Raw genomic sequence first — 55,965 nt, 5'->3', positions numbered from 1 at the left:
GACAATCCCGCGGACCCGTGTTTCGCGTCCGGTGCGTAGCGCGCGATCATCGACCCCAGCGGCCTGCCGCCGAAGTCGTAGGAGCGCACCGGCTTACCGATCATCGGATGGTTGTCCCAGTCCGGACCGACCCGCACGATGCTCACATCGAGGCTGGTGCCACCGAGGTCGTAGATCAAGACGAAGCCGGTTTCCAGCGGGCCGTACTCGTGCTCCAGCCATTCCGCGGCCGCGACGGGTTCGGGTACCAGGAGCACGTCGCCCGCCCCGGATAGGTCCAGCGCTTGACGCAGCAAGGCGACCTGCTTGCCGGAGTACACGGCGGGATAGGTGGTCACGACGCCCGCCTCGGACGCGCCCGGCTCGGCGGCGCGGAGTTCGCCGACCACCGCGGCGACGAGGTTGGCGGGCGACCAGATGCGTCCGCCGACGATCACCGCCTCCGGATCACGGGCGAGATCGGCGAAATCCGTGACCGCCATGCTGAACTGCGCGATCCCGCCCAAGCGCAGTCCGCCCGCGCTGTCGAAGGTGACCGCGGTGCGCCGCGACCGCACCGCCGGACGTGGTCGGTCCGCGCTCACCGAAGCCGTCACGGAGTTCACTGAACCAATGCTGAAACCCAGACCTGTAGTCATTCGCTATCCCGTCAACGCACCGTGACCACGTCCATCACATGGCGTTCCCCTGTGGCCGCGGTCGTCTTCCAAACAGCCACCACAGGTTAGCTGTTTCGGGTTCATACGGATGCGCAATTGATACGGATCGTTCTACTTTCAGCAATAATCGTCCGAAATGCCAGGTAGGCAGGAGTCGGCTCGGGCGTTCAGTCCACTCAACACCGCGAATCATCCTGCGTTCTCGACGATTCCGCTACCACACAGCGATCACGAAATATCGAAGTCAACCAGACCGAGCGCCGGTTTACCGGGCGAAAGCACACCGGTGGACAGACACCAACCGGTCGGTAACCAGATACTTGCCACTACTGTGCATTTCAGCCGACCACCACTTCAGGAAGTCGAATGACACATCAACTAGATGTCCGATACTCGCCAGCGTCGTGGTTCGGGTCCGGCTTGACTCGATAGTGGTCCACCACGGAGGTGAGATCGCGAGAGTGGAGAGGGAATCGAACGATGGCAACACGGTTCGCGGAGCAGGTCGTACTGATCACCGGCGCGACCTCGGGTGTGGGCAAGGCGGTGGCGCTGCGGGTCGCGCGCGAAGGCGCCGCGGTCGTGCTCGGCGCACGGGGCAAGGACGCGGGTGACCAGGTGGCCGCCGACATCCGCGCGGCAGGTGGCCGCGCGCTGTTCGTGCCGACCGATGTCACGGTGGAACAGGACCTGGCCCGGCTGACCGACGCCGCGCTGTCCGAATTCGGCCGCCTGGACGCGGCATTCAACAACGCGGGCGCGGTGTGCGCCTTCGGTCCGGTCGCGGAGATCGACGAGGCGGGCTGGCGCGCCGATCTGGAGCTCAATCTCACCAGCGTGTTCTACGGCCTGCGGCATCAGGTTCCCGCGCTGGCGGCCTCCGGCGGCGGCGCGATCCTGAACAACGCCTCGAATCTCGGGGTGGTCGGCATGGGTTCGGTGGCGCCGTACGTGGCGGCCAAGCACGGGGTGGTCGGCTTGACCCGGGCCGTGGCGCTCGAGGCCGCCGAGCAGGGGGTACGGGTGAACGCACTGGTCTCGGGAGCTGTCGACACCCCGGCGTTCCGGAATTCCATGGGCGCGACGCCCGAAGGCGAGGCGGCCATCGCGGCGCTGCACCCGATGGGCCGCATCGCGACGCCGGAGGAGATCGCCTCGTTCTGCGCCTACTTGCTCAGTGGCGAAGCGAGTTTCGTCACCGGCGCGGCGCTGGCCATCGACGGCGGATTCACCGCACGCTGACCCGCCGAACCGGGGACCGCCTCGAGATACCGGCGCGGCCGGGGTATCTCGAGGCGGGGTCCGTCAGGCGCGAGCCAGCAAGCGGCGGACTCGTCCAGGGCGGGCTTCCACCGCTCCCGTGGCACGGACCTCCGGCTGCCGCAGCCGCACCATGCGATCGAATTCCGAGGCGGAACCGGCAGGTTCGGGCAGGCGCCCGGCGTTGAAGTCCGCGGCCAGCTGCCGCACCGTCTCCTGCGCGCAGGACTTATTGGTGCCGATGAAGCCGGTGGGCCCGCGCTTGATCCAGCCGGTCACGTAGGTGCCGGTGACGACGGCGCCGTCCGGGCGCTCCAGCACCCGGCCCTCCTGGTTCGGGATCACCGCGGCCTGCTCGTCGAACGGCAGGCCCGGCACCGCGACGCCCCGGTAGCCGACCGAGGTGAGCACCAGTCCCGCGTCGAGCCGATCGGTCTGCCCGGTCGGCACGGCGCGGACGCGGCCGTCCGGATCGGTGACGAGTTCGGTGCGGCCGATTTCGAGTCCGGTCACCCGATCGGTCCCGTGGATCTCGGTGGGCGCGGCCAGGTAGCGGAACACGATGCGCTTGCGCTCCCCCACCGGCCGGGTGCGCACGCTGTGCAGCAGCCGCAGCTTCTGTTCGACGTGGAAGGGCAGTTCCGCGCCGAGCTCGGGCAGCTCACCCTCGACCACGATGTCCACATCGCAGGCCAGCAGGCCGACGAATTCCGGCACGGTGAAGGCGGATTCGAGGGGGCCGCGCCGACCGAGCACGACCACTTCCTCGATCTTGCTCTCGCGCAACGCCCGCAACGCGTACGGCGCGATGTCGGTGCCCGCCAGCGTCGCGGGGTCACAGGTCAGCACGCGCGCGACGTCGAGCGCGACATTGCCGTTGCCGACGATCACGGCGCGCCGGGCGGACAAGTCGAAGGCTTGGTCGACGTGATCGGGATGGCCGTTGTACCAGGCGACGAAATCGGTGGCCGACACCGTGCCCGCCAGGCCCTCACCCGGAATGCCGAGCTTGCGATCCGACGACGCGCCGACCGCGTAGATCACGGCGTGAAAATGGTCGAGTAGCTCGGCGTGCGAAATGTGCGCGCCGACTTCGACATTCAGGTATGAACCGAAACCCGGCTGCGCGGAGATGACGTCGAACAGCTCGCCGACCTTGCGGGTCTTGTCGTGATCCGGCGCGACGCCGTGCCTGGCCAGGCCATAGGGCACCGGCAGCCGGTCCAGCACCGTGACCGACACGTCGGGCTGGGTCAGCAGTTCGTCGGCGGCGTACATCGCCGACGGCCCCGATCCCACGATCGCCACCCGCAGCGGGGTGCGCTCGGTGTGGATCCGCGCCGCGGGCACCGGGCGCGCCAGCAGCGGGCGCGGCCGGGCCTGCCGGTAGAAGTCGGCGTTGATCTCGATGAACGGCTTCTGCTCGGCGGTCAGCTTCTTCGCCGACACGATGGCGTCGACCGGGCACGCGGTGGCGCAGGCGCCGCAGTCCACACACGCCTTCGGGTCGACGTACAGCATCTCGGCCGTCCGGAAGTCCGGTTCGTCGGGCGTGGGATGGATGCAGTTGACCGGGCAGGCGTATACGCAGGACGCGTCGCTGCAGCAGGATTGGGTGACGACGTACGGCATGCCGGCTCAGGCGACCTTGCTCGCGCCGCGCAGCGGTTCCGACCGGTACCGCGTGCTGGGGCCGTCGATCCCGAGCGCCTTCCAGAACGCCTTGGCGACCGGGTTCATCAGCCCGATGTCCTTGGCCAGGGCGCGCACGTCGCAGAAGTAGTCGCTGAAGACCCGCTTGGCCTCCTTCGAACCGAAGAACAGCTCTTTGCGGACCTCGTCCGGGATGCCGAACTCGGTGAAGAACGACCGCGGCGGAGTGACGATCGCGCGGCCGAGAATCCACATGACCAGCGGCATGGCCAGCGAGAGGACGAACTTCTGCGCGGGCTTCGCCTCCGGCACGTGGTTCTTCAGGAACTCGTGCGCGAAGGAGATGTGCCGTGCCTCCTCCGCGACGTGAATCGCCATCACGCCGCGCATGATCGGGTGCACGTCTTCGCCCGAGCGCAAGATCTGCTTCTGGATGTGGTCGATCGGCTCCTCACCGGCCAGCACGGCCATGAAGAACAGGTTCGGGAACCAGGCCGCGACCGGCGCGCCCAGGTACTTGAACTTGCTGACCAGCGGGCCCATGCCGGGCACATCCAGACCGATGCGGTTGACCATCTCCTGGAACATCAGGGTGTGGTTGTGCTCCTCGATCATCTCGTGGGAGCAGTACCGGAACTCCGGCGAACCGTTCGGCAAGCCGAAGTTGTGGATGACCATGCCACTGATCAGGATCGACTCGAACTGCAGGCCGACCTTGGCGATATTCGCCTGCCGGTACTTGCCGACCGCGATCTTCTGTTCCGCGGACAACGCCTGGTACCAGGGGTGGCGGGCCACGGTATCGGCCGACTCGGGCAGAATCCAGCGCTCCTCACCGGCGTCGGCGGCGAAGTCGGGATTGTCCCAGTCGATGTCCTCGAAGGGGTCGAAGTGCTTGTTGACCGATCCCTCCGACAGCAGCAGCAGCTTCGCGGCGTACTCCTGCGCCTTCTCCAGATCGGGATCGACTGCGGGTGTCACGGCTGCAGACATCGTCGTCACTGCCCTCTCCTTGGGAACCATTTAACTGTATCCCATAGTTACACCAACGGAGAGTCACGTCAACCCAGCAATTGCTAGGGCCGTCCGGCGGCGCGCGCCCTCATCACGCGCACCGCCGGACGGCCCCTGTTCTTCCCGGACCTCGCCGGAGCCCTAACTCACCAGCACCCCGTCACCGGCCGCCAAGAGGGAGGTCCCGAAACCGAAGACCGCCGACATGCTCGTCACGACGACCACCCGGCCCAGCCGCCGACGGGTCCGCCGCGACAGCATCAGGGCCCGCGTAGCGGCACGACGACGGGTGCGGCGGCGCCGGACCCGGCGCTGTTCGGCCACCACCTCGGCCGCGACCGCGGTCCTGCGGCCGATGATCGCGGCGCCGTCGGCGGTGGTTCGCTCCGGGTCCGCGCCGGCGATCACCGGCCTGGCCAATTCCGCCGCGAGGACCTCGGCCACCTCCGCCGGGCGCGCCGCCCCGCCGACCACCAGGACTCGATCGACATCGGCCATGGTGACGTCCGCGACCCGCAAGCAGCGGTAGACCACTTCGAGGGACTCCCGGACGTGCCGGGCGCGCAGTTCTCCGGCGATCGTGTCGGCGACCGACTCGGAGACCGAGGAGAGCCCGGGTCCGGCGTGCTCGGCGATCAAGGCGCCGAACGCGCGTCCGCCGAATTCGGTCGAACGCAGCGGAACGCCAACGATCGGATTGCGCGGGCATCCCGCGCCCACCCGGACCAAGGTGACGTCGAGCCCGGCGCCGCCCAGGTCGTAGACCAGCGTGAGACCCGGCATCAGCGGACCGCGATCGGCTTCCAGCCAGGCCGCCGCCGCGACGGGTTCGGCGACCAGGGCGACCTGCGTGAGTTCGACGCCGTCGAGCGCCGCCCGCAACGCGTCCACCTGCTCGTCGGCGTAGCGGGCGGGATAGGCCACCGCGATACCGAGGCCGGTTCCGCATTCCGGATGGTCCCGCACCACCTCGTCGATCAGGCACTTGGCCACCGTGGCGACCAGGTCCGCCGGTGCGAGCGCGCGGTTGCCAACCCGCGCCCACGTGCTGGAACGCTGCGTGAGATCGGCGAATTCGGTGACCGCGCGCCCGTGCCGGGGAATCATGCCGACTCTGGCCACGCCGGTGCTGTCGAAGGTCAGCGTGGTCCGGCGCGTGATGGGCTGCGCCCGCTGCTTTTTGCGTCGCCCCGGCGGAGCCTTGGCCGAACCTTCCTCCGCGAGAACGGAAACCGTGTTCACCGTACCGATGCTCAACCCGAGACCAACCGCCATCGCAATCCACCCGATCGCCGTGCCGATTTGCTTCGAACGTCGTTTAGGCAACCACCCCGCGATCTTCGTGCCAAGTCCGGACAACCGATTGTCCGCAAGCCGCCTGTGCTCGACCGGGCCGTTTCCGCGCTCGCCGACGCGCTCACCTGGTCAACCAGCGCTACACATTCCGTCCAGTCGGATTTCCTTGCGACACGCGGGGATAGGTCGTGCCCGGCGGAAGTTTGCCGGTTTCCGGGTCCCGCCCCGGACCTTCCCCGGCAACACCTCTCCACATGGGGAGACTCCCCTTGACGAGCCCACACAGCTCGGTGCGGGCGGTTAGCCGATGAAGTGGGCACCGCTCCGCCGCCAGCCGTGGGCGCCACCATCGCGGGCTGCGCCCGACACACGGATCACCTCGCGACGACCGCATCGGGCCGCCCTCGACACGGGCGGGCCACCGTGCCGCAGCCCGAGCGAAGAGCGCCGTCAGCACAATGTCAGCGAGCGCAGCAACTTCTCAGCGCAGCGACCGAAAACCTCAGTGGGTGGGAAGTTCCGGAATCCGAGTGGCACGAACGTAAACCGTCTCGCCGTCCGAGAGCCGCAGCGCTTCGGCGTCGCCGCGGGTGACCTGAGCCGAGAACAGGTCGCCGGTCGCGGCATTGCGCAGCTCCACGCGTACTTCGAACCCGAGATGGACCACACGCTCGACCGTCGCCCTGGTGACACCCGCCGAGTCCGCGGTGCCCTCGTGCTCGGCGAGCGCCATGCTGGGGTCACGGCCGACGCGAATGTCGTGTGGCCGCACCAGATGTCCGTTGAGCCGGGCCACCGCGCCGAGGAACGACATGACGAACTCGTTGGCGGGCCGGTCGTACACGTCCTCCGGAGTGCCGATCTGCTCGATGCGGCCCTTGTTCATCACCGCGATCCGGTCGGCGACGTCGAGCGCCTCCTCCTGGTCGTGGGTGACCAGCACGGTGGTCACATGGACCTCCTCGTGCAACCGGCGCAGCCAGGTCCGCAGGTCGGCACGGACTTTGGCGTCCAGCGCGCCGAACGGTTCGTCCAGCAGCAGCACCTGCGGATCGACGGCGAGCGCGCGGGCCAGCGCCATGCGCTGCCGCTGACCGCCCGACAGCTGGGCCGGGTAGCGGTGCTGGAAGCCGTCCAGTCCCACGATGCCGAGCAATTCGTCGACCCGCTTGCTGATCTCGTGCTTCGGACGCTTGCGGATCTTCAGGCCGAACGCCACGTTGTCGCGCACGGTCATGTGCTTGAACGCCGCGTAGTGCTGGAAGACGAAACCGATGTCGCGCTTCTGCGGCGCCACCCGGGTGACGTCGCGTCCCGCGATGCTGACCACACCGGAGTCCAGCGATTCCAGTCCGGCGATCGAGCGCAGCAGCGTCGATTTGCCCGAGCCCGAAGGGCCGAGCAAGGCGGTGAGCTCGCCGGAGGGAATGTCGATGGTCACGTTGTCGAGGGCCGCGAACGTGCCGTAGTTCTTGTTCGCGTTGGTCACGGTGATCACTTGGTGCCCCGCTTACGTTCGAGGATGGTCATCAGCAGAAGGGTGACGAGGGCGATACCCATCAGCAAGGTCGCGGCGGAGTAGGCGCCGAAGGTGTTGTGGTCGTTGATGTACCGGCCGTGCACGAGCAGCGTCAGTGTCTGCGACTTGCCCGGCAGCGCGGAGGACACCATGATCACGGCGCCGAACTCACCGAGCGCGCGGGCCACGGTGAGCACCACGCCGTAGGTCAGGCCCCACCGGATCGCGGGAAGCGTGATCCGCCAGAACGTCTGCCACTTCGACGCGCCCAGGGTGGCCGCGGCCTGCTCCTGGTCGTCGCCGATCTCGTGCAGCACCGGCTCCACCTCGCGCACCACGAACGGCAGCGTGACGAAGATGGTGGCGATCACCATGCCCGGGAGGTTGAAGATGACCTTGAAGCCCAGCTCTTCCAGGCCGCCGAACCACCCGCCCGCGCCCCACAGCAGGATCAGCGAAACGCCGACCACCACGGGCGAGACCGCGAACGGAAGGTCCACGATGCCCTGGACCAGGTTGCGGCCCGGGAACTTTCCCCGGACCAGCGCGAGCGCCGTCACGATGCCGAAGATCACGTTCACCGGGACGGTGATCGCGACGATCAGGATGGACAGCTGGAACGCCGAGATCGCCGCGGGCGTGGTGATCGAGTCGGCGAACGCGCCGATCCCGCGCTCGAATGTGCGCCACAGGATGATGACCAGCGGCAGCACCAGCAGCACCAGCAGGTAGCCGAGCGCCACCGTCCGCAACGAGATGCGGGTCAACGGATGCAGATTCATCGGGCCGCCTGCTCCTTGCGCGCGCTGCGTTCGGCGAGCAGCCGTAGCACGAGCAGCGTCGCGAACGAGATGGCCAGCAGCGCGACCGACACGGCCGCCGCGTTCACCGGCCGGTCGATCTCGATCTGCTTCTGGATGTACTGGGAAGCCATCTCGGTCTTGCGCGGGATGGCGCCGCCGATCAGCACCACCGAGCCGTATTCACCGATCGCGCGGGCGAAGGCCAGGCCGCCACCGCTGATGATCGCGGGCGTCAGGGCGGGCAGCACGATACTGCGGAACGTGGTCCAGTTGTTCGCGCCCAGGGAGAGCGCGGCCTGCTCGACCTCGCGGTCGGCCTCGATCAGCACCGGCTGCACCGAACGCACCACGAACGGCAGCGTGACGAACGCCAGCGCGACCACCAGGCCCGGCTGGGTGGCGTTCAGGTGGATGTCGATCGGGCTCTGCGGACCGTACAGCGAGAGCAGCACGATGCTGGCGACGATCGTCGGTAGCGCGAACGGCAGGTCGATCAGCGCGTTGACGACGCTTTTGCCGGGGAACTCGTCACGGACCAGCACCCAGGCGATCAGCGTGCCCATCACCACATTGATCACCGCCACCACCACCGAGACCAGCACGGTGATGCGCAGCGAATCCAGCGCGGCAGGAGCGGTGACGGCGTCGTAGAAGCCGGACCACCCGTCCTCGAAGCTCGTCACGGTGAGCGCCGCCAGCGGCAGCAGCACGATGATGCTCAGCCACAGCACCGCGGTGGCGATGCCGAGCGGGCCCACCGAGCCGGTCACGCGCAGCCACGACCAGTTCCTGCCGGGGGCCGGGCGCGCGGGGTCGGAGACGCCGGGACCGGTCTGCGCGGTCCCGGCGTTACTGCTCTCTGTCACAGTCGTCCAGTATCCGGTGTAACGGGGGTCACCCGGTCACTTGGTCGCGTTGTCGTAGATCACGGCGACCGAGCCGGTGTTCGGAGTGAACAGCTCCTTGTCCACGGTCTTCCAGCCGCCGAGGTCGGCGATCGTCCACAGCTTCTGCGGGGTCGGGAAGTCCTTGGCGTGGTCGGCGGCGATCTTCGGGTCGACCGGACGGAAACCCGCGGCGGCCCAGGCCTGCTGGCCCTCGGGGGTGAACAGGAAGTCGCGGAAGGCGACGGCCTTCTGCTGGTTCTTGCTGTTCTTAAGCACCGCGACCGGGTTCTCGATCTTGAACGTGACCGGCGGGACGATGTGCTCGATCGGGTCGCCGTTGCGCTCGGCGAAGATCGCCTCGTTCTCGTAACTCAGCAGCACGTCACCGGTGCCCTGCAGGAAGGTCTCGGTCGCCTCGCGGCCGGACTTGGGCTGCACCTTCACGTGCTCCTTGGAGACCAGCTTGCTCAGGTAGTCCAGGCCCGCCTGCGGGTTCTTGCCGCCGTCACTCTTGGCCGCGTACGGCGCGAGCAGGTTCCACTTGGCCGAACCGGAGCTGAACGGGTTGGGGGTGACCACCTCGATGCCCGGCTTCAGCAGGTCGTCCCAGTCCTTGACGCCCTTCGGGTTGCCCTTGCGCACGACGATCGTGACCACCGAACCGAACGGGATGCCCTTGGTGGCGTCGGCGTTCCAGCTCGCGTCCACCAGGCCCGCGTCGACGAGACGGGTGACGTCCGGTTCGACCGAGAAGTTGACGACGTCGGCCTCGGCCCCGTCCTTCACCTTGCGGGACTGGTCGCCGGAGGCGCCGTAGGACTGCTGGATCTGGACGCCCTTGCCCTGCTCGGTCTTGTTGAACTCGGGGATCACCTTGTCGAAGCCCGGCTTCGGCACGGCGTAGGCATAGAGGTTCAGCGTGCCGCCGCTGCCGTCCGCGCGGTCTCCTCCGGTCGTGTCGCTGGCTCCGCCGCCGCACGCGGTTAGCGCGACCGCCGCGAGTGCGGCGAGGGCAACGGCGCTGTAGCGTCGACGCGGCGAAAGCCAAGATTTGCGAGCCATCGAAGTGGACCTTTCCTGCGGACCGCCAGTTGTCCGGTAATACATCGGTGGCGGCGACCATCTGTTTGATTCAGCAGACCTGCCGATCGGGTGATACGGCAGCGGCGCGACTAGCGGCCACAACGGGCCGATGGGGAGAAGGGCAGGCACATCTGCGCAAAGCGCGCCGGTCTACTGGGAAACGAGACGCGGACGTGCCCGGTTGCCGATCAGCGACAGTAGATGTCCGCGACCGCGAGATCACCGACAGCAATCAACGCCAATTCATGGCGGACCTGCGGCACGGCGCTCGAAGACACGGGCAGACTTTAGCAGAGCCGACGACGGAGTTCGAATCGAAGAGTCCCAGGAAGAGGGCGGTTTCATCCCATGACCAACCGTCCTCGATCGTGTACGCGCCCGGTTCCACGGCATCAGTACCCGCAGGTGGAGCGCCCTGCCGACCGCAGCGCGCTGGTTACCTCGGGGTCACTGGGCGGGTCGGACGTGGTGCTGCGCACACTGCCGGCATTGCGAGCCGACCTTCAGCGGGCGATCAACCAGGCGACGACGATGAGCACCAGCAGGGCGACGAGGGCGAGCTGAACCCGCGACCGAGGCATCAGCGTGCCCCGCTCTGCACCGGGGTGCGCTGCTCCGGCGCCTGCTCGGGTTCGAGCATCACCGGCGGGCCGGCCGGGGCGGGCCGCCTCGGCGAAGGGTGGGCGGCGTACCGCCGATCCAGGATGCGCAGGACGGCGCGCAGCACGCGATCGAGCCCGTAGGCGATGGCGAAGCTGATCGGGACCATGCCGACGAGGACCACGAGGAACTGCGGAATGAACGGCAGCCCCGCGACCCACAGTTCGAAGCCGTCCCACCAACCTGCGATGCGATGCACGGCTCCAGCCTAGTCGGTTCGCCTGCCTGCTCCACGAGTCCGTCGGCCACGGCGGCGCAGCCGGGAAACCGCGCGGTGGACGCCGGGCGCCCATCGGCCCGAAGATTGGGGTATGGCGTCCTCCGATGACCTCACCCTCAACGACTCCGACGGCTTGCCGACGAGCTTGGCCGAGCCGACGGGTGCGACCTACCCGCACCGTCACGGCGCCTACCCGCCGATCGACGACTACGCCTTCCTGTCCGACTGCGAGACCAGTTGCCTGGTCGCCAGCAACGGCGCGGTGGAATGGATGTGTGTGCCGCGGCCGGATTCGCCGAGCATCTTCGGGGCGATGCTGGACCGCAGCGCGGGCCACTTCCGGGTCGGCCCATACGGCGTCAACGTGCCCGCCGCGCGCCGCTACCTGCCCGGCGGGATGATCCTGGAGACCACCTGGCAGACCGGCACCGGCTGGCTGGTCGTGCGCGACGCGCTGGTGCTCGGGCGCTGGCACAACAACGATCAGCGCAGCAAGACCCATCGCCGCACCCCGATGGACTGGGATGCCGAGCATCAGCTGCTGCGCACGGTGAAGTGCGTGAACGGCACCGTGGAGCTCGAGGTGAGTTGCGAGCCCGCGTTCGACTACCACCGGGCCACCGCCCGCTGGGAGTACACCGGCAAGGTGTACGAGGAGGCGACCGCGGTGCGCAGCGACGATCCGAGCGCCGGGCCCACCCTGGTGCTCACCACCGATCTACGCCTCGGACTCGAGGGCAGGGAGGCGCGCGCCCGCACCAGGATGAAGGAGGGCGACGAGGTGTTCGTCGCGCTCACCTGGTCGGAACTGCCCGCGCCGCGCAGCTTCGAGGAGGCCGCCAACAAGATGTGGCAGACCACCGAGTGCTGGCGGCAGTGGATCACCCTCGGCAAGTTCCCCGATCACCCGTGGCGCAACTACCTGCAGCGCAGCGCGCTCACCCTCAAGGGCCTCACCTATGCCCCGACCGGCGCCCTGATGGCGGCACCGACCACATCTCTGCCGGAAACGCCTGGCGGAGAACGTAATTGGGACTACCGCTACACCTGGGTGCGGGATTCCAGTTTCGCGCTGTGGGGTCTGTACACCCTCGGTCTGGACCGGGAGGCCGACGACTTCTTCGCGTTCCTCAACGACGCGACCACGGGCGAGAACGGCGAGCCGGTCCCGCTGCAGGTGCTCTACGGCATCGGCGGCGAACGACAGCTCGACGAGATCATCCTCGATCACCTCGGCGGCTACGACCAGTCGCGGCCGGTGCGCATCGGCAACAACGCCTACCGGCAGGATCAGCACGACATCTGGGGCACCATGCTCGACGCGGTGTACCTGCACGTGAAGTCGCGCCAGCAGGTGCCGGAGACCTTGTGGCCGCTGCTGGTCCGCCAGGTGCACGCCGCCATCGAGCACTGGAAGGAGCCCGACCGGGGCATCTGGGAGGTGCGCGGCGAGCCGCAGCACTTCACCTCGTCCAAGGTGATGTGCTGGGTGGCGCTGGATCGCGGCGCGAAACTCGCCGAGTTGCACGGCCAGTACGAGCACGCCGAGGAGTGGTACGCGATCGCGGAGGAGATCAAGGCCGACGTCCTGGCCAACGGCGTCAACTCCGAAGGCGTGTTCACCCAGGTCTACGGCGGTGACACCCTGGACGCCTCGCTGCTGCTCGTGGTGCTCACCCGCTTCCTGCCGCCCGAGGACGACCGCGTGCGCGCCACCGTGCTGGCCATCGCCGACCGGCTCACCGAGAACGGCTTGGTGCTGCGGTACCGGACCGAGACCACCGACGACGGTTTGAGCGGCACCGAAGGAGCGTTCACCATCTGCTCCTTCTGGCTGGTCTCCGCGCTGGTGGAGATCGGGGAGAGCCAGCGGGCCCGGCACCTGTGCGAGCGACTGCTCGGCTTCGCCAGCCCGCTTCGGTTGTACGCCGAGGAGATCGATCCGCGCAGCGGCCGTCACCTCGGCAACTTCCCGCAAGCGTTCACCCACCTGGCGCTGATCAACGCCGTCACCCACGTGATCCGCGCCGAGGACTCCCGGCACGCGGGCCGCTTCCAGCCCGCGCACACACCTCAAGGGCATCCGGTCTGACATCGGAGGCCTCGATCCGACACCTCAGGGGCATCCAGTCTGACCCGGGACGGAGCGGTCTAGGTCTAGGCGGAGACGAGTCCGTCGGCCAGCACACCCAGGCCTCACCCGCTTTCGTCGGCACTCGACGCGCCCTTCCTTTTCCAGGCCACACGCCCCAACACCTCTGCTGGGCTCATTGCGTCTCCGTGGCGCGCCACAGCATGCGTAGCGGCGACACCGGAGAGATAGGCAAGATCGACGGAACCGATCCGGGACTCGGCGCGTCAAACCCTCTGAAAGATGACTCAGGAGGGATGACCCACAGTGTCCGGAAGCGCAAGGTGCCCGCCATGAACGCATAGTCGGCACAGCTGACGGTGACAGCCGTTGGCATGGAAGCGCACAGTGCGAAACGACGAGTCCACCGCTGACTCCGCCGTATGATTTCGGCTGCCTGACACCCGGAAACCGTTCGAAGTACCGAGTGTCGCAACCGGTTTAAAAGTTTGACCTTGAATGAGCCTCTTGTTAGCCTGTTACGCGATGTCACAAGCGCATCATTCTTGAAGGGGAGAATCTCGAATGCTGACGATGAAGAAGACTGCTGTCGCCGGACTTATCGCCATTGCCGGCCTCGGCCTCGGTATGGGTGTAGGTAACGCCGGCGTCAAGCATGTAGATGGCGGAACGTGGAAGTACGGGACTGACAACGGTCAGTACCCCACATACAACTTCTCGGAATATAGCCACGGCAGTCGAGTACACTCCTCGGCCGTACGCAATTGCAATGGAACGCAGCGGTCTGGCTGGTACGACGGCGGCACCCTCGCAGTGTCATATCAAAGTAGGTGCCTGACCGGCAATGAAGCATTCTATGATGTAAAGAACGGTGGTAGTGGGAGCATCTCCTCTGATAACGAGCGCTAGACACACAACGCACTGGTAGATTTGCATCAGCAGTCGATCAAAGGCCGGCCTACATTTTTTTCTGGGTATGTCCATAGGCGCTCGAGCCAGTAGGCCGGCCACTCGACAGAGAGATGAGGTGCTGTGCAGCTCGTTCCACGAGTTGTTATTGCCTTCGGGTTCACCTTGGCAGCGATTATATCTGTTGCCTATTTCGGAATGAAGGAGCAAACCCAGACGCTCCGCGGAACAACCGAATTCGTAATTGATGATTTTGACCGGTCGCTGTCCAAATCAGCCCTGTACGATTCTTTGTCGGCGGTTTCTGCTCGAAGCAGCGTGAATATTTACAAGCTGAGCTTCGGCGAAAGTAGCAAGGATCGCGTCTTTTTCGAGTTCATCGGAAGCCCAGAGCGTAAGCATCTACTCACGGCCGGTGGCCCCTACACTACATTTGATCCACAACTACACACAACATTTCGGCCTGCGTCTGATATCACCACTGAGGATATCCGTGGCCGGTACGCCGTGGACGGAACCGAATCGGCAAAACGTGGGGCTATTGTTGAATTGAGTCGATTGGGTTTCAACGTAGCGATTTGGGACCAAGATTATGGCCCGCTTCTGTGGGACAACCTCGGCCGATCACACTTGCTTACAATATTCTTCGTAGTACTTCTATGCTGCGCTCTTGTTGTCGGCTATTCCGCCTTGAGCTCAACCAAAGACTATGCCGTCAAGCAATTGCATGGCTACGGACGTATTCGCATTCTCGCCTCAGGCCTCGTCGAAGTGGTCGTGACCTGCGTAGGGATCGCCGCTGCGGCTGCCACCGTTACTGCCGCTTATCTAGGGCTCTACAACAAATTCGCCCGATTCGATGCGTTCCTACCTACTCTGTTAGCCGCCTTCGGAACCCTCGTCCTGCTGCTGGTACTCGTCAAGACGATGTCGATCGCGGTCGCGATCAGTCTGCCGAACAGCGATGGCCGCTACCTGAAAGGCGCTAAAGCGGATGCCACACTCCTGAACTTTGCGTACGTTGCCAAGCTGGCCGTTCTCGCTACCTTACTAGTCTTGATAGTAGGCGGCATCCACACAGTTACGCGGCTTGCGGATATGCACCTAGCAGCGGACCGATGGAAGGCGACTGCCGACTATCTGGCCGTGAGTCATTCAACCGGCATACCAACTACGGATGGCCCGGAGAAGCGGCGGCTGGACGCCCAGTTCAGAAGACTCTTCTCATCGTTCGAGCAGCAAGGCAAGGCAATACTGGTCGCAGGCCAGCACATTCGGTCGCCCACAGGCGACCTGGTAGTGGAAAAATCGATCGATCTCGTGGTCGATAACAACTATCTCCGTGAAAACTGCTTATTGAACTTGCAAAATAATTGTGTGCGAGATGTGAGCACTTCAGATCTGCAGATGACACTCTTGATCCCCGATCATATGAAGGAACAGGAGAACGACATTGTGCAGAGCTACCTGAACCTGATCGTCTTTCAGCAACGGATACAGGGGACTCCCGTCGGCGTTGGCGATATAAAACCGCGAATAATATACTATAAAAGCGGCCAACGTTTGTTCTCATACAGGGCCGAAACAGCCTTGGATGGCGCGTTCGTAGAAGATCCAGTCTTATTAGTGACAGAGGCTTCGACGCGGCTACTGTCTGATGATTTCTACTCTGCGAAATCCAGCTCAGCCGAGGTGCTCTTCATCGACAAAGACCACTTGAGTAGCGAGCTTGTTCGAACCGGATTAGATCCACTGATACAGTATTATTATTCGATCAAAAACCAATCCTTGCAAGCTATATCCGATTTCGAATCCGCCGGTAGAAACCAGCTGATCGGCCTCGCTATCACGGTCATATCCGGGACCGTTACATCGTCGTTCCTTGCTGCGCTCTACTGCTCCCGAAATCGGAAGAGGATCTACCTCGAAGGGATTCACGGCTATTCGTTCCTCCGCCGACACAGCAAAATGATGTGCGGTTTAATATTGGGATGTATAACAACGTTCGCTGGCATTGCCATAGCGAATTCGGCACTCTTCGCGGGGGTGTACTGCCTGGTGGCCGTCGGAATTGTGGTTACGGACATCCTGCTCACTGCGGCCTTCATCGCAGCGTACGAAACACGTTCACACGCGTCCTGGTTGAAGCGTGCGTGAGAGCGGCGATGGAAGAACCATCAGAGTTGCCGGACATCGGAGGCGGTAATGTCGGCGATTAAAGTAGAAAAACTGACAAAATTTTTCGGAGAACGAGCGGTTCTCGACAAGGTTTCGTTTCAGGTCGAGACGGCGACCATGTTGGCGATCACAGGTGCCAGCGGCAGCGGCAAGACTACGCTGCTGAACTGCATAGGTTTGCTCGATGATTACGACAGCGGCGAGATTACTGTTCATGGTACGAGGCTCACAGGTATCCGAAGGCGCGACCGGACTCGGTACTTCCGTTACCAAGTCGGGTACCTGTTCCAGAACTATGCGCTGATTGACGATAAGACCGTCGCCGAGAATCTCTCCGTCGCATGCGCATACGTGAGACGCGAAGTAGGTAGCAAACGGGACTGGCAACTGGAAGCTCTCGAACAAGTAGGTCTGCGAGACAGGCTCACGGCTCGGGTCTTCGAGCTCAGCGGCGGTGAACAGCAGCGTGTGGCCGTCGCCCGGCTGCTCATTAGACGGCCTCGTGTCATCTTGGCTGATGAACCCACCGGGGCATTAGATGCGAGCAACAGGGACGAGATCATAGGTCATCTGCAAAAGCTTCGGGACGCTGGCTCGACAGTGCTAGTGGTGACGCACGATCCGAACGTGGTAGACCGTTGCGACGACCACGTGAAGCTCCGACATCCGATTAGCCCCTAATCCCGGCATAACGGAGGATCTCAGGCGGCCTACGAGAGCAAGCTGTTGGCTTGGTCCCGTAGGCTGCCCAGCATAACGAGCTGGTCCTGGACGGAGGTGATCCGCTCGCCGCTGCGGTCGCCGTACTTCTCGTACGCCGCTTCGGCGTGGCGCAGTGCCTCGTCGGCTTGGTGAGAGAGATCGGCAGCGATGTCGGTGAAGTGGTCGCGTAGCACTCGCTGCATGGCGCGCAAGCGGTTGCGCGACTCTTTGCCGACCTGGAAAATCACGTCGTCCATCAGGCGGGCCACCGCCACCTTAGCCTCGGCCCTGCGGCGTTGCTTGAGATTCTTGCGTTCGTCCCACAGCGCGTTGATGCCGAGCAGCACACCAGCGCCGATCGAGTACCAGTTCACCAATGACATCTTCAGGATGCTGGTGACCAAGCCGACCATCAGAATCCCACCATAGGATCCTCGCAGCGTGGATAGTAGCTGTTGCGTCAGTCTGGATTTCGCGCTCTCCAGCGGCTCCAGCGGCTGCACCGCCTCGAGCACTTCCCCCGGGTTGGCCAAGCGCAGGTCCGGGAGCGGAGGGGTCCGGTTGTCGGCCGGGAACTTGGCGGCCACCTGCTCGCACAGCTCCATCGAGCGGTAATGCGCCACGGCGAAGTTCTCCTCGACCGCCTCGCAGATGCGCGCGTCCAGATCGGCGCCGAATTCCTTCCACCGGCGCGCCGGATCGGTCTGGGTGATCTCGGTCTCGGCGTCGCGGATCAGGCTGCGCAGCCGGTGGCGCAGGTCGTGCTCGATGTCGGCCATCAGCTCTGTCGCGCCGTCGACCAGCGTGACCTGCCAGTTCGCCGTGCGCTGGCGCAGCTGGTCGGCTTCGTCGCGGGCGCGGGCCAGCTGATCGGTGATCTCGGCCCGTCGCCGCGGGTCGCGCAGCGCCTCGGCCTCGGTGCGCAGCGTCAGCGCGAGGTGGTCGCAGACCAGGCGGATGTCCTGGACCGCCGCTTCCAACGCCACCGCGTCCGCGCGGGCCACCACGTAGTCGCGCAGGTGATCGATCAGCTGCGGCACCCCGGATTCGATGTCGCGCTGGTAGTCACCGGTCAGCCCCGCCTGCCGGTGCAGCTCGGCGGAGACCGGCGCCACCGCGAAGCCGAGTCCCGCGGAGTCCAGCAGTTCGCGGTTGCGCTGCTGGGTGCGCGACCAGTGCGGGAACACGTCGATCTTGTTCAGCACGCAGATCACGGTCGGGCAGATCTGCTGGATGCGCTCCAGTTCGGCGATCTGCTCCATGGTCAGCTCGGTACCGGCGTCGCCGACGTAGAGCACGGCGTCGGCCGCGGCGATCATCGACCAGGTGGTGCGGTTGTCGCCCAGCGCACCCGGTGCGTCCATGACGACGACACCGTCGGCGAGCAACGGGCTCGGCTGGGTGAACTCGGCGCGGACGACGCCCTGGGTGGCCAGCGCCGGACCGGGATCGAGCGGGTCGACCGACTGGCGTTCGGTGCGGCCGTACTCGGTCTGCCGCACCAGCGTCGCGGTCGGCTCCGGCCCGTATTCGACGATCACCGGGACGCTCAGATCGCTGTTCGTCGCACTGACCGAGGCGCCGACCAGGCTGTTGACCAGCGTGCTCATGCCGTTCTTCGGATGGCCGACGACCACGAGCCGTACCCGGGGATCGCTCACCCTGGCGTGCACCATGCCCAATCGGCTGCCGAGGTCGTCGCGGCCCGCGGATCGGGCCGTCTCCCGCAGCTCGTCGAGTATTCGGATGAGCGGGGCCATCGCGTCCGGATGTTTCACGGTCGCAGCCTTCAGCCCGGCAGCGGCAGACAACCCTCCTCCTTACTCTCGGTGACTTTCGTTCTGGTACCCCCTGCGGTCACTCCGCAGTCCTCGGAACCGCTCGCGGCCCGGCTACATCAATGAGATGTCCGACACATCCGACGCATAGTGATGCGTTTCCGCCATGGCCGATGCCGGTAGCAAGGCGCTCGAGAGGCCACTGCTCGAGGCCAGCGCCAGCGGGGAGTGATCGTAGGTGTGCTCGGCGACCGGGAAGCCGGAATCGGCCGAGTGGTCCACCGTGAGCGGCGCCGAGATGCCGTGCGGCTTCGGGTCGATCACCTGGGGCTTGATCGGCGCCTGGGTGGGCGCGGGAGCGTTGAAGGTCGGCGCCGGAGGGTACGGCTCGACGGTGGGGGCGTGCGCGGGGGCGCTGTAGGTCGGCTGGTCCGGCGCGGTGTAGGTGGGCTGGTCCGGGGCCGTATACGTCGGCTGCGCCGGCCTGCTGACGGTCGGTACGTCGTCGGTCGGCAGGTGGTTGGTCGGCGGGGTGTCGTGCGACGTGCCGCCGGTGCCGGGGCGGCCGGTGCCGCCGCCCGGTGTCGTCACGTCGTCGTCCGGAGTGGTCGGGGCATGCGGCGCCGGGGTCTGGGTGACCGTCGCGCCCGGGGTCTTGGTGGTCGGCCCGTCCGGTGCGGTGGTGATGCCGCCGTGCGGCGCCGTGGTCGCGCCGGGAAGCTTCGTGACGTCGATATCCGGCGTCTTCGGCGCGGACGGGGCGGTGACATCGCCCGGAACGCTGGGCGTCGGCGTGGTCTTCACGATCGTCGTCGGAAGCGTCACCGTCGACGCGGGCGGCTGGGTCGGATGCGTCGAGTGGGACGGATGCGGGTCGGTCACCGGGGCGGGCTTCACCGCGGGCGTCGGCCGCACGGCGTCGAACAGCGCGGGGACGGCCGCCGCCGGAGCGGTCAACACGGACGGCCCCTCCGGCGCGGCGAACACATTCGCGATCGGCGTCGAGGCGACATCGGGCTGGATCGTGGTCTGCAGCGGAGTGGCCGCGACGACCGGAGCGGCGGCGATTGCAGCGGGAGCGGGCGCCGGGGCGACGGCAGGAGCCACCGACGCGGCAGGCGCGACCGTAGCGGCGGGAACGACCGGCGCCGAGGCCGCGAGCGGCTGCGCGACGCCCGACGACTGCGCCATTCCCGCCGACGAGGACTGCGTGACGCCGGAGGCCGCCGACGACTGCGTCGCGGACGAGCCCGGTGACGTGAGTCCGCCGAGCAGACCGGGATGGCCGGGCCCATGCGGTTCGGTGACCGGGTGATCGATGCCGTCCGGCACGTGGATGCCGTCGGCCAGCCAGTCGGTGTACTCGTCGAGCTGATCGCCGACGTGACCGACCGCCATATCGACCTTCATCTCGGAGGTGAAGTAGATCCCGTTCGGTCCGAGCCCGAAGTCGACCTGCCACTGCGTGCCGACGAACGCCCCGAGATCGCTGCCCGCGCCGACGCCGTCGAACGGATCGTGCGCCGTCGGCACCGCGCCGACGCCGCTGTTTCCGGGCAGGTCGAAGACGGTGGAGCCGGGCGCGACGAAGCCGTTCGAGCCGGGCAGGCCGAACCCGTGCCCGGCTTGGCCGAGTCCGTGGCCGGGCAGGCCGAACCCGTGGCCACCGGGTGCGTCGACATCGTTCGCTACCTCGGACCGGGCGCCGGGCAACGAGAAGCCATGGGACGTGTGGCCCTCGGTCCCCGGAATGGTCATTCCGGAACCGTCGTCCGTGCCGGGGATGCCGCCGAGCCCGGGGACACCGCCTCCGGAGTGTCCGGGCAACTGCATCCCGTGTGCGGCGGACTCGCCGCCGGGCAGCGTCGGCAGCGGCATTCCGGCGTCGGTACCGCTGTAGTCGCCGAGCGAGGGCAGCGATCCCGCGGGGCTTGCGCCGGTGCCGGGCAACGTGAACCCGGGGGCCGGGTTGACCGGGCCGGGGGCCGGATTTCCATGGGCGACCGGGCTGTTGGAACCGTGCGAGGAGAACGGCGCGGGCTCGACGACCGGGTCCGGGAAGGTGATCACCGGGCTCGGCAGATCGGGATCGGGATCGGTGCTGTGCGCCCAGCCGGTGTGCCAGCTGTCGAGGCGGGATTCGCCCGGTTGCGCGGGGACGCCGCCGCCGTTGGCGGCCACCAAGGCGCCTCCGGTGACATAGGCGCCCGCTCGCGCGACCCGTGCGACGCCGGTGGCCACCCGGTAGGCGGTGTCGCCTGCGCGGTCGGCGCCTTCGGGGTCGTCGTCGAAGGGCAGATCACGCGTCATAGAAGCTCCACTCTCGATTGTCCAGCATCCTCACCGCGCCGGTCCGACCGAGTGAAGATCACCCCAACAGTATTTCGGGAATACTCGCCTGTCACATTCTCCAGGACTGGAGTGAATGCCACTGTGGTGAGCAACACCACCTTGCCATCCGAATTACCGGATCGGAAGCCCCATTTCCGATGGCCTTTCCGGACCGCGCGCAGTCTCCGATACGCACACTCACCAGGGCCGATCGCATCGTCGTCGGCCCGGCGGCGGACGCGCCGGGAAAAAGCTGATGAAACTCTAAGAGTTGCCGAAGGAGTGCTGAAGATCCGCTCCGTACCGTCGAATTCGATGAAACATCCGTTCGGCAGCATCGACGCACAGGAGACCTCCGGACAGTGGGCGCATCGACACGAACCCGCCATCTCAGACTGTGGGATTAGATTGACATCATGGCCGGACAACGAATCTTGGTCGTGGACGACGAGGTTCGCGTCCTCGCGTCGCTGCGGCGGGGACTGGAGCTCTCCGACTTCGAGGTCGTCACCGCGGCCGACGGCGCCGAGGCGCTGAGTATGGTCCGCGCCACCACGCCCGACGCGATGGTCTTGGACGTCAACATGCCCGAACTCGACGGTGTCGGCGTGGTCACCGCGCTGCGGGCGATGGGCAACGACATCCCGATCTGTGTGCTCAGCGCGCGCACCGCGGTCAGCGACCGGATCGCCTGCCTGGAGCGCGGCGCCGACGACTACCTCACAAAACCGTTCGATCTGGGCGAGCTCGTCGCCCGGTTGAACGCGCTGCTGCGGCGCAGGCAGAAACCGGCGCCGCGGCCGGAGGAGGTGCGCACGGTCGGGCGGGTACGGATCGACCCGGCCGGGCACCGGGTGCTGGCCGGAGGCAAGCCGGTGGAGCTGACGAAGCGGGAATTCGAGGTGCTCGCACTGCTCGCCGAGCACATCGGCGTCGTGCTCGGCCGCGAGCAGATCCTGTCCGCCGTGTGGGGATACGACTTCCCCACCGACACCAACGTCGTCGACGTGTTCGTCTCCTATCTGCGGCGCAAGCTGGAGGCGGACGGCGTGCCCCGGGTGCTGCACACCGTGCGCGGCGTCGGCTTCGTCCTCCGGGAGGAACCATGAGCAGGTCACCGTCGCTGCGTACCCGGGTAGCCGTCGTGTCGGGGGTGGTCGCGGCGCTGGTCACGCTCACCTTGACGATCACCTTCGCCACCCTGCTCGGCGCCACCGGCGAACGTCAGCTGGACCAGACCGTCTCGTCGATGGCGGTGCGGATCGCCGCGCCCCTCGATGCGGCTCCCGCACCACCGTCCGCGGCCACGCTGTCTCCCGAGCAGGCGCCCGCGGACGCGCGGCGGCCGGGCGTGCCCGCCGACGCCGCGATCACCCGGGTCGACGGGTTGCCCGGCGTACTGGTCGCGCTCGATCCCGATCGCGATGTGGTGGAGGCGGCCATTCATCGCAGTCAGCGCATCGGGCTCGGCATCGGGGTGGCGGGCGCATTGCTGGCCGCCCTGCTCGGCTGGTTCCTCGCCGGATTCGCCGCACGCCCGCTGCGCCGTCTGGCCGACGCCACCCACCGCATCGACACCTTGGAGGAACTGCCGCCGCTGTCCGGCCGCGGCGCGCGGGAAGCCGAGGAACTCTCCGACGCGATCACCCGCATGCTCACCCGGCTGGAAGCCGCCCACCGCGCCACCCAGCGAGCGCTGACCGGCGCACGCGACTTCGCCGCGGTCTGCGCGCACGAATTGCGCACGCCGCTCACCGCTTTGCGCACCGACCTGCAGGTCCTGGCCACCAAGGAGATTCCGGACCAGCAGCGCGGCGCGATCATGTCCGAGGTGCTCCTCGCCGAACAGCAGATCGAGAACACGCTGACCGACCTGGAACGCCTCGCGGTCGGCGAACTCACCGGACCGGACGTGTTCGAGCCGTTCGACCTCTGCGACGTGCTGGACCGGGCCGTGCACGACGCGCGGCGCAGGCACCCGGGGGTGCGGGTGGAGCTCACCGAATGCGCTCCGGTCACGGTGACCGGTTCGCCCGGCGGCGTCGGGCTCATCGTCACGAATGCCGTCGCCAACGCCGTGCAACACGGCCGGGCCGAAACCGTCACCGTCAGCGCCCGATCCGGCCCGGAGGACATCGTGGAGATCCACGTCGACGACGACGGCCGCGGCATCCCCGAGGCGCTGCGCGCCGACGCCTTCGACCGCTTCGTCAAAGGCCCCGGCTCCCCCGGCTCGGGACTCGGCCTGGCCCTGGTCCGCCAGCAAGCCGAATTACATTCCGGCACTGCCGAACTCGGCGAAAGCCCGCTGGGCGGAGCGCGCCTGCGCGTCCGGCTGCGCGCGGCGGGTTAGCCGCCTACTTCTTGTCCTTCGGCTTGTCCGAAGCGGCGTCGGAGGACAGCGCGGCCACGAAGGCTTCCTGCGGGACGTCGACGCGGCCGATCGTCTTCATCCGCTTCTTGCCCTCCTTCTGCTTCTCCAGCAGCTTGCGCTTACGGCTGATGTCACCGCCGTAGCACTTGGCCAGCACATCCTTGCGGATGGCGCGGATGTTCTCCCGGGCGATGATCTTCGACCCGATCGCGGCCTGGATCGGCACCTCGAACTGCTGACGGGGGATCAGCTCACGCAGCTTGGTGGTCATCTTGTGGCCGTAGGCCTGCGCCGCGTCGCGGTGCACGATCGCGCTGAACGCGTCCACCGCCTCGCCCTGCAACAGGATGTCCACCTTCACCAGCTGCGACTCCTGCTCGCCCGACTCCTCGTAGTCGAGGCTCGCGTAGCCGCGGGTGCGCGACTTCAACGAGTCGAAGAAATCGAAGATGATCTCCGCCATCGGCATCGTGTAGCGCAGCTCGACGCGCGTCTCGGAGAGGTAATCCATGCCGCCGAGCTCGCCGCGGCGGGACTGGCACAGCTCCATGATCGAACCGATGAACTCGCTCGGCGAGATGATGGTGCACTTCACCACCGGCTCGTACACCGTCTTGACCTTGCCCTCCGGCCAGTACGAGGGGTTGGTGACCACGTGCTCGGCGCCGTCCTCCATCTCCACCCGGTACACCACGTTCGGCGCGGTCGAGATGAGGTCCAGATCGAACTCGCGCTGCAAGCGCTCGCGCGTGATCTCCATGTGCAGCAGGCCGAGGAAGCCGCAGCGGAAGCCGAACCCCAGCGCCACCGACGTCTCCGGCGTGTAAGTCAGTGCGGCATCGTTGAGCTGCAGTTTCTCCAGCGCGTCGCGGAGGTCCGGGTAATCGGAGCCGTCCACCGGGTACAGGCCGGAGTACACCATCGGGCGCGGCTCGCGATACCCGGTGAGCGGTTCGGTCGCGCCGCCGCGCGCGCCGGTCACCGTGTCGCCGACCTTGGACTGACGCACGTCCTTCACGCCCGTGATCAGATAGCCGACCTCGCCGACGCCGAGACCCTGGGTCGGCTTCGGCTCGGGCGAGACGATGCCGATCTCCAGCAGCTCGTGGGTGGCGCCGGTGGACATCATCTTGATCTTCTCGCGCGGGGTCAGCTTGCCGTCCACCACACGGACGTAGGTGACCACGCCGCGGTAAGTGTCGTAGACCGAGTCGAAGATCATCGCGCGGGCGGGCGCGTCGGCTTCGCCGACCGGCGGCGGGACCTGCGCGATCACCTGGTCGAGCAGATCGGTCACGCCCTCGCCGGTCTTGCCGGAGACGCGCAGCACGTCCGACGGCTCGCAGCCGACGATGTGCGCCAGCTCGGCGGCGTAGCGGTCCGGGTCCGCGGCGGGCAGGTCGATCTTGTTCAGCACCGGGATGACCGTCAGGTCCTTGTCCAGCGCCAGGTACAGGTTGGCCAGCGTCTGCGCCTCGATGCCCTGTGCGGCGTCGACCAGCAGGATCGCGCCCTCACACGCCTCCAGGGCGCGCGACACCTCGTAGGTGAAGTCCACGTGACCCGGTGTGTCGATGAGGTGCAGCACGAAATCGGTGCCCGCGTGCTCTCCGGTCCGGGGCTTCCAGGGCAGCCGCACGTTCTGGGCCTTGATGGTGATGCCGCGTTCGCGCTCGATATCCATCCGGTCCAGGTACTGCGCACGCATCTGCCGCTCCTCGACCACACCGGTCAGTTGCAGCATCCGGTCGGCCAGCGTCGACTTGCCGTGGTCGATGTGCGCGATGATGCAGAAGTTCCGGATCCGGGCGGGATCGGTGAACGTCGTGTCGGCGAAGCTGGCGGGCACTCCACTCCTCATGGGTATCGGCAAACTGCCGTCCATCGTCCCATGATGCTGTGTTGGTTTTTGCAGCGCCTGCGGCGCTGCGTGTTCACGGCCCCGAGAAGTCTCGCGTCCGAGCGACCGAGACTCGCGACTTCGTCGCATGCGCTTCGGTCACTCGGACGCGAGACGGCCCGCGAACGGTGCTCGTAAGACTCGCACTCGGCGGGGGCGGGGCGGGGGTGCGATCGAGCGGGGACGGGAGCGGGGGTGCGATCGAGCGGCGGGCTGTTGGTCGACTGGCCCCTCATGGCATGAGCAGCGGCGGGGCCGACAACGTGCGAGGTTGGGGCCAGTGGTTACGTCGCGGTCGATAGTCCGGACGACACAACGGGTCCCACGCGGGTGAGAAGCGGCGGGTGCGCCGTTATTCTCCAGGGATGGCCCGAAGTTGGAACACCCTCGGCAAGCAGATCGGTCTGATCGCCAAACAACAGGGTCCCAAGATCGTCAAGCAGCAGCGGCCCGGGCTGGTCGACCGGCTGGTGGGGTCGCTGGCCCAGCGGCGCGCGGCCGGCGTCGCGGTGCGGCCCGCCGCCTCGAGGCCGGTGCCGACCGCGGAGCGGGCCCGGCAGATCGTCTACTCGCCGCAACTGGACGGACGTGCCGATCCCGGCGAGATCGTGTGGACCTGGGTGCCGTTCGAAGAGGATCCCGGCAACGGCAAGGACCGGCCCGTGCTGGTGGTCGGCCGCGACCGTCGCACGCTGCTCGGCCTCATGCTGTCGTCGAACCCGGAACGCGCTTACGACCGCAATTGGGTCGGCATCGGCAGCGGGGCGTGGGACCACGACGGCCGCCCCAGTTGGGTGCGGCTCGATCGGGTGCTCGACGTGCCGGAGGCGGGCATCCGCCGGGAGGGCGCCATCTTGCCGCGCAAGACCTTCGATCTGGTCGCCCACCGGCTCTGCGCCGAGTACGCCTGGCACTGAGCGCGAGCGACGCCTGCTTCGGGCGGGGTGGGTCAGGAGATCATCTCGCGGGAACGGCCGTACAGCAGGCCGTACAGCAGCGCACCGAGGGCGCCGCCGATCAGCGGGAAGACGATGAACGCCCAGACCTGTCCCATCGCACCGTCCTGGTAGGGCGCCACGGCGAGACTGCGGGCCGGGTTGACGGAGGTGTTGTCCACCGGAATCGACACCAGGTGGATCACCGCCAGCGTGACGCCGATGGACAGCCCGGCCAGCGGCACGTCGGAGATCTGGTCGGTGGAGGACAGCACCACGAAGACCAGCAGCGCCGTCAGCATCACCTCGACGATGATCATGGCGGCCACCCCGTACCCGTTCTGCACCACCACCTCGCCGAGCGGTCCCCGGATCGCCGACGGACTGTGCTTGCCCCACCCGTTCGCGCCGAGCCCGTCGACCGGCCGATCGTAGGACGGCAGGTTCTTGGCCAAGGCGAACAGCACGAGTCCGGCGAGGAGTCCGCCGATCAGTTGCGAGATCACATATCCCGCCGCGGACACGCCACTGAGCCGGCCGAGCAGCAGATGCCCCACGGTCACCGCCGGGTTGACGTGGCAGCCGGAGATGGGCCCGATCGAATAGACCAGGAACATCAGCGACAGGCCGAAGCCGAGCGCGACGCCCAGCGGACCGACCTTCTCCCCCGCCAGCACCGCGGTGCCGACGCCACCGATGACCAGGACGAAGGTGCCGAGCGCCTCGGCGCCCCATTTCTTGCTCTCGGGAATCGGTTTGTTCTCGACAGCCTCTTCGACTACTTCCTGGGCCGTTGGAGACATCTGTCCACCTTCCGCGTTCCAGACCTGCGCTCGGACTAGTCGTGGTACCGCTTCGACAACAGAGCCGCTCGAAGTGCAATGGTTGCTCTGAGGACGCTACGCGAGTCGAGTGATCTCTACAACGACTTCGGGGTCCGCCGAGCCGTCCTCGGGAAGGGAGTCATCATCAGCGGAACGTCGGCGTCGACCGAGGGTGTTCTCGAGGAAAAATGCTGCTCTCCGGCGTGATGCTGCCGGTCGCGCCGGGTAGACACCGAAGTCTCGGCAGCGTCGGGAGCGCGCCCGGCAACCGAGGTAGCCAGAAATACACCACATCGGGGACGCGATCTGCGCGGCGGCATGCCGGGCGCACGGCTGCGATACCTTCTGGAGCGCAGGCATCGGCTGGCACCACGAACCTCTGCCGCACGGAAGCCCGATCGCCCGACGGGCGACTACCCGGGCGTCGGCCTTCCGACCGGTCGAGTGTCGATTTCGTGCGCAGGACGGCGACTGGTAACCTCGATCTTCGGCGCTGCGTTACCCGTCCACCTCGGGTATGTCGCGCGCTCGACGAACTTTCCCAGAAAAGACCAACCAGACAGGAACACGAGGAACCGGCGTGGCCAACATCAAGTCCCAGCTGAAGCGGATCCGCACCAACGAGGCGGCGCGCAAGCGCAACCAGTCGGTCAAGTCCGCGTTGCGCACCGCCATCCGCAGCTTCCGCGAGGCCGCGGCCTCCGGCGACAAGGACGCCGCCGCCGAGCGCCTGCAGTTCGCCAGCCGGAAGCTGGACAAGGCCGCCTCGAAGGGCGTCATCCACGCCAACCAGGCCGCCAACAAGAAGTCGGCCCTGTCGCTGGCCTTCAACAAGCTCTGATCCACCCGGTACCGCAAGCCGGTACCGCGCTCGTGCTGTGACGCAGCCGCCGTGGCCTCGACGACCACGGCGGCTTTTGTCGTACCCAGATGGCAACAGCGCTCCCCACCCTTTCTACCTGGGGTTTCGGGATTCGGCCCGCGCCGTGTCAGAGGTTCCAGCTACCATTCCGCGCATGGTAACCGTGTATGCCAATCAGACGGTCGTTCGCGCCGAGGATCTGCCGGATGTGATCCGCGCGGCCGAGGTGCTCGGCTTCGGACTGAAGATCGAGAATGTGCTCGTTCCCGACGACGACGGCGGTTACTCGTTGGAGTGGATCGTCACGCGCGACGAGGACGTGCCCGCCTACGAGGAGTGGGACGGCCGCTACGAGGACGCGGACGACGATGGTGAACTGATCCTGAGTTCCGCCGAATAGCCCCTGGTCACGGCGCGTCCAGAGCGGCGACCAGCCGGTCCAGCGCCGCCTGGGAATCGATGTCGACGGCGCGGTAGATGACGATCCGCTGGTCGGGATCCTGCACGGGCATCAGCACCTCGTAGCTGACGACCAGCGGACCCACCAGCGGATGCCGCAGCGGCTTGTTCCCCCGGCCCTGCACCCGCACGTCGTGGCGGGCCCACGCCTGCTCGAACTCCGGACTGTGCGCGGTGAACTCGGCGATCAGGTCGGCCAACGCGCGGTCGTCCGGGTGCGCGGCCCATGCCGCGCGCAGATCCGCGATGCCCTCACGAATGACGCGTTCGCGCTCGACATAGAAATCCCGCATGCTCGGGTCGAGCAGGCACAACCACATGGAGTTTCGCTGCCGCTCCGGTAGCGCGCCGAAATCGGTGATCAACGCCGCCATCTCCCGATTCCAGGCCAGGATGTCGTAGCGGTGGTTGACCAGCATCGCGGGCAGCGGCGACAGATCACGCACCAGCATGGCCAGGGCGGGCGCCGGGGCGGTGCTCGGCTTGCCGTGGTCCGGCTGCCGCTGCAGCGCCAGATCGAACAGATAGGCGCGCTCGTCGTCGTTCAGGCACAGTGCCCGCGCCAGCGCGTTGAGCACCTCCACCGACGGACGCAGGCCGCGCCCCTGCTCCAGCCGCACGATGTAGTCGGTGCTCACGCCCGCGAGTTCGGCGACCTCTTCCCGCCGCAGCCCCGGTGTCCGGCGTGCCTGCCTGCGCTGCGGCAAGCCCAAATCCTCCGGCGTCAACCGCTCCCGGCGGGCCCGCAGGAAGGCACCCATCTCCTGCACCCGATCCGCGCTGCCGCGACCTGCGCGGTTGCCGGGAGTGCCGCGGCCGGCGGCATCGCGGCGCCGAGTCGGGTCCGCCGCGCTCTCGGGCTGTCCGTGACTACGTGGGCTGCCGCCGCCGGACCCGAGGTCGCGGCGCTGAGTCGAATCCGCGCCGTTCCCGGGCCCTTGGGTACGCGAGCTACCGCCGGGCCCGAGCTCGCGGCGCTGGGTGGAGTTCACCGTGCCAGTCATCACCGTCGATCCTACGGCTGCCTAGGACTGGCCTTCCCAGGATGAAGCTTCCCTTACTCGGCTTCGTACGCCGTTGAAAACTGGCTATCGACAACACGGCATCGCGAACACAAGGAGCTGGACATGTCCGGAGCCCGCACCCTCGACACCTACCGGCTGCTCGGCCGCTCGGGACTTCGAGTTTCTCCGCTGTCCCTGGGAACCATGACCTTCGGCGCCGATTGGGGCTGGGGCGCGGAACGGGACGAAGCCCGCAAGATCTTCGACACCTACGTCGAGCGCGGTGGCAACTTCATCGACACGGCCAACCAGTACACCAACGGCACCTCCGAGCAACTGCTCGGCGAATTCACCGCGGACAACCGCGAAAGCCTGGTACTGGCCACCAAATACACCATGCTGCGCCGCCCGGGCGATCCGAACTCCGGTGGCAACCACCGCAAGAGCATGATCGGCTCGGTCGAGGCCAGCTTGCGCAGGCTGAACACCGACTACATCGACCTGCTCTACTTGCACGCCTGGGACTTCCTGACCCCCGTCGAGGAAATCCTGCGCGGCATGGACGATCTGGTGCGCTCGGGCAAAGTGCTCTACCTCGGCATCTCCGACGCGCCGGCCTGGCAGATCGCGCGGATGCAGACCATCGCGGACCTGCGCGGCTGGTCGCCGCTGATCGCACTGCAGATCGAGTACAGCCTGATCGAACGGACCGTCGAGCGTGACCTCATCCCGATGGCGCGCGAACTGGGCCTCGGCGTGATCCCGTGGTCGCCGCTGGCCAGCGGCGTGCTCACCGGCAAGTACAGCCGTGCCGATCTCGACCACGAGGCGGACGGTTCGCCCGAGGGCAGCCGCAAGAACGTGGCCGCCGCCAACGGCTCGCTCACCGAACGCGGGCTCGCCATCGCCGATGTCGTCAAGCAGGTCGCCGACGAAATCGGCAAGACGCCTTCGCAAGTCGCGCTGGCTTGGACGCTGCGCGACCCCGCGGTCACCTCGCCACTCGTCGGCGCCCGCACCGCGGCGCAACTGGAGGACAACCTCGGCGCGCTCGACGTGGAGTTCGACGCCGCCCAGCTCGCCCGGCTCGAACAGGCCAGCGCGGTAGACCTCGGCTTCCCGCACGAGTTCCTGAACCGCCCCATGACCCAGAGCGTCACCTTCGGCGACCTGAAGATCGAAGGGCGCGCTTGATCGTCGCCTCGTACGGCGGTGCGGAACTGGACCCGCACCGCCGCACAAGGCTGTGACCTCGGCGTCGCGCGCTTCTCGAGCACGCCGCGGCTTACGGCGCATCGGTGCTCTTACTGGGGCCGCTGACCTCCTGACCCGCATCGCCCGGCCGAGGCAGCGGCGCTGTCTCGTCGTGTGATGGTCCCGGGGGTGTGTCCTGGACGGACGAACGACGCGGGGAGCAGCGCGAACCCGCCCATCTCACACGTGATCGCCGCGACCGGGCGATCGTCTTCACGTCCCCGCCACTGGCGCGTCGTGCCCACGGGATTCCGCGCCGAGGCGATGCCGCAGAACCAGGGCAGCACGGATCGCAAGGGGCCTGTCCCCATCCGGGGAGCCGCGGCACCACGGCGACCACCGCGCAGTGTGCTCACCGATCCCGCTCAGACGCTCACGTGGCGGTTGATTCGACGAAGGTGACGAGACTCACAGTCCGAACAGTTCGGGTGCGCCGCACCGTCCACATCGGTGAGCGCAACGACCGAGGGAGAGTGGCCATGGACCTGGACGAGATCACGATGTGGACGCGCGCCGAGCGTCTCGCCATCGCCGACCTCCTCGATGACCTGGCCGACCACGAATGGACCGCCGCCTCGCTGTGCCCCGGCTGGACCGTGCACGACGTCTTGGCTCACCTGACCCTGTCCAATCGAGTCACCCTCGGTACGACGATCGCGGGAATCCTCCGGGCGCGAGGCGACTGGAACCGGATGACGGAGCGCATGGCACGCGACCGCGCGAGCCGCTACTCACCCGCCGAGCTGATCGCGCAACTGCGCGAAGGTGCCGCCTGGACGCGGCGGGCGCCGGGAGCCGGACCACTGGATCCCCTGATCGACACCATGATTCACGGGCAGGACATCGCCCGCCCGCTCGGCAGGCGACACCCCATGCCCCTCGAGCAGGCCGTCGTCGCACTGGAACACGTACTGCGCAGCCCGTTCTACGGCGGCAAGAAGCGCCTGCACGGTCTGCGCCTGGTGGCCACCGACGCGGCGTGGTCCTCCGGCACCGGCACAGCGGAGATCGAAGGCCCGCTGAGCGATCTGCTGCTCGTAGCGACCGGACGCGCGGCAGGGCTCGCCGGATTGACGGGCACGGGTGTGGAAAACCTCGCCCGCGCGCTGTAGCGGTCGAGCCGGTCGAGATGCGCAGACATGGATCACGAGGCCGTGCGGCGCGCATTCTGGTCGGCGGTGGCACGGTGCCTGGCGAATGGCTGACGGCTCGTAAGCGCGAACACCTCACCTGATCACGACACGCGGCCTGGTCGACGTGGTCATTCGCAGTGCGCGGAACCGATGGTCGTCTCGATCCGCCAGGTCACGACGTCCTCACCGGCCGAAGCGAACTGGCCCTGATGTGACCGAGCACGCCCATTCTCGGCAAGCAGGATGCGGCGGGCCCTGCCGCAAGTGCCCGCGCCGACCACTACCCGCCTCCGTATCGAGCGGGCCACTCGATCTCACGCAAGGCCAGCGCGATGACCGAACCGGCCCTGCTCAGCCCGCGCCGTGTAGATCGAGTATTCGGGTGAGGGCGTGTTCCAGCGCGTAGCCCGCGTCGGCGGCGCCGCCCTTCACGTCGGCGTTGAGGGTCGCGACCACCTGGAGGGCGGAGCCGATGGTCGCGGGAGTCCAGTTGCGGGCCTGGGCTTGCGCCTTCTTCACCTTCCACGGCGGCATGCCGAGTTGCTGGGCCAGTTTGAACGGGTCACCGCGCCCGGCCGAGCCGACGCGCGCGATGGTGTGCACCGAGTCGGCGAGCGCGTCGGCGAGCAGGACGTGCGGAACGCCGCGATCGTTCGCCCAGCGCAGCGCCTCCATCGCGCCGGGGCGATCCCCCGCCACGGCCAGTTCGGCCACGTCGAAGCCGGAGACCTCGGCTTTGCCCGAGTAGTAGCGGCGCACGGCCGCCACATCGATCTTCCCGCCGGTGTCCGAGGCCAGCTGTCCGCACGCCGCCGCCAGCTCACGCAGGTCCGAACCCACCGCCTCCAGCATCACTTGGACCACCTCGCCGGACACTCGCACTCCGGCGTTGCGGAACTCACCGCGGACGAATTCGACTCGCTCCGCGGCCTTGGTCAGCTTGGCGCAGTCGTGGGTGACCGCGCCGGCTTTCTGCAAAGCGGGCGCGAGCGCCTTTGCTCGTCCGCCACCGGAATGCACGATGGCGAGCACCACACCCTCGGGCGGACTCTGCGCCGCCTCGGTGATCACCGCGACCGCGTCTTTACCCGCTTCGGCCGCGGCCTCGAGGATGATCACCCGATCCTCGGCGAACAGCGACGGGCTCAGCAGTTCCGCGAGTTCCGCGGTGCTCGCGTCCCCCGCGCGCAAGCGATCGACCGGCACCGCGTCCGGGTCCGGGGCCAACGCCCGCACCTGCGCGGTCAGCGCCCCCAGCGCTCGCTCGATCAGCAGTTCCTCTTCCCCCAGCACCAGATGTACCGACGCGGGCCGCTCGCTCACGACAGCGCCTCCCGTATGCCGGAGGGCATCGTGCCCCGAGGAACCGCCGCATTGCTCCATCCGCCGCGCTCGTCCACAGCCCGATCCTACGGTTCTCAACCGACACCTCGTGAACTCGTCACGCGTAGGTGTCCGCCGCTGCCGGACACCACGATGTCGCCTTCCCGGTCCGTGCGGGACACCATGGCGCCGAGGGCGGACAGGTCCGCGAGGATGGCGGGGTTGGGATGGCCGAAGGTGTTGTCGGCGCCGACGCTGACGAGCACCAGGCGAGGCCGTACTGCGTCCAGGAATTCTTTGGTCGTTGTGCGGGATCCGTGGTGCGGGAGTTTGAGGATGTCCGCCTGGATGGGGATCCCGGCATGCATCAGAGCTCGCTGCGCGGATGCTTCGATGTCCCCGGTGAGCAGGATCCGGCCCGCGGGCGTGCGGGCAGTGACGACCACCGAACGGTCGTTGGCGTCCTCGGTTTCGGCGCCCGGGACGGGTCGCGGCCCGCTTCTTGACGGCGCGAGCACTTCGAGTTCGATCGACCCGAAACTCAGGACGTGCCCGGCCGACAACTCCAGCAGCGGCACTCCCGCGCTTCTGGCGATGGCCGCGACCTGCGCGAGCCCCGAGGCAGGAGTACGGGCGTCACCCGATGGGCGCACCGGCCTTTCGCTCTCGAATTCGGCTGGATCACAATCGAGTTGCTCGCGCCTGCTCACGTAGGAGGAGTGCTCGTAGATGCCCGGCGGCAGCCTTCGCGCGTCTCTCCGGCCGGTGAGAGGGGTGCGATGATTCTCCGGATCGCGCTTCGCGGCACCGATGAGCGCCGGTGCATTCGCGGCCGGTGTAGCGGTCGGTGCGGAGCCGCAGCCGGGCTCGACTTCGGAAGCCGACCGGCCGGGGCCGGGCGGAGGAGGCGGCGCAAGACCGTCGAGCTCGTGGATTCCGACGGCGATCGCGTCGACCGCACGCTCGTGCAGTGCCCCGGTGAGCCCGTCGATGTGGTCCGCGTGCGGATGGGTCAGGATCAGCAGCGGGATGCGCGAGATGCCCAACCGGTCCAGGCAAGTGCGGATCGGGCGCGGATCCGGCCCTACATCGATGACGATGGCGGCGCCGGGACCGACCGACAGGGCGAGGCCGTCGCCTTGGCCGACATCACATGCCGCGAGAATCCAGCCGCTCGGCGGCCAGCCCGGATGCCAGAGCCGCACCGGGACCAGCACCACCGCGACGCCGAGCACCAGCGCGGCGGCGATCCGTCGCACGGCTCGGGCACGCATGCCCGCGATCGCGCCCGCCACGACGGCACCCGCGATCAGCCCGCCCGCCACACCACCCGGCACCGCGACGGATGCGCCGGGCAGCGCGGCCGCGTGGCGGGCCACCCACAGCACCCACCACAGCGGCGGCGTAGCGCAACGCAAGACCAGGTCGGCGAGCGGCGACCACAGGCTCGCGAGCACCGCACCACCCGCCCCCACGACGGTGATCGGCGCGATGACCGGGGCGACAAGGACATTCGCGAGCACCGCGACCAGGCTCAGCCGCCCGGTGAGCGCGATCACGATCGGCGTCGTGACCACGAACGCCCCGGCGGACACGGCGACTATCTCGGCGGGCACGCGCCACCATCCCCTGGCACGCAGCCAGTCGCCCCAGCTCGGCGCCAGCAGGATGAGGCCACCCGTCGCGATCACCGACAGCGCGAACCCTGCGTTCACGGCGAGCCCGGGCCACAGGGCGAGCAGCGCGATGATCGCGGCGCACAGCGCGGGCAGCGCCTGCTTACGACGACCCGTGAGCACGGCCAGCAGGGTGATCGCGCCCATCGCACCGGCGCGCAGCACGCTCGGGTCCGGCCGCGCGACGACGACGAACATGAGCAGCGCCGCAACGGCGACGGCCACCGCGCCGCGCGGGCCGAGGGTCAGCACGCGCACGACGAACAACACGACGGAGAGCAGGATGGTGAAATTCGCGCCGCTGACCACGGTCAGGTGCTGTAACCCGGCGATCTCGAAGTCCTCGCGCACCTGTCCGGACAGCACCGAAGTGTCACCGACGACCAGCGCGGGCAACAACCCTGCGGCGTCGGGCGGCAGTGCCCGCATGGCCGACGCCGCGAAATCGGTGCGCACCGAACCGGCGATGCGCTGCCACCAGGGCAGCGGCCCCACGGCGACCGGTGCTCCCTGTGCGTGCAGCGTCACGACGGTGAGATCGGACCGGCGCGGCTGTTCCACCCGGGCCCGGAACTCGACCGGGCCGCCCGGCGACAAGTGTGCCCACTCCGGTCCGGAAGCCAGGACGACCACCGCGCCACCGGCGCGCACGGTCACACCCCCGCGCCGGTATTCGCGCAGATCCGCCCGGACCGCCCATTGCCGGTCCGCACCGGCGACCCTGGCGCGCAGTGGTTTCGGGTCGTCCGTCGGGGTGACCACCACGCGCAGCGACTGCCCCGCCGCCGCCCGCAACGGATGGCTCGCGACCCGATGCTCCCGCCATGCCGCGGCAGCCGCGAAGCCTGCCCCCAGTACCACGGCCGCGAGGGCCACCACCGCTATCGCTCGCCGACGTTCGCCACGGTGCGCGATCGCCCACAGCAGCAGAACCCACAACCCGATGGCCGAAACCGTCAACGCTGCCGCCAGCCCCACCCCGGCTCGCCACCCCGCCGTCACAGCCACGATCGTTGCGCCCCAACAGGACAGCGCGGCCGGTAAGAGGCGGGCGTCCAGCACCTGGACAGTGCCGGAATCCTCCGCCGCGACGCCCTGCTCCGAACCTCGAACGCCTTCGCCCGTGGCGGCCACCGGCGACTCCGCACGAGATCCCAGCCTCCGGCGAACCAGCTCGATCAAGCCACCGGCGGTCATACCCGCACCAGGTCCCGCAGCCGGGCCAGCCGGGCCGGGCCGATGCCGTCGACCTCGCCGAGTTGCTCGACGGAGGTGAAGCGTCCGTTGGCCGCACGCCAGCTGACGATGGCGCGTGCGGTGACCGGCCCGACACCGGGAAGAACGTCGAGGTCGGACTCGGAGGCCGTATTCAGGTCGATCCGACCCGCCGGGCCCGACGGGCGGCTCGGTGCGGCGGCGGATCCGGAGGACGGACGCCCGCCCGCACCGATCGTGCTGCTGCTCTGCTGCGGTCCGCCGGGGCTCGGAGTGACCGGACCGACCAGCACTTGGTCGCCATCCGACAACCGCTGCGCGAGATTCAGGCCGGTGGTGTCCGCGCCCGCGCTCGGGCCGCCCGCCGCGGCGAGCGCGTCGGCGACACGCGACCCTTCGGGGAGGCGGACCAAACCGGTGCGCTGGACCAGGCCGACCACGCTGATGACCAATTCGGCCGTCGGCGGGGGCGGGTCCACGCGCTCCCGTGATGCCGCGACGACGCTCGCCGAAGCGGCAGTACCCGGTGTTGCCGAGGCGACGGCCTGCCCGAGCGCCAACGGTGGCACCGGCCGGGCGATCGGGCGCTCGCGGAAAACGATCACGCCTGCGACGACCATCGCGGCGAGCCCGACGAGCGCGAGCGCACGCACCCCGCGACGCCCCGGATCGAATCGGATGCCCCGCAATCGTTCGGGCACGAGGCGGTGCCGCCAGTCGGGGCCGGTCACCGGCTCCGCCAGCCAGCCGGGGGACCGAACGCGACCGACATCGTCTTCGGACTCCCGGTCGGGCGCCGGATGGCCGGGCAACCGCAAGAGATTCCATTTCCCCGCCCCGCCGGAACTATCGTCCGGACCTGGTTCACCCTGTTGCGCAATACCATCGGCGAAGCCCCCTTCGTGTGTCGATCCGCGCCAGCCCTCGTCCTCGGATCCGGTCGCCCGGGTTTCCACCGCTGTTCCGCCAGAACGAGATGTGGACGGCACTTCCCCAGCCACCGTCTGGGGGCGGTCGACCTGCGGCGTGCGACTCACCGATCCTGAAACCGCTGCAAGTGAGGAGGTTTCGCGGGGAAACGGCGAACGCGCCCCCGCGCCGGACCGCCCCACGCGTCGGGCGGCGGCCCGGGCGGTACTCGACTCGCCGGCCCGATCCGGCTGCCCGATCCTCCGTCCGGATTCGCCGCTGTGGGATCGTGCCGTCGCCCGAATAGACGGTGCCCGCTCGGCTTCCGGCGACGTCGTCTCGGCGCCCACACCGGCCGTTCTGCTCGCGCCGACCCGGGCGGTCAGTTCACCCAATCGCCGTCGTACCCGCTCGCGTTCGTCCTGTCGTGACATGGCGGCGACGGTAGTGCCGCCACACGGCCGTAAAATCTGCCCGACCAGCGGATTCGACGAACCTGTTGATAACCGGAGCGCTGTGCACAACTCGCCCTCGAGCGGTCGGCGCATTCCTCCGAACACGCCGCGTAGTTCGCATACGAGCTTCCCGGGACACGGCTCGGTGGATTCCGGCCGAGCGCACCGAGCCCGCCGGATCCGGGCCGACGCGCCGAGCAGACCGTGCCCCCGACCAGAACCTTCCGGTCGGCAAACCCGTCGGCGCCCACCATGCGGCACCGCAACACGGCGAGCAGATGACCGGCCTCGCCGACGCCGCGGCCGACTCGGCCGGCGGAGCATCAGAGGAATTCCCGGCTCAGCCCAGATCCTTGGCGAAGCAGTTCGACAAGGGCAGTACCTCATACGGCGAGAAGATCGGAATACGGTGATAGCCGCTGCGCTCGTAGAAGCGAACGGCCTCCGGTTGCAGGTGACCGGTTTGCAATATGAGGCGAGGCTGCCCGGCCGTGCGGGCGGCGTCCTCGGCGGCGGCGAGCAGCACGGCCGCGGCGCCCGAGCCACGGTGGGCGGGACGGACGAACATCCGCTTGACCTCGAGTTCCCCCGCGTTCCACCGCAGGGCGGCATGGCCGACCGGACCGCCGGAGTAGGCGACAAAAGTGCTGTGCACGGTGGCCGGGTCGACGGCATTCGGATTAGTGGACAGCTGCTTTGCCAGGTGGGCATACCGCGGCCCGACCTCGGCAGCCATCTCCGCACGCAATGTCACCGCGTCAGGATGCTCCCAGTCGACCGAGGTCACGGTGAGCGGAGAACGGAGCGGCGGCCTCGACACACTCATGCCCCGACGCTAACCACAGGACGAACAGCCCGCCCCTATTCGGATCACCGAGATCGCTGTGTACGGCGACGTTCAGTGGCACCCGCCCGGCACCACCAGCACACCCAGCGCCCCCAGCCCCAAGTGCACCGCCAGCGCGGGTCCGAATTCGGCGACGATGAGTTCTCTGATGCCGGGGACGAGTTCGCGCAACTGGCCCGCGACGGTCTGCGCGGCCTCCTCGGCGCCGAGGTGCTGCACGGCCACCGCGGCACCGTCCTCACCGGCCGCGTCGACCGCCGCGGCGACGAGTTTCGTGTACGCCTTGGAGCGCGTCCGGACCTTCTCGCGCAGCTCCAGCCGCCCTTCCACGATGTGCAACAGCGGCTTGGTGACCAGCTCGCTGCCGAAGAACGTCGCCGCCGACGACAGCCTGCCGCCGCGGCGCAGCTGCTCGGTGCGATTGACCAGGATGAACGTGCGGGCACGCGCGGCGGCGGCGACCGCCGCGTCGTAGACCACGTCCAGCGGCGCCCCGCCCGAGGCTCGGCGCGCGGCGGCCAGCGCGGGCAGCCCGGTGGCCAGCCCGGCCCCCAGCGAGTCGACCAGGCGGACGCGATCGGCGGCGTCCATGTCGCGCACGGCCTGTCGCCCGGCCTCCCAGGTCCCGGACAGCCGACGGGAGAGATGCACCGCGACAACGCCGTCGCCGCCGCTGCGCTCCCAGGCCCGCTCGTAGACCTCGCGCAGCTCACCGGGTGAGGGGGCGGAGGTGGTCACGGTGTCGGAGGCGTAGTCGATATCGACGGGATCCACGCCTTCCCGCATCGCCCGGTCACCGACCAGGACGTGCAGCGGGACAACGGCGATATCCAGTTCGTCGAGGTGTTCGGCAGGGAGGCCGGCGGACGAATCGGTGACGACCACGACTGCCACGGACTACCGAACCTCCTGCAGGGTCTTCACCATCGCGTTGGCCACCGCCGTGTGCCCGTCCCAGCCCCAGTGGATGCCGTCCGGGTTCGCATCGCCGGAGAAGATGTTGTCGCGCACCGCTTCACCGAGGTCGACCAGCGGCACCGAGGTCCGGCCCGACCAGGCGCGCAGTGCCTCGACGGCCCGCGGTCTACCGGAGTGCACGCGACCGTAGGCCGCGCAGTCGTGCACCGACGGCAGTACCGCGACAACGGGCAGGCCGGGGCGCAACTGCGCCAGCGCCGTGCGGGACTGTTCCAGATAGTCGACGCTCACCTGCGGCGGAAGCGCCACGGGCCTGCCGAGTTTCGACAATTTCGGCTGCAACCAGTTGTAGGTGGCGCGCACTACCCTGCGCAGAGCAGGCGGGCGCACGTAGCGGATCAACTCGCGCAGGGCGGTGGGCAGCGGCGAGGGCAGCGTGTCCATACCGCCGACCGCGAAGACCACCGCACCCGCGCGCGGCACCGCGGCCCACACCCGGGGATCGCCGATCAGCGCCCAGTAGGCGTCGCGGCAGGTCCAGCCGATCCGCGCGACCAATTCGACATCCCAATCGAGTTCGGCGGCAACCAGATTCGGCCAGATGCGCGGATGATCGGCGGGCAGTCCGCCCTTGGGCCCGAAGTAGGAGAGCGAGTCGGCGATCACCAGCAGCACCGGGCGCGCGGCTTCGCGTGTTTCGGCCGGCTCGTCGGCGGCAAGGGATTCCGAAGCGGCAGCGGCCGGATCGGACGCCGCGAGTTCGGCTTCCGCTGACACGGCGGGCCCGGTCGGCGCTGTGGCGGGCTCGATCACGGCGTCGGTGGGCGCGGAGATCGCGTCGGCCGCGGACCCGTCCGCCGCCGATTCGCCGAGCACTGCTGTTAGCCCATCCGGCGCGGCGGATTCGGCAAGCGCGTCGGCCGCGAGCTTGTCCGCCACCGTAGCCACCGGTTCACCGGACTCTGCTGCGAACCCGATCGGTGCTGCGGCAACCGATTCCGCGATCGCCGCCACCGCGTTCATAGCAACCGGTTCGCCGGACTCCGCGGATCCATTCGGTGCTGCGGCGAAAGATTCGGCGTCCGCTGTCTCGGCTCCGTCCGCAGCCGAGGCCACCGATTCGCCGAGCGTTTCCGCCAACTCGGCAACCGGTTCCGAGGCGACGGGCGAGGTGTCAGCGGCGGCGCGCGGTCGCGGCTCCGCTCCGGCGACGATGCCGCCGGATACGTCGTCCTCCGCGTCGGATTCCTCGGCAAACTCGGACCGGCCGTTGTTTTCCACGGCCGAGTCCGAGGCATCCCCGGACGTTGCCTCGGGTTCGCGGGCAGCCGGTGTCGGGCCGCCGAACAACGCGTCCGGCAACTGCCGTTCGGGCTTGGCCGACACCTTACGGAACAGTTCGTCGGGGACCGATCTGATCGGCTCTTCAGAGGACATCCGGTGCTACCTTCGCCGCCGCGTTCCACACATCCAGACGCCAGCCGGGCTGTTCGATGCTCGGGCCGTGACTGCTGAGCTGCACCCAGCTGGTGTTGGCCAGTCCTCCGAGGATCGGCCAGTTCTGCGGCGGCAGGTCGAGCAGCGCGGCCGTGAGGGCGGCGATCAGCCCGCCGTGCGCCACCAGGATGATAGTCCGGCCGGGCCAATCCTGTCGCTCGACCAGCAACTCCCGCACCACCGGCAGCGACCGCGCACCGACCTCTAGTTTGCTCTCGCCGTTGGGCGGGGTGTAGTCCGCGTTCAGCCGCCACGTCATGCGCGCGCCCGGGTAGTCGGCGTCGACTTCCAGGTGGGTCAGGCCCTCCCAGTCGCCGAGGTTGGTCTCCCGCAACCTGGTGTCGGGCACGACGGTGAGGCCGGTGTGCTCGGCCAGTGCCGTCGCGGTGTCGAAGGCCCTGCGCAGGTCCGAGGAGTGGATTGCGATGGCGTTGCGCGAAACCAGTTCGCGTGCGGCCTCTTTGGCCTGTCTGCGACCGAGTTCGGTGAGATCGGTGTCGATCTGGCCTTGCATCCGGTCGGCGGCGTTCCATTCGGTTTGCCCGTGGCGCAACAGGATCAAGGTGCGCACGCCGGCATGTCTGCTCACGATCGCGCCTCGTCCTCCGTCGCCGCCGAGCGTGTCTCCGGAGGCCCGGTGAGGCCGGTGACCGGCACGACGGGGCAGTCCTTCCACAAACGTTCCAGCGCATAGAAATTGCGCTCGTCGTTGTGCTGGATGTGCACGACGACGTCGACGTAGTCCAGCAGCGCCCAGCGGCCTTCGCGGGTGCCCTCGCGCCGGACCGGCTTGTGCCCGGCCGCGCGTAGTTTCTCCTCCACGTTGTCGACGATGGCGTTGACCTGGCGTTCGTTGGGCGCCGACGCGATCACGAAGCAGTCGGTGATCACCAGCTGCTCGGACACGTCGAGCACCACCACGTCCGACGCCAGCTTCTCGTCCGCGGCCAGCGCGGCGACCTGCGCGATCTCCACCGATTCGGTCGACGCCGTCATGCCCGCACCTCGCTGCGCTCGCTCACGCTCAGCTACCTTCCGCTGCTCCGGGCACATACAGGTGCCGCTTCGATATGTACTGCACCACGCCGTCGGGGACGAGGTACCACACCGGCCGGTTCTCGGCGGCGCGGCGACGGCATTCACTCGACGAGATCGCCAGCGCGGGGACCTCGATCATGGTCACCGCATCCGCCGGAAGATCCCGCAGGTGCTCTTGAAGGTGATCGATGTTCAGCTCGTACCCCGGACGGCTCACCCCGACGAACTTCGCCAGGTCGAACAGTTCCGCCCAATCCTGCCATGTCAGGATGCTGGCCAACGCGTCCGCACCGGTGATGAAGTACAGCTCGGCACCGGGATGCGCCGATTGCATCTCCCGCAGGGTGTCGACGGTGTAGGTCATCTTGCCGCGATCGATGTCCGCGCGGCTCACCGAGAACCGCGGATTGGACGCGGTCGCGATGACGGTCATCAGGTACCGGTCCTCGGCCGGGCTGACCTGCGTGTGCGATTTCTGCCACGGTTGCCCGGTCGGGACGAAGATCACTTCGTCCAGGTCGAACCGGTGCGCGACCTCGCTGGCGGCGACCAGATGCCCGTGGTGGATGGGGTCGAACGTGCCGCCCATCACCCCGAGCTTGCGGCCGCGCCGACCTCTCTCGTGCATGACTGCCGAGCTTAACGGGTCGCGCACGGCCCGCACGGGCCGGTCAGCGAGGGGCGGCCACCGAACTGTGGACACCCGCCCGCAGTCCGGTCCGCCGCGAGCCTCAGGCGCTGGTTTCCGGGACGCCGCCGATTCGCAGCATGCCGGCCAGTTGTTCGCGGGTGTGCGCAAGTTCCTCCGCCGCCTCTGCCGACCGTTCGGCCAGCAGGGCCAGCTCGGCGGTCAGCGTCCGCATGGAGGTGAGCCAGGGTTCGGGATCGGCTCCGGGGGACACCTGGAGCCATGCCGCCGACCGTAGGCAAGCCGCCCGCGCAGCCACCGCGCCCAGCGGGGCCCACAGCTCGGCGGCGCGGTGGTAGGCCGCCACCGCCTCGTCGTCCTGCCCGCAGTGCTCGAGCGCGCCTGCGGCCGACCACGCCAGCTCGGCGTGCAGCTTCGTCCGTTCCGGATCGTGCTCGACCAGACGCGCCCCTTCGAGGAACTGCCGCGCCGCCTCGCGAGGGCGGTCGAGTGCGTCCAGGGAGCGGCCGAACTGGGCACGCACCACCGCCAGTTCACCGGACGGATATGGGATGGCACCGCCGGCCAGCGCCTGTTCGAAGAGGGCGACCGCCTCCCCGTGGCGCTCGGCGCGGTGGAACGCGCGCGCGGCGACCACGGTGTGGTGCAGCACGTCCGGTTCGGACAGTCCCTCCCAGCGCGCGGCGGCGCGCACCGCGGCGTCGGCCAGATCGAGCTCGCGGTCCGGCTGGCTCGCGATGGCGATGACCAGCTGCGCGCCGAGCCGGGCGGCCTCCTCCCCGGTCAGCACCGGCGTGCCGAGCGCCAGCGCTTCCCGCAGATGCGCTTCCGCCTCCTCGGGCGTATCGGCGAGCCGGGCGGCGCCGAGTTCGGCCAGCCTGCGCACCTCACCGGCTCGATCGCCGGAGAAGTCGTCGGCCGCCGGACCGCTGTCCGGCAGGTGCGCGGCGCGAGGCAGCGTGCTGCGGACACCGAGCGGCAGCCGCTCGAGCAGCGGCTCGGCGGCGAGCCGGGCGGCCGTGCGCAGGCTGACCGCGCTGTTGCCGTTGCGGGCGTCGTAGCGGGCGCACAGCGCGCCGATCTCGGTTTCCAGCTTCGCGCGCACCGATTCCACCGTCCCGTCCGCCAGCGGGAGATCGCCCAGTCGCAGCGCGACCAGCCTGCGCAGCAGCACGCACACACCGGTCGCGAACGCGAGCCGCGCGCCCGCGTCGGCGCCGGAATCGGCCAGCCAGCTCGCGTGTTCGGCGAGGATCTCCAGCCCGCGCGCTTCGTTGCCGGTCAGCGCGCAGAATTCCACGTGCAACGCCACCGACGGACGCAGGTCCTCGGTGTGCCGGACCAGTGGGTACCCGGTCAGGTGCGCGCCGCGCGCGGCCGCGACGCGCCCGGTGCGCACCAGCGGGAGCAATGCCTCGGCCAGCACGCGGTGCGGTTCCTCGGCACACGACCGGTCGCCGTCGAGCACGGGTTTCCACTGCGCCAGCCCGGCCTCGTCGTCGCCGAGGTACACGCTCGTCACACCCCACTCGCTACGCTCACAGGCGTCGCAGTCGGACATGCTGTCGCGCGCGGCGGCCCTGGCCTGCGCCAGCCACGCGGCGGCGGCCGGGGTGTCACCGATCTCGCGAGCGAGTTCGGAGCGCAGCGCCAGCACCGGGCGAAGGCTGTAGCCGCGCTGCCGGTAGCGGTTGTCCAGCTCGACGAACCAGCGATCGATCGTGGACAGCGGTATCGCGGGGTTGTCGATCATGCCCCAGGTCATCCATTTCAGGTACCAGTGCACCGAATGCGTCATCGGGCCCAATTCGGCGGGATGATCGTCGTAGACGCGCAGCAACCTGCCGTAGACGACGGGCACCAGATCGCGTTCGCCCGCGTAGGTGTAGGACTGCGCCAGCTCGAGCAGCACCCTGCCTTCGAGCGCGCGATCCGGACCGGTTTTCGCGGCCGCGGCCAGGGTCTCCAGTCGCTCGGTCCGCGTCCGGCCGTGCGGCAGCGCGTAGATGTGCGCCAGTGCGGCGTTGATCTCGGCGGCGTCCATGCTCACTCCGTCTCTTCGCCGCGGTCAGCGGCGCGTTGGGTGGCCCAGCCGAGGAATTCGCCGAAGGCGCGGTTGAGCAACGCCGTGTCGGCCGCGCTCAGCGGACGGTGGGTCATCAGCAGCGCTTGGCCGTAGAGCGATTCGACCGCGGTTGTCAGGAAGGCCGGGTCGCCGATGCGGGACAACCTGCGCACGATCGGGCTGTGATGGTTGAGCACGAGCTGAGCACGCGGCGTCGTGACCGCCAACGCGCCGAGGATCTCGGCCCACAATTCGTCGGCGTCCTCGGCGGTCTGCGCCCTGGCGCGTTCGTTGCGGGCGGCGCGGCCGTCGAGGTAGAGCGCGGGCACCGTGACCGGGTGGAAGGCGCGCACGATCACATCGCACGCGAGCGGGTCGAGCACGGTCCGCGCCAGCGCCAGCACCGGGGCCAGCGCCAATTCCTCGCCGGGGTCGACCGGGTCGAGCGCTGCGGTGATCGCGACGGCGTCCAGGTCCACCACCTCGACGCCGGGTAGCAGCCGGGGCAGCTGCGCGACCAGCTCGCGGTCGTAGGCGTAGCCACCGTTGACGACGCCGATCCCCTGCGCGGCGGCGGTGGCCGCCACCTGACGGAACTCCTCGACCGTCGCGGTCACCCGCACGGTGCGGTGGTTGCGGGTGAACTCGGTGAGCGGCACGCGCCCGTCGGTGGTCTCGAAATGCAGATGCGGCAGCATGATCCGCAGCAGGTCGGCCGAATGCCTTGCCATCGCCTTCACCCCGAGCGCGTGTACGGACAGGAACGCGGCCAACCGCTGGGGCTGTTCGGCGGCGATCTCGGTGAGCCAGTCCCGGATCCGATCGCCGAGCACCTCACGCACCACGGCGAGCCGCTCGTCCTCGTAGAGCCCCTCCCGCGACGCGGTGGGCCGCAGCGTGTCGGTGTCGATCACCCCGCGCACGAAGAACGCCCAGTCCGGCAGTACGCCGCGCACCGCGTCGCCGAGCAACATTCCCTTCAGGTACACCCGGTGCGCACTGCTTTCGGACGGGTTTCCCGGCTGGGACAGCACATAGGCGACACCGCTGACCCCGGCCGCACCGGCCTCGAGTTCGATGACGTCGAGCGGGGGGAAGCCCAGCGTCCGGCGTCCGTATTCGAGCAGGGCGGCCCTGCGCTGGTCCGCCGACGCGAACACGCGCCGCCAGACCGGGACACCCTCGGTGACCGTCGTCACCCCTGCGTCCGACTCCACCGTCACCTCGTAGGGCAGCAGCGACCCGAACTCACGCGCCAGATCGGTCACCCGGCGTGGCTGGAACCACTCCTGCGCTCCCCCACGCGCGGTGAGCCATACGGAGGTGCCCGGCTCGGCGTAGTCCGCCGGGTCGAGCGCGCGCACCGAATAGGTACCATCGGCCGAGGCCAGCCACTCGACGGGCGGCGCCGTCGGGTCGATGGCCGATCGGCTGACCACTCGGATGGTCTCGGCGACGGTGAAGCAGGCCAGCAGGCCGATCCCGAACTGCCCGAGGAATTCCCGTCGAGCGCCTTCGATGTCGTCGCGCTTGGACGAGCGGCCGATGGTGGCGAGGAACCGGTGGACGTCGCTCTCGGTCAAGCCGATGCCGGGATCGCTCATCCGCAGGCCGGTTTCGCCTACAGTGAGCCGAATCGCGGTGGGCGCCAGCGGATCCAGTCGGTTGCGAGCGGTGACCGCGTCCACAGCGTTCTGCAACAGCTCGCGGAGAAAGACCCGAGGGCTGGAGTAGAGGTGATGCGAGAGCAGATCGACTATCCCGCGCAGGTCGACCTGGAACGAATAGTTGTTGTGCACCGCCGCCGGATCGCGCGGCGTTCTGTTCACCATGGCCGCCGATCTTGTCGGCGCACGCCAAAGGTTCGCTTAACGAACCCTTTCGGTCAGAGGGTCGGGCGCTTGCTCTTCGGCAGCTTGCGCACGACGGCCTCGTAGGAGAGATCGACCAGCTCGTACAGTTCGTTATCCGAGACGGCGCCGCCGAACTGGATGACGTTCCAGCCGTATCGCCCGATATAGGCCGAGGCCGTCACGTCGTCCGGATACACCCGGACCAGCTCGTCGGCCTCCTCACGAGTCCGTCCGCATTTGAGGCCGACCGACGTCGCACCGAGAAAAGCGAAGATCTTGTCGCCGACCTTGGCGACCACGTCGCCTTCCCACGGCTCGTCCTGCCAGGCTCCCGGCTTCGCCAGGCAGTAGCTCAGCAGCGCGGAATCGTCCATGCCGGTCTTCTACACCGGCAGCAGCCGCGAGACAACCGCGGTGAGCTGTTTGGCCGAGCGGCATTCGTGCATCTCGATCACATCGCGATATTTGTCGGCGGCGGAATCGCCGGAGCCCCACTGGCTGCGCGGTTCCGGATTGAGCCAGTGCGCGTGTTTGGCGACCTCGACCAGCGACCGTAGCGTGTTCAACTCGGGGTCACGATAGTTCGTGCGGGCGTCGCCGAGGATCAGCAGCGAGCTGCGGCTGGTGACGGCGTCCGGGTAATCCCTGCCGAACCCGGCAAGCGCGTTGCCGTAGTCGGAGTGCCCGTCCAGCCCGACGACGCTCGCCTCACCGAAGATCCGGGCCATCGACCGATCCAGCTGGGTGTGCGGGTCGAAGAATCGGGTCACCTCGTCGATCTGGTCGACGAACGCGAAGATGCGCACCCGGGAGAACTGTTCGCGCAGCGCGCTCACCAGCAGCAGCGTGAAGTTGCTGAAGCCGGCCACCGAACCGGAGACGTCGCACAGCAGCACCAGTTCCGGGCGGCCCGGTCGCGGCTTGCGGTGCACCAGATCGATGGGGACCCCGCCGGTGGACATGGATGCGCGCAGGGTCCGGCGCAGGTCGATGGCACCGCGACGGGCGTGCCTGCGGCGCGCGGCGAGGCGCGCGGCCAGGATGCGAGCCAAACGCTGGGTGCTGCGCTTGAGTTCGGAGAGTTCGGCTTCGGAGGCGCGCAGGAAATCGACTTCTTCGGCCTGGCGGGCCACGCCGTAGCTCGCCACACGTTCGCGGCCGATCCGCTCGGCGACCCGCCGCCTGGTCTCGGCCTCGACGGTCGCGCGGAAACCGGCGATGCGCTGGCGGGCCGCGCGGCGCGCGATCTCGGCGTCGAACTCGCTCGCGTCCGGCCCCAGGGCCATACCCGCGAGGATCTTCGCCAGCAACGTCTGCGGCTGCACTTCTTTCAGCGCCTGATACGACGAGAAAGACGGGCCGCGGGCGGATTGGTACTGGCCCAGCTGCTCGACCAGCTGCGCGGCCAGCGCTTCCAGCTGCGGGGTCGCCGACTCCTGCGCCAGCAGTTGCGCGAGCAGTTCGCGCAGGGCGGGGATGTCCACATCACCCGAGCGGGTGTGCGGGATCTCGATCTCGTCCTCCGCCGCGGCGCGTTCCCCGACGGCGACCGGGAACCACAGGTCGAACAGACCGTCGAAGGTCGCCCGGTGGGTGGTGCGCCGCAGCAACGAGCACGCCAGCCCTTCGCGCAGGACCTCGCGGTCCATCAGGTCGAGCACGGTCACCACACGGCCCGCGTCGACCGTCTCCGAGGGGCCGACCGGAATGCCGCGCGCCCGCAGCGCCTCCACGAAGCCGACCAGATGCCCCGGAATACCGTGCGGCGCGCTCAGCGACGCGACCTCGGCGGGGACCGACCCGGCCGCCACGGCTCAGGCCAGCTTCAGTTCGGCCAGCGCGCGCTGGTGGTCGCTCTGGTGTTTGAGGACCACACCGAGAGTGGCGCGAACGGTCGTGTCGTCCAGGTCACGCAGGCCCAGCGCCAGCAGCGTGCGGCCCCAGTCGATCGATTCGGCGACCGAGGGCAGCTTCTTCAACTGCATGCCGCGCAGTACGTGCACGATCCGCACCAGTTGCGCGGCGACGGCCGCCGACAGCTCCGGGACCCGGCTGGCCAGGATGCGCCGCTCCAGCTCCTCGTCCGGGAAGTCCAGGTGCAGATACAGGCAGCGGCGCTTGAGCGCCTCGGACAGCTCCCGCGTGGCGTTCGAGGTGAGTACCACGAACGGCTTGCGGCTGGCGGTGATCGTGCCCAGCTCCGGCACCGTCACCGCGAAATCGCTGAGTACCTCGAGCAACAGGCCCTCGATCTCGACGTCGGCCTTGTCGGTCTCGTCGATCAGCAGCACCGTGGGATCGGTGCGCCGGATCGCGGTCAGCAGCGGGCGCGACAGCAGGAATTCCTCGGTGAAGACGTCGGCCTTCGTCTCCTGCCAGTCGTTCTCACTGGAGGCCTGGATGCGCAGGATCTGCTTGGCGTGATTCCACTCGTACAGCGCGCGGGCCTCGTCGACGCCCTCGTAGCACTGCAACCGCACCAGCTCCGCGCCCGAGGTTTGCGCGACAGCCCGCGCCAGCTCGGTCTTGCCCACACCCGCAGGTCCCTCGATCAGCAGCGGCTTGCCCAGCCGATCGGCCAGGAACACCGAGGTGGCGGTGGCCTTGTCCGCCAGGTAGCCCGTGCTCGCCAACCGTTCGAGGACGTCTTCCACCGACGAGAAGACCGGCTCCTGTACTGCGCTCTCCGACACCACCCGGCACCTTTCTTCCGAACCATCCCCCACGCTACGGCAGCGCGGCGCGGACACCGACTCGGCATCGTTCGCGGCCGCCGCGCACCCCGGTCAGACCGGCCGGATCTGGCCCTCGCCCCAGACGATCCACTTCGTCGAGGTCAGTTCCGGCAGGGCCATCGGACCGCGCGCGTGCAGTTTCTGGGTGGAAATACCGATCTCGGCGCCGAAGCCGAACTGCTCGCCGTCGGTGAAGGCGGTGGAGGCGTTCACCATCACGGCGGCGGCGTCGACCCGGCCGGTGAACTCGCGCGCCGCGGCGAGGTCGCCGGTGACGATGGCCTCGGTGTGGCCGGTGCCCCAGGTGTTGATGTGCTCCACAGCCGCGTCCAGGCCGTCGACGACCTTGAGCGCGATGTCCAGGGTGAGGTACTCCTCGCCCCAGTCCGCGTCGGTGGCCGGAACCTGGCCGGGGAGGTCACCGTGGATGGTGACCCCGGCCCGCTCCAGCGCGTCGGTGAGCCGCGGCAGCGCGGTGTCCGCGATGGCGGCGTCGATCAGCACGGTCTCGGCCGCGTTGCACACGCTGGGACGGCGGGTCTTGGCGTTGATCAGGATCCGCTCTGCCATGGCCAGATCGGCGGCGGCGTGCACGTAGACGTGGCAGTTGCCGGTGCCGGTCTCGATGGTGGGCACCTGCGCGTCGCGGACGACCGCGTTGATCAACCCGGCGCCGCCGCGCGGAATGACGACGTCGACCAGGCCGCGGGCCTGGATCAGATGGGTGACGCTGGACCGGTCGTCGCTCGGCAGCAGCTGCACGGCGTCGGCCGGGATGTCTTGCGTGACAAGCGATTCGCGCAGCACCGCGACGAGCGCGGCATTGGACCGCGCCGCCGAGGACGAGCCGCGCAGCAGGGCGGCGTTACCGGACTTGAGCGCGAGCCCGAACGCGTCGACGGTGACGTTCGGCCGGGCCTCGTACACCATGCCCACCACGCCGAGCGGCACGCGCACCTGCCTGATCTCCAGCCCGTTCGGCAGGGTCGAGCCGCGCACCACCACACCGACCGGATCGGGCAGGCCGGCCACCTGCCGCAACCCCGAGGCGATGCCGTCGATGCGGGGCTTGGTCAGCCGCAGCCGGTCCAGCAGCGATTCCTCGGTGCCCGCGGCCCGCGCCGCGGCGATGTCCTCGGCGTTGGCGGCCAGCACCCGATCGGCGGCGGCGAGCAGCGCGTCGGCGGCGGCATGCAGCGCGTCGTTCTTCTGCGCGGTCGTCAGCTGGGCCAATGCCCGCGACGCGACCCTGGCCTTGCGCGCGGCCTCATGCACCACCGCACGGACATCCGGTTGGGTGGTCGTTCCTACCGTCATGGGTACAGCCTACGCAAGGGGGGCAGCGCCGATCCACCCGCTGGGCCGCGCCGACGCGGGCGCGCGGTCACGTGCGCGGCCCTCGCGGGGCGACTACCGTCCGGCGATATGACGGTCGAACCGGACGCTCCCGCGATCGCGGTGCTCGGCAGCGTCAACATGGATCTGGTGACCACGACGGCGCGCAGACCCGTCCCCGGCGAGACGGTCCTCGGCGGCGGCTTCGCCATGGTGCCGGGCGGGAAAGGTGCCAATCAGGCCATCGCCGCGCAGCGAGCGGGTGGCGCGGTCCGCTTCCTCGGAGCGGTCGGCGACGACGTCTTCGCGGGCGAACTGCGCGGCGCGCTCACCGCCGCGGGGGTGTCGGCCGACCGGCTGCGCACCGTCGCCGGGCCGAGCGGCATCGCCACCATCGTGGTGGACGACGACGGCGAGAACAGCATCATCGTCATCGGGGGCGCCAACGCGCGGATGACCGAGCTGGCCGAGGACGACCTGACGGCCATCGCGGCCGCCGATATCTTGCTGTGCCAGTTGGAGATTCCGGTCGAAACGGTCGCCGCCGCGGCCCGCCACGCCCGCGCGCACGACACGACGGTGCTGCTGAACCCTTCGCCGGTGCGCCCCACCCCCGCCGAACTGTGGGCGAATGTCGATGTCGCCGTGGTGAATTCGGGCGAGGCCGAAAAACTGGGCGCGGCTCTCGACGCCGTCGCGCACGTGGTCGTCACCCGCGGGGCGGCGGGCGCGGACTATCGCGGACCGGATGGCGCCCGCCTGTCCCGGCCCAGCCCGCAGGTGGAGGTCGTCGACACCACCGGGGCGGGCGACGCGTTCACCGGCGCGTTGGCCGCGGCCTGGCATCGCGGCCCCGAATGGGCACTGACCTGGGCGTGCGCAGCCGGAGCGCTGGCGACGACCCGGTTGGGTGCGAGCAGTTCGATCCCCGCCCGCGAGGAGATCACCGCCGCCCTGGCCGCGGAGTAACGGCGCGCGCCACGACGGCTCCCGCTGCGCCCGAGCCGATATCGTGAGGGCATGGCCACCACGCCGGATCGCATCCCCGCCGACGGCGACACCGCTCCGATTCACGGGGTCGACGCGTCGATGGTCGCCCTGAGCTTCGTGGACAACGCGGGCATCACGCGCGTGAAAGCCGTCCCGGCGAAGCGGCTGGATCGCGCGTCCCGATACGGCATCGGGGTGTCGCCGTGCTTCGAGACCTTCGCCTTCGACGACGTGATGGCGGTCGGGCGCTATCTCGGCGGCCCCGACGGCGATCTGCGGCTCATCCCGGATCTGGCCGGGCTGACCGAACTGGCCTGCCAGCCAGGCTGGGCGTGGGCGCCCACCGACAAATACACCCAGGACGGCACCCGTTTCGTCGCTTGCCAGCGCCACTTCGCGACACGCCAGACGGCTGCGGCGCAGGCGGCCGGACTGCGGTTGTCCATGGCCTTCGAAACCGAATGGGCAGTGGGCCGCGCCGACGGCACCGAGGGCTTCACACCCGCGATCCACGGCCCCGCATACGGCATGGTGCGGCTCGGGCAGGTCGCCGAATACGCCGCCGACCTGGTCGCCGCGCTCGAACGGCAAGGTGTGGCGGTGGCGCAGTTCCATCCGGAATACGCGCTCGCGCAACTGGAGCTGTCGGTCGAACCGTCCGAGCCGGTCGCCGCCGCGGACCAGGCGGTGCTGGTCCGGCACACGATCCGTCAGATGAGCGCGCGGCACGGCTGGCGGGCGCTGCTGGCCCCCTGTATCGAGCCGGGCGGCGCCGGTTCCGGAGCGCACCTGCACCTCTCGGTGACCGACGAGGAGGGCCCCCTGTTCGCGGGCGGCGACGGCCCGCACGGCATGCGACGGACCGGTGAGGCGTTCCTGGCGGGAGTGTTGCGGGAACTGCCCGCGCTGGTCGCGGTCGGTGCGGGCAATCCGGCGAGCTTCCTGCGGCTGGCGCCGTCGCGCTGGGCGGGGGTCTGGCAGTGCTGGGGCCGCGAGACCAGAGAGGCCGCGCTGCGCTTCGTCACCGGAGTCCGCGGCACCGAGGGGTGGGCCGCCAACGCCGAGATCAAATGTCTCGACGCGACCGGTAATCCGTACCTGATCGTCGGGTCGGTGATCGCGGCCGGGCTCGCCGGTGTGGCCGAACGCTTACGCCTTCCGGCCGAGATCACCGGGGATCCGGCGACTTTCGACGCCGAAGCACGCATGATGTCGGATGTGCGCCGCCTGCCCACCACACCGGCCGAAGCCGCCGACCACCTCGCCGCGTCCGAGGTGCTGGCCGACGCCATGGGCGCCGAACTGCACGACGCGCTGCTCACCGTGCGCCGTGCGGAGGCCGAGCGGTACGCCGCCGCGAGCGCCGAAGAGCTGGTCGCGCTGACACGTTGGCGGTTCTGACATGCTCACCGACGGGGTGCGGCTCACCGATCACCACTGCCACGGCGTCCACACCGGGAACCTGGACCGGCGCGGCTTCGAGCGCCTGCTCGGCGAGGGCGCGCACGGAAGTTTCGATTCCGCGATCGGGCTCGCGGTGCGCCGGTGGTGCGCCCCCGCGCTCGACCTGCCCGCCCATGTCAGCCCGGACGTCTACCTGCGTCATCGCACCCGGCTCGGCGCCAGGGAGGTCGCCGCGCGACTGCTGCGCGCCACCGGGGTGACCCGGTGGTACCTGGACACCGGAATCGGCGGCGGCACAGCGGATTTCGCCGCCCTGGTGGACGGCGAGGTACGCGAGGTGGTCCGGTTGGAGGAGGTGGCCGAGCGGGTCGTCGCCCAGGTCGGCGCGGTGTCCGGGGTCTACGAGCGGATCGAGGCGGAACTGCGCGCGCGGGCCGCCCATGCCGTCGGGTTGAAGACGATCGTCGCCTACCGGTGCGGTCTGGACTTCCCGGTGCGAGATCACCCGCCCACCAGCTTCGCGCCCGAACACCGGCTCACCGATCCGCACGTGCTCGGCTGGCTGGTCGGTCTCGGGGCACGGATCGGCGCCGAGTTCGGTCTGCCCCTGCAATTCCACACCGGGTTCGGCGACCCCGATCTACGCCTCCGGCACAGTGACCCGCTGCTGCTCACCGATTTCCTGCGCCGGACCGCGGGCACCGGGCTGTCGGTGATGCTGCTGCACTGCTGGCCCTTCCATCGCCATGCCGCCTACCTCGCGCACGTCTTCGATCACGTCCACCTGGATCTCGGCCTGACCATTCCCTACGTGGGGCAGCGGGCCGGAGCCGTGCTCGCCGAGACGCTGGAACTCGCCCCGTTCCGGGCGCTGTGCTACTCCTCGGACGGCTACGGGCTCCCGGAATTGCACTACCTCGGCGCCCTGCTCTGGCGGCGCGGGCTCGGCAGGCTCATGGACGAGTGGATCGCCGACGACACGATCACCACCGCCGACGCCGAAGTGCTGGTCAACGCCATCGCCCACGGGAATGCCGAGCGCGTCTACCGGGCCCGATTCGAACACCGCGTGGGCTGACCCTCCACCATCCCGGTCGGTCGGATATTCGGGTGCGCCGGGTGCCGCCGGTACCTACCGTTGACAGTGAAGACAACGGAAGGATCGAGACCATGTTTCCCGTCGAGCTGCGCGGCACCGAGGCGCAGACGCTCATGTGGGCCCACGAGCACGAGGTCGAGCAGTCCGCGCTCCGGCAACTGCGCAACATCGCCGCGCTGAAATGGGTCCACGGCGTCCGCGTGATGCCCGACGTGCACCTCGGCAAGGGGGCCACGGTCGGATCGGTGATCGCGATGAAGGACGCGGTGTCGCCCGCCGCGGTCGGCGTGGACATCGGCTGCGGCATGGAGAGCGTGCGCACCGACCTCACCGCCGCGGATCTGCCCGACAACCTGCGGTCGCTGCGGTCGCGGATCGAGGCGGCGGTGCCGGTCGGCTTCCAGGCCCATCACGACGCCGTGGACGTCATCCGGCTCGGCTCCCAGGTCGCCGGGCTCGGCGCGAGCACTACGACGCTGCGGGCGGGTTGGGAGCGTTTCTGGGGTTCGTTCGGCACGCTGGACGCCCGGGTCCAGCCGCGCGAGTCCAAGGCGCACAAGCAGATGGGCACGCTCGGCGGCGGCAACCACTTCATCGAGGTCTGCCTGGATCAGGAGCAGCGGGTGTGGATCCTGCTGCACTCCGGCAGCCGCAACATCGGCAAGGAACTCGCCGAGCGGCACATGGCGATCGCGCGCACGCTGCCGCACAACATCGATCTGCCCGACCGCGACCTGGCGGTCTTCGTCTCCGGCACGCCGGAGATGGAGGCCTACCGCCGCGACCTCACCTGGGCGCAGGAGTACGCGGCGCGCAACCGCGCGGTGATGCTCGCCCTGGTCTGCCGTGCGGTCGCCGCCGAATTCGCCGAGCGGAAAGTGCGTTTCGAGCAGCCCATCAGCTGCTTCGCTGGAGAGACCTCGGTAATGACGGAACAAGGTTGCCGCCCCATCGCCGAACTCGCGGGTGGCATGCATACCTTGCTCACGGAGGGCGGCAAGTGGGTGAAGGCGCCCGTCTTGTCCTTCGGGCACCAACCACTCTGGGAGTTGGTCGTCGGGCGCTACGGACAAGAGCGCACGATCCGCACGACAGCCGAGCACCGCTGGCTTCTTCGACCAAAGGTGGCACACAACCGCACCGAAGCACTCACCTCGGGACTCCGCGTCGGAGACCGCCTTGCCTACGTCTTCCCGAAGCGCCCGGATGACCTACGACCGTCTCGGGAAGGAATCGCCCGCGGCTTCGTGTTCGGCGACGGCAGCATTGCTGGTAACGCGCTGGCTTGTGCAGTTTTCTATGGGTCGAAGGACATGGCACTACTGCCCTACTTCGACAATCTCGAGCGCGTACGAACCTACTATTACCTGTACTCGGACGACCCATCACGAAAGACCTACGTGAAGTTGAACGAGGTGGCGCAACTTCGAGAGCAGGGCCACAACGTACAACCGTACAAGCGGCTCGGCGGGCTTCCGCGCGAGTGGAAGCGCGAGTACCCGGCACTCGACGGATCGACCTCCGATCTATACGGCTGGCTCGCGGGCTACTTCGCGGCAGACGGCGAGGTCGGTAAGACCGGCCGCCCTGCCATCTGGTCTGCGAATCGCGAGGATCTCGAATTCTTCAAGACCGCCTGCGATGCACTCGGCATCTGGACCCTCCCGATTCGGAGGAAAACACGCGAAGGGTTCGGCCGGCCCCAGTCCGACGTGTTCGTTATGGGCATTTCACGCAGTGACCTCACGCCCGAGTTCTTCGTCCACGCGAAGCACCGCTCGCGGTGGGCTGCCAACAGGCAGGCTGTCGAGCGACGCGGATGGACAGTTCGCTCCGTGCGGCCCATCCCACATGTGGCAGAGGTCTTCTGCGCTGTCGTGAAGGACACGCACTCCTTCGCTCTCGAGGGAAACATCCTTACCGGAAACTGCCACCACAATTATGTGGCGGAGGAGCTGATCGATGGCGTGCCGATGCTGGTCACCCGCAAGGGCGCCGTGCGCGCGGGCGCGGGTGATCTCGCGCTGATCCCCGGCTCGATGGGTACTCGCTCGTACGTGGTGCGTGGCAAGGGGAATCCGGCCTCGTTCCAGTCGGCTTCGCACGGCGCGGGACGGCGGATGAGCCGCAACGCGGCCAAGAAGCAGTTCACCGTGGCCGATCTCATC

46 protein-coding genes and 1 pseudogene (1 of these 47 running past the window's edge) are annotated in these 55,965 nt (G+C 68.5%); 17 read left to right on the top strand and 30 right to left on the bottom strand.

Annotated features, from left to right (window positions below; all coding sequences use genetic code 11):
• The coding region (locus ON29_RS08225) for an Hsp70 family protein (RefSeq protein WP_169332564.1) at nt 1-605 on the bottom strand (605 nt) is incomplete at its 3' end.
• A gap of 534 nt (nt 606-1,139) precedes the next feature.
• On the opposite strand from ON29_RS08225, the gene ON29_RS08220 reads away from it, so the two are divergent.
• On the top strand, nt 1,140-1,901 hold the full coding sequence (locus ON29_RS08220) for an SDR family NAD(P)-dependent oxidoreductase (protein WP_040865547.1): 762 nt from the start codon (nt 1,140-1,142) through the stop codon (nt 1,899-1,901).
• Nucleotides 1,902-1,964: 63 nt separating this feature from the next.
• Here ON29_RS08220 and ON29_RS08215 read toward each other — a convergent pair whose 3' ends face one another.
• The 9 genes from ON29_RS08215 to ON29_RS08180 form a co-directional block, all read right to left on the bottom strand.
• The gene (locus ON29_RS08215) at nt 1,965-3,551 is read right to left on the bottom strand and encodes an FAD-dependent oxidoreductase (RefSeq protein WP_040865546.1); all 1,587 of its coding nucleotides are present in this window, start codon (nt 3,549-3,551) and stop codon (nt 1,965-1,967) included.
• Between the two features lie 6 nt (nt 3,552-3,557).
• On the bottom strand, nt 3,558-4,574 hold the full coding sequence (locus ON29_RS08210) for an AurF N-oxygenase family protein (RefSeq protein ID WP_373283854.1): 1,017 nt from the start codon (nt 4,572-4,574) through the stop codon (nt 3,558-3,560).
• Nucleotides 4,575-4,727: 153 nt separating this feature from the next.
• Nucleotides 4,728-5,828 (bottom strand): Hsp70 family protein, encoded by a 1,101-nt coding sequence (locus ON29_RS08205; RefSeq protein ID WP_245548865.1) that lies wholly within the window; start codon nt 5,826-5,828, stop codon nt 4,728-4,730.
• A gap of 556 nt (nt 5,829-6,384) precedes the next feature.
• Nucleotides 6,385-7,380, bottom strand: a complete 996-nt coding sequence (locus ON29_RS08200; RefSeq protein WP_040865543.1) for a sulfate/molybdate ABC transporter ATP-binding protein — start codon at nt 7,378-7,380, stop codon at nt 6,385-6,387.
• On the bottom strand, nt 7,377-8,183 hold the full coding sequence (cysW, locus tag ON29_RS08195) for a sulfate ABC transporter permease subunit CysW (protein WP_040865542.1): 807 nt from the start codon (nt 8,181-8,183) through the stop codon (nt 7,377-7,379). The genes ON29_RS08200 and cysW overlap by 4 nt, the downstream gene beginning before the upstream one ends.
• Nucleotides 8,180-8,980 (bottom strand): sulfate ABC transporter permease subunit CysT, encoded by an 801-nt coding sequence (cysT, locus tag ON29_RS08190; protein WP_174315480.1) that lies wholly within the window; start codon nt 8,978-8,980, stop codon nt 8,180-8,182. The genes cysW and cysT overlap by 4 nt, the downstream gene beginning before the upstream one ends.
• Nucleotides 8,981-9,106: 126 nt before the next feature.
• Nucleotides 9,107-10,153, bottom strand: coding sequence for a sulfate ABC transporter substrate-binding protein (locus tag ON29_RS08185; RefSeq protein WP_040865540.1), 1,047 nt, complete (start codon nt 10,151-10,153; stop codon nt 9,107-9,109).
• Between the two features lie 209 nt (nt 10,154-10,362).
• Nucleotides 10,363-10,452, bottom strand: coding sequence for an Ms4533A family Cys-rich leader peptide (locus tag ON29_RS37715; protein WP_312038717.1), 90 nt, complete (start codon nt 10,450-10,452; stop codon nt 10,363-10,365).
• A 302-nt stretch (nt 10,453-10,754) separates the two neighbouring features.
• A complete protein-coding gene (locus ON29_RS08180) occupies nt 10,755-11,033 on the bottom strand; it encodes a hypothetical protein (RefSeq protein WP_040865539.1) in 279 nt (92 codons plus the stop codon).
• A 112-nt stretch (nt 11,034-11,145) separates the two neighbouring features.
• Between ON29_RS08180 and ON29_RS08175 the strand changes: the two genes are divergently transcribed.
• The 4 genes from ON29_RS08175 to ON29_RS08165 all read left to right on the top strand — a co-directional run bounded on the left by ON29_RS08175 (nt 11,146) and on the right by ON29_RS08165 (nt 16,914).
• A complete protein-coding gene (locus tag ON29_RS08175; protein WP_040865538.1) occupies nt 11,146-13,146 on the top strand; it encodes a glycoside hydrolase family 15 protein in 2,001 nt (666 codons plus the stop codon).
• A gap of 564 nt (nt 13,147-13,710) precedes the next feature.
• Nucleotides 13,711-14,055 (top strand): lactococcin 972 family bacteriocin, encoded by a 345-nt coding sequence (locus tag ON29_RS34540; RefSeq protein WP_083863301.1) that lies wholly within the window; start codon nt 13,711-13,713, stop codon nt 14,053-14,055.
• A gap of 123 nt (nt 14,056-14,178) precedes the next feature.
• Nucleotides 14,179-16,212 carry a DUF1430 domain-containing protein gene (locus ON29_RS08170; protein WP_157172691.1) on the top strand — a complete coding sequence of 678 codons (2,034 nt, stop codon included), beginning with the start codon at nt 14,179-14,181 and terminating at the stop codon, nt 16,210-16,212.
• A gap of 48 nt (nt 16,213-16,260) precedes the next feature.
• Entirely contained in the window at nt 16,261-16,914 is a 654-nt protein-coding gene (locus ON29_RS08165) for an ATP-binding cassette domain-containing protein (RefSeq protein ID WP_040865536.1), read from the top strand.
• Between the two features lie 29 nt (nt 16,915-16,943).
• Here ON29_RS08165 and ON29_RS08160 read toward each other — a convergent pair whose 3' ends face one another.
• Both ON29_RS08160 and ON29_RS33690 read right to left on the bottom strand, forming a co-directional pair.
• A complete protein-coding gene (locus ON29_RS08160) occupies nt 16,944-18,746 on the bottom strand; it encodes a dynamin family protein (RefSeq protein ID WP_051174981.1) in 1,803 nt (600 codons plus the stop codon).
• An 81-nt stretch (nt 18,747-18,827) separates the two neighbouring features.
• Nucleotides 18,828-21,023 carry a hypothetical protein gene (locus tag ON29_RS33690; protein WP_051174980.1) on the bottom strand — a complete coding sequence of 732 codons (2,196 nt, stop codon included), beginning with the start codon at nt 21,021-21,023 and terminating at the stop codon, nt 18,828-18,830.
• A 437-nt stretch (nt 21,024-21,460) separates the two neighbouring features.
• Between ON29_RS33690 and ON29_RS08150 the strand changes: the two genes are divergently transcribed.
• Entirely contained in the window at nt 21,461-22,153 is a 693-nt protein-coding gene (locus tag ON29_RS08150; protein WP_040865535.1) for a response regulator transcription factor, read from the top strand.
• On the top strand, nt 22,150-23,397 hold the full coding sequence (locus ON29_RS08145; RefSeq protein ID WP_040865534.1) for a sensor histidine kinase: 1,248 nt from the start codon (nt 22,150-22,152) through the stop codon (nt 23,395-23,397). Before ON29_RS08150 ends, ON29_RS08145 begins: the two co-directional genes overlap by 4 nt.
• A gap of 4 nt (nt 23,398-23,401) precedes the next feature.
• Here ON29_RS08145 and lepA read toward each other — a convergent pair whose 3' ends face one another.
• Nucleotides 23,402-25,303, bottom strand: coding sequence for a translation elongation factor 4 (gene lepA, locus ON29_RS08140; protein ID WP_083863299.1), 1,902 nt, complete (start codon nt 25,301-25,303; stop codon nt 23,402-23,404).
• A gap of 380 nt (nt 25,304-25,683) precedes the next feature.
• On the opposite strand from lepA, the gene ON29_RS08135 reads away from it, so the two are divergent.
• Nucleotides 25,684-26,235, top strand: coding sequence for a type II toxin-antitoxin system PemK/MazF family toxin (locus ON29_RS08135; RefSeq protein ID WP_040865532.1), 552 nt, complete (start codon nt 25,684-25,686; stop codon nt 26,233-26,235).
• 32 nt (nt 26,236-26,267) lie between these two features.
• Here ON29_RS08135 and ON29_RS08130 read toward each other — a convergent pair whose 3' ends face one another.
• Nucleotides 26,268-27,056 (bottom strand): aquaporin, encoded by a 789-nt coding sequence (locus tag ON29_RS08130; RefSeq protein WP_040865531.1) that lies wholly within the window; start codon nt 27,054-27,056, stop codon nt 26,268-26,270.
• Between the two features lie 601 nt (nt 27,057-27,657).
• On the opposite strand from ON29_RS08130, the gene rpsT reads away from it, so the two are divergent.
• Nucleotides 27,658-27,918 carry a 30S ribosomal protein S20 gene (rpsT, locus tag ON29_RS08125; protein ID WP_040865530.1) on the top strand — a complete coding sequence of 87 codons (261 nt, stop codon included), beginning with the start codon at nt 27,658-27,660 and terminating at the stop codon, nt 27,916-27,918.
• Between the two features lie 175 nt (nt 27,919-28,093).
• Complete coding sequence (locus tag ON29_RS08120; RefSeq protein ID WP_040865529.1) at nt 28,094-28,339, top strand: hypothetical protein; 246 nt, start codon at nt 28,094-28,096, stop codon at nt 28,337-28,339.
• Between the two features lie 7 nt (nt 28,340-28,346).
• On the opposite strand, the gene ON29_RS08115 is transcribed toward ON29_RS08120, so the two are convergent.
• Nucleotides 28,347-29,402 (bottom strand): helix-turn-helix transcriptional regulator, encoded by a 1,056-nt coding sequence (locus tag ON29_RS08115; protein ID WP_245548864.1) that lies wholly within the window; start codon nt 29,400-29,402, stop codon nt 28,347-28,349.
• 123 nt (nt 29,403-29,525) lie between these two features.
• Between ON29_RS08115 and ON29_RS08110 the strand changes: the two genes are divergently transcribed.
• Both ON29_RS08110 and ON29_RS08105 read left to right on the top strand, forming a co-directional pair.
• A complete protein-coding gene (locus ON29_RS08110) occupies nt 29,526-30,596 on the top strand; it encodes an aldo/keto reductase (RefSeq protein ID WP_040865527.1) in 1,071 nt (356 codons plus the stop codon).
• 539 nt (nt 30,597-31,135) lie between these two features.
• The gene (locus tag ON29_RS08105; protein WP_040865526.1) at nt 31,136-31,768 is read left to right on the top strand and encodes a maleylpyruvate isomerase family mycothiol-dependent enzyme; all 633 of its coding nucleotides are present in this window, start codon (nt 31,136-31,138) and stop codon (nt 31,766-31,768) included.
• A 372-nt stretch (nt 31,769-32,140) separates the two neighbouring features.
• Here the strand turns inward: ON29_RS08105 and holA are convergent, their stop codons facing one another.
• From holA to ON29_RS08030, 15 genes are all read right to left on the bottom strand, one after another.
• The gene (gene holA, locus ON29_RS08100) at nt 32,141-33,112 is read right to left on the bottom strand and encodes a DNA polymerase III subunit delta (RefSeq protein ID WP_040865525.1); all 972 of its coding nucleotides are present in this window, start codon (nt 33,110-33,112) and stop codon (nt 32,141-32,143) included.
• A 95-nt stretch (nt 33,113-33,207) separates the two neighbouring features.
• Nucleotides 33,208-35,922, bottom strand: coding sequence for a ComEC/Rec2 family competence protein (locus tag ON29_RS08095; protein ID WP_245548863.1), 2,715 nt, complete (start codon nt 35,920-35,922; stop codon nt 33,208-33,210).
• A gap of 59 nt (nt 35,923-35,981) precedes the next feature.
• Nucleotides 35,982-36,815: a ComEA family DNA-binding protein gene (locus ON29_RS08090; protein ID WP_245548862.1), complete on the bottom strand. Its 834-nt coding sequence runs from the start codon at nt 36,813-36,815 to the stop codon at nt 35,982-35,984.
• Nucleotides 36,816-37,707: 892 nt separating this feature from the next.
• A complete protein-coding gene (locus ON29_RS08085) occupies nt 37,708-38,193 on the bottom strand; it encodes a GNAT family N-acetyltransferase (RefSeq protein ID WP_040865524.1) in 486 nt (161 codons plus the stop codon).
• Nucleotides 38,194-38,265: 72 nt separating this feature from the next.
• Nucleotides 38,266-39,108, bottom strand: coding sequence for a DegV family protein (locus tag ON29_RS08080; protein WP_040865523.1), 843 nt, complete (start codon nt 39,106-39,108; stop codon nt 38,266-38,268).
• A gap of 3 nt (nt 39,109-39,111) precedes the next feature.
• Nucleotides 39,112-39,807: a diglucosylglycerate octanoyltransferase gene (gene octT / locus ON29_RS37630; protein ID WP_040865577.1), complete on the bottom strand. Its 696-nt coding sequence runs from the start codon at nt 39,805-39,807 to the stop codon at nt 39,112-39,114.
• A gap of 751 nt (nt 39,808-40,558) precedes the next feature.
• Nucleotides 40,559-41,218 (bottom strand): histidine phosphatase family protein, encoded by a 660-nt coding sequence (locus ON29_RS08070; protein ID WP_373283853.1) that lies wholly within the window; start codon nt 41,216-41,218, stop codon nt 40,559-40,561.
• Complete coding sequence (gene rsfS, locus ON29_RS08065) at nt 41,215-41,625, bottom strand: ribosome silencing factor (protein ID WP_040865522.1); 411 nt, start codon at nt 41,623-41,625, stop codon at nt 41,215-41,217. Before rsfS ends, ON29_RS08070 begins: the two co-directional genes overlap by 4 nt.
• A 28-nt stretch (nt 41,626-41,653) precedes the next feature.
• A complete protein-coding gene (gene nadD, locus ON29_RS08060; RefSeq protein WP_083863297.1) occupies nt 41,654-42,295 on the bottom strand; it encodes a nicotinate-nucleotide adenylyltransferase in 642 nt (213 codons plus the stop codon).
• 103 nt (nt 42,296-42,398) lie between these two features.
• A complete protein-coding gene (locus ON29_RS08055) occupies nt 42,399-44,360 on the bottom strand; it encodes a tetratricopeptide repeat protein (RefSeq protein WP_051174979.1) in 1,962 nt (653 codons plus the stop codon).
• A 2-nt stretch (nt 44,361-44,362) separates the two neighbouring features.
• Nucleotides 44,363-46,213 carry an HSP90 family protein gene (locus tag ON29_RS08050; RefSeq protein ID WP_040865519.1) on the bottom strand — a complete coding sequence of 617 codons (1,851 nt, stop codon included), beginning with the start codon at nt 46,211-46,213 and terminating at the stop codon, nt 44,363-44,365.
• Between the two features lie 53 nt (nt 46,214-46,266).
• Nucleotides 46,267-46,608, bottom strand: coding sequence for an MmcQ/YjbR family DNA-binding protein (locus tag ON29_RS08045; protein WP_040865518.1), 342 nt, complete (start codon nt 46,606-46,608; stop codon nt 46,267-46,269).
• Between the two features lie 9 nt (nt 46,609-46,617).
• Nucleotides 46,618-48,045 carry a vWA domain-containing protein gene (locus ON29_RS08040; RefSeq protein WP_040865517.1) on the bottom strand — a complete coding sequence of 476 codons (1,428 nt, stop codon included), beginning with the start codon at nt 48,043-48,045 and terminating at the stop codon, nt 46,618-46,620.
• A 3-nt stretch (nt 48,046-48,048) separates the two neighbouring features.
• Nucleotides 48,049-48,930, bottom strand: a complete 882-nt coding sequence (locus tag ON29_RS08035; protein WP_040865516.1) for an AAA family ATPase — start codon at nt 48,928-48,930, stop codon at nt 48,049-48,051.
• A 90-nt stretch (nt 48,931-49,020) separates the two neighbouring features.
• Nucleotides 49,021-50,286, bottom strand: coding sequence for a glutamate-5-semialdehyde dehydrogenase (locus ON29_RS08030; RefSeq protein WP_040865515.1), 1,266 nt, complete (start codon nt 50,284-50,286; stop codon nt 49,021-49,023).
• A 108-nt stretch (nt 50,287-50,394) separates the two neighbouring features.
• On the opposite strand from ON29_RS08030, the gene ON29_RS08025 reads away from it, so the two are divergent.
• The 5 genes and pseudogenes from ON29_RS08025 to ON29_RS37625 all read left to right on the top strand — a co-directional run.
• Nucleotides 50,395-51,273: a ribokinase gene (locus ON29_RS08025; protein WP_040865514.1), complete on the top strand. Its 879-nt coding sequence runs from the start codon at nt 50,395-50,397 to the stop codon at nt 51,271-51,273.
• A gap of 51 nt (nt 51,274-51,324) precedes the next feature.
• Nucleotides 51,325-52,695 carry a type I glutamate--ammonia ligase gene (locus tag ON29_RS08020; RefSeq protein ID WP_040865513.1) on the top strand — a complete coding sequence of 457 codons (1,371 nt, stop codon included), beginning with the start codon at nt 51,325-51,327 and terminating at the stop codon, nt 52,693-52,695.
• A 1-nt stretch (nt 52,696) separates the two neighbouring features.
• Nucleotides 52,697-53,776 (top strand): amidohydrolase family protein, encoded by a 1,080-nt coding sequence (locus ON29_RS08015; protein ID WP_040865512.1) that lies wholly within the window; start codon nt 52,697-52,699, stop codon nt 53,774-53,776.
• 92 nt (nt 53,777-53,868) lie between these two features.
• Nucleotides 53,869-54,738 (top strand): annotated as a pseudogene (locus tag ON29_RS08010) (RtcB family protein); the annotation flags it as partial.
• Nucleotides 54,724-55,965, top strand: the 5' portion of a protein-coding gene (locus ON29_RS37625) for an RtcB family protein (RefSeq protein WP_306307211.1). Its footprint extends 153 nt past the window's final position; the window shows 1,242 of its 1,395 coding nt (coding positions 1-1,242); its start codon is at nt 54,724-54,726; its stop codon lies off the right edge, out of view. The pseudogene ON29_RS08010 and the gene ON29_RS37625, both read left to right, overlap by 15 nt.

The sequence above is a fragment of the Nocardia exalbida NBRC 100660 genome (genome assembly GCF_000308575.1).
Taxonomy (GTDB): Bacteria; Actinomycetota; Actinomycetes; order Mycobacteriales; family Mycobacteriaceae; genus Nocardia; species Nocardia exalbida.
Note: the sequence above shows the minus strand (reverse complement) of the source record. Positions and strands in the feature narration are given on the sequence as shown.

Bases quoted from the DNA above. Each gene is read 5' to 3' on its own strand.
- ON29_RS08220 (WP_040865547.1), top strand. From the start codon at position 1,140: ATGGCAACACGGTTCGCGGAGCAGGTCGTACTGATCACCGGCGCGACC.
- ON29_RS08215 (WP_040865546.1), bottom strand. From the start codon at position 3,551: ATGCCGTACGTCGTCACCCAATCCTGCTGCAGCGACGCGTCCTGCGTA.
- cysW (WP_040865542.1), bottom strand. From the start codon at position 8,183: ATGAATCTGCATCCGTTGACCCGCATCTCGTTGCGGACGGTGGCGCTC.
- ON29_RS08185 (WP_040865540.1), bottom strand. From the start codon at position 10,153: ATGGCTCGCAAATCTTGGCTTTCGCCGCGTCGACGCTACAGCGCCGTT.
- ON29_RS08175 (WP_040865538.1), top strand. From the start codon at position 11,146: ATGGCGTCCTCCGATGACCTCACCCTCAACGACTCCGACGGCTTGCCG.
- ON29_RS34540 (WP_083863301.1), top strand. From the start codon at position 13,711: ATGCTGACGATGAAGAAGACTGCTGTCGCCGGACTTATCGCCATTGCC.
- ON29_RS08165 (WP_040865536.1), top strand. From the start codon at position 16,261: ATGTCGGCGATTAAAGTAGAAAAACTGACAAAATTTTTCGGAGAACGA.
- ON29_RS33690 (WP_051174980.1), bottom strand. From the start codon at position 21,023: ATGACGCGTGATCTGCCCTTCGACGACGACCCCGAAGGCGCCGACCGC.
- ON29_RS08150 (WP_040865535.1), top strand. From the start codon at position 21,461: ATGGCCGGACAACGAATCTTGGTCGTGGACGACGAGGTTCGCGTCCTC.
- ON29_RS08145 (WP_040865534.1), top strand. From the start codon at position 22,150: ATGAGCAGGTCACCGTCGCTGCGTACCCGGGTAGCCGTCGTGTCGGGG.
- lepA (WP_083863299.1), bottom strand. From the start codon at position 25,303: ATGGACGGCAGTTTGCCGATACCCATGAGGAGTGGAGTGCCCGCCAGC.
- ON29_RS08135 (WP_040865532.1), top strand. From the start codon at position 25,684: ATGGCCCGAAGTTGGAACACCCTCGGCAAGCAGATCGGTCTGATCGCC.
- ON29_RS08130 (WP_040865531.1), bottom strand. From the start codon at position 27,056: ATGTCTCCAACGGCCCAGGAAGTAGTCGAAGAGGCTGTCGAGAACAAA.
- ON29_RS08120 (WP_040865529.1), top strand. From the start codon at position 28,094: ATGGTAACCGTGTATGCCAATCAGACGGTCGTTCGCGCCGAGGATCTG.
- ON29_RS08115 (WP_245548864.1), bottom strand. From the start codon at position 29,402: ATGACTGGCACGGTGAACTCCACCCAGCGCCGCGAGCTCGGGCCCGGC.
- ON29_RS08110 (WP_040865527.1), top strand. From the start codon at position 29,526: ATGTCCGGAGCCCGCACCCTCGACACCTACCGGCTGCTCGGCCGCTCG.
- ON29_RS08105 (WP_040865526.1), top strand. From the start codon at position 31,136: ATGGACCTGGACGAGATCACGATGTGGACGCGCGCCGAGCGTCTCGCC.
- ON29_RS08085 (WP_040865524.1), bottom strand. From the start codon at position 38,193: ATGAGTGTGTCGAGGCCGCCGCTCCGTTCTCCGCTCACCGTGACCTCG.
- rsfS (WP_040865522.1), bottom strand. From the start codon at position 41,625: ATGACGGCGTCGACCGAATCGGTGGAGATCGCGCAGGTCGCCGCGCTG.
- nadD (WP_083863297.1), bottom strand. From the start codon at position 42,295: ATGCACGAGAGAGGTCGGCGCGGCCGCAAGCTCGGGGTGATGGGCGGC.
- ON29_RS08055 (WP_051174979.1), bottom strand. From the start codon at position 44,360: ATGGACGCCGCCGAGATCAACGCCGCACTGGCGCACATCTACGCGCTG.
- ON29_RS08050 (WP_040865519.1), bottom strand. From the start codon at position 46,213: ATGGTGAACAGAACGCCGCGCGATCCGGCGGCGGTGCACAACAACTAT.
- ON29_RS08045 (WP_040865518.1), bottom strand. From the start codon at position 46,608: ATGGACGATTCCGCGCTGCTGAGCTACTGCCTGGCGAAGCCGGGAGCC.
- ON29_RS08030 (WP_040865515.1), bottom strand. From the start codon at position 50,286: ATGACGGTAGGAACGACCACCCAACCGGATGTCCGTGCGGTGGTGCAT.
- ON29_RS08025 (WP_040865514.1), top strand. From the start codon at position 50,395: ATGACGGTCGAACCGGACGCTCCCGCGATCGCGGTGCTCGGCAGCGTC.
- ON29_RS08020 (WP_040865513.1), top strand. From the start codon at position 51,325: ATGGCCACCACGCCGGATCGCATCCCCGCCGACGGCGACACCGCTCCG.
- ON29_RS08015 (WP_040865512.1), top strand. From the start codon at position 52,697: ATGCTCACCGACGGGGTGCGGCTCACCGATCACCACTGCCACGGCGTC.